This window comes from Edaphobacter sp. HDX4 (assembly GCF_036877565.1).
Lineage (GTDB): Bacteria > Acidobacteriota > Terriglobia > Terriglobales > Acidobacteriaceae > Edaphobacter.
In genome coordinates, this window is sequence record NZ_JAEDXW010000025.1 from 1 (window position 1) to 57671 (window position 57671).

45 protein-coding genes (1 of these 45 running past the window's edge) are annotated in these 57671 nt (G+C 56.5%); 26 read left to right on the top strand and 19 right to left on the bottom strand.

All coding sequences use genetic code 11. From position 1 onward, the window contains the following. Window positions 1-138 precede the first annotated feature (138 nt). From JAO29_RS19365 to JAO29_RS19375, 3 genes are all read right to left on the bottom strand, one after another. A complete protein-coding gene (locus JAO29_RS19365) occupies window positions 139-1149 on the bottom strand; it encodes a zinc-dependent alcohol dehydrogenase family protein (protein ID WP_334269917.1) in 1011 nt (336 codons plus the stop codon). A 210-nt stretch (window positions 1150-1359) separates the two neighbouring features. Further along, complete coding sequence (metG, locus tag JAO29_RS19370; RefSeq protein ID WP_334269918.1) at window positions 1360-3915, bottom strand: methionine--tRNA ligase subunit beta; 2556 nt, start codon at window positions 3913-3915, stop codon at window positions 1360-1362. Window positions 3916-4427: 512 nt separating this feature from the next. Next, the gene (locus JAO29_RS19375; RefSeq protein ID WP_334269919.1) at window positions 4428-5204 is read right to left on the bottom strand and encodes a FadR/GntR family transcriptional regulator; all 777 of its coding nucleotides are present in this window, start codon (window positions 5202-5204) and stop codon (window positions 4428-4430) included. Between the two features lie 206 nt (window positions 5205-5410). On the opposite strand from JAO29_RS19375, the gene JAO29_RS19380 reads away from it, so the two are divergent. From JAO29_RS19380 to JAO29_RS19395, 4 genes are all read left to right on the top strand, one after another. Beyond that, on the top strand, window positions 5411-6454 hold the full coding sequence (locus JAO29_RS19380; protein WP_334269920.1) for a hypothetical protein: 1044 nt from the start codon (window positions 5411-5413) through the stop codon (window positions 6452-6454). Between the two features lie 177 nt (window positions 6455-6631). Further along, window positions 6632-7279 (top strand): nitroreductase family protein, encoded by a 648-nt coding sequence (locus tag JAO29_RS19385; RefSeq protein WP_334269921.1) that lies wholly within the window; start codon window positions 6632-6634, stop codon window positions 7277-7279. Next, window positions 7276-7752 (top strand): NUDIX hydrolase, encoded by a 477-nt coding sequence (locus tag JAO29_RS19390; RefSeq protein ID WP_334269922.1) that lies wholly within the window; start codon window positions 7276-7278, stop codon window positions 7750-7752. Before JAO29_RS19385 ends, JAO29_RS19390 begins: the two co-directional genes overlap by 4 nt. Continuing rightward, a complete protein-coding gene (locus tag JAO29_RS19395; RefSeq protein WP_334269923.1) occupies window positions 7749-8726 on the top strand; it encodes an alpha/beta fold hydrolase in 978 nt (325 codons plus the stop codon). Before JAO29_RS19390 ends, JAO29_RS19395 begins: the two co-directional genes overlap by 4 nt. On the opposite strand, the gene JAO29_RS19400 is transcribed toward JAO29_RS19395, so the two are convergent. Beyond that, window positions 8702-9241: a UbiX family flavin prenyltransferase gene (locus tag JAO29_RS19400; RefSeq protein WP_442886443.1), complete on the bottom strand. Its 540-nt coding sequence runs from the start codon at window positions 9239-9241 to the stop codon at window positions 8702-8704. The two genes, JAO29_RS19395 and JAO29_RS19400, sit on opposite strands and share 25 nt — an antisense overlap. Window positions 9242-9416: 175 nt before the next feature. Between JAO29_RS19400 and JAO29_RS19405 the strand changes: the two genes are divergently transcribed. Next, a complete protein-coding gene (locus JAO29_RS19405; protein ID WP_334269925.1) occupies window positions 9417-10415 on the top strand; it encodes a hypothetical protein in 999 nt (332 codons plus the stop codon). A gap of 19 nt (window positions 10416-10434) precedes the next feature. Here the strand turns inward: JAO29_RS19405 and JAO29_RS19410 are convergent, their stop codons facing one another. Further along, a complete protein-coding gene (locus JAO29_RS19410) occupies window positions 10435-11064 on the bottom strand; it encodes a YkgJ family cysteine cluster protein (RefSeq protein WP_334269926.1) in 630 nt (209 codons plus the stop codon). 152 nt (window positions 11065-11216) lie between these two features. Here JAO29_RS19410 and JAO29_RS19415 point away from each other — a divergent pair, with 152 nt between their 5' ends. Continuing rightward, window positions 11217-13241 carry a glycoside hydrolase family 127 protein gene (locus tag JAO29_RS19415; protein ID WP_334269927.1) on the top strand — a complete coding sequence of 675 codons (2025 nt, stop codon included), beginning with the start codon at window positions 11217-11219 and terminating at the stop codon, window positions 13239-13241. Here the strand turns inward: JAO29_RS19415 and purB are convergent. Continuing rightward, on the bottom strand, window positions 13226-14542 hold the full coding sequence (purB, locus tag JAO29_RS19420) for an adenylosuccinate lyase (RefSeq protein WP_334269928.1): 1317 nt from the start codon (window positions 14540-14542) through the stop codon (window positions 13226-13228). The two genes, JAO29_RS19415 and purB, sit on opposite strands and share 16 nt — an antisense overlap. A gap of 192 nt (window positions 14543-14734) precedes the next feature. On the opposite strand from purB, the gene JAO29_RS19425 reads away from it, so the two are divergent. Then, window positions 14735-15199, top strand: a complete 465-nt coding sequence (locus JAO29_RS19425; RefSeq protein WP_334269929.1) for a MarR family winged helix-turn-helix transcriptional regulator — start codon at window positions 14735-14737, stop codon at window positions 15197-15199. Next, entirely contained in the window at window positions 15196-17121 is a 1926-nt protein-coding gene (locus JAO29_RS19430; RefSeq protein ID WP_334269930.1) for a chloride channel protein, read from the top strand. Before JAO29_RS19425 ends, JAO29_RS19430 begins: the two co-directional genes overlap by 4 nt. Before the next feature lie 2 nt (window positions 17122-17123). On the opposite strand, the gene JAO29_RS19435 is transcribed toward JAO29_RS19430, so the two are convergent. The 6 genes from JAO29_RS19435 to JAO29_RS19460 all read right to left on the bottom strand — a co-directional run bounded on the left by JAO29_RS19435 (window position 17124) and on the right by JAO29_RS19460 (window position 21663). Next, window positions 17124-17381, bottom strand: coding sequence for a glutaredoxin family protein (locus JAO29_RS19435; RefSeq protein WP_334269931.1), 258 nt, complete (start codon window positions 17379-17381; stop codon window positions 17124-17126). Between the two features lie 21 nt (window positions 17382-17402). Beyond that, window positions 17403-18176, bottom strand: coding sequence for a glucose 1-dehydrogenase (locus JAO29_RS19440; protein WP_334269932.1), 774 nt, complete (start codon window positions 18174-18176; stop codon window positions 17403-17405). A gap of 30 nt (window positions 18177-18206) precedes the next feature. After that, complete coding sequence (locus tag JAO29_RS19445) at window positions 18207-18599, bottom strand: DUF3175 domain-containing protein (protein ID WP_334269933.1); 393 nt, start codon at window positions 18597-18599, stop codon at window positions 18207-18209. Continuing rightward, window positions 18565-19149: a tRNA adenosine(34) deaminase TadA gene (gene tadA / locus JAO29_RS19450; RefSeq protein WP_334269934.1), complete on the bottom strand. Its 585-nt coding sequence runs from the start codon at window positions 19147-19149 to the stop codon at window positions 18565-18567. The genes JAO29_RS19445 and tadA overlap by 35 nt, the downstream gene beginning before the upstream one ends. Window positions 19150-19160: 11 nt before the next feature. Continuing rightward, complete coding sequence (locus JAO29_RS19455; protein WP_334269935.1) at window positions 19161-20513, bottom strand: amidohydrolase family protein; 1353 nt, start codon at window positions 20511-20513, stop codon at window positions 19161-19163. A 67-nt stretch (window positions 20514-20580) separates the two neighbouring features. Then, window positions 20581-21663, bottom strand: a complete 1083-nt coding sequence (locus JAO29_RS19460; RefSeq protein WP_334269936.1) for an agmatine deiminase family protein — start codon at window positions 21661-21663, stop codon at window positions 20581-20583. Window positions 21664-22344: 681 nt separating this feature from the next. On the opposite strand from JAO29_RS19460, the gene JAO29_RS19465 reads away from it, so the two are divergent. Continuing rightward, window positions 22345-23661 (top strand): sugar MFS transporter, encoded by a 1317-nt coding sequence (locus JAO29_RS19465; RefSeq protein WP_334269966.1) that lies wholly within the window; start codon window positions 22345-22347, stop codon window positions 23659-23661. 210 nt (window positions 23662-23871) lie between these two features. Here the strand turns inward: JAO29_RS19465 and lhgO are convergent, their stop codons facing one another. The 5 genes from lhgO to nusG form a co-directional block, all read right to left on the bottom strand. Next, window positions 23872-25179: an L-2-hydroxyglutarate oxidase gene (gene lhgO, locus JAO29_RS19470; protein WP_334269937.1), complete on the bottom strand. Its 1308-nt coding sequence runs from the start codon at window positions 25177-25179 to the stop codon at window positions 23872-23874. Window positions 25180-25287: 108 nt separating this feature from the next. Further along, window positions 25288-26247, bottom strand: a complete 960-nt coding sequence (locus tag JAO29_RS19475) for a polysaccharide biosynthesis/export family protein (protein ID WP_334269938.1) — start codon at window positions 26245-26247, stop codon at window positions 25288-25290. 95 nt (window positions 26248-26342) lie between these two features. Continuing rightward, window positions 26343-27332, bottom strand: a complete 990-nt coding sequence (locus JAO29_RS19480) for a glycosyltransferase family 2 protein (RefSeq protein WP_334269939.1) — start codon at window positions 27330-27332, stop codon at window positions 26343-26345. A gap of 74 nt (window positions 27333-27406) precedes the next feature. Continuing rightward, on the bottom strand, window positions 27407-28780 hold the full coding sequence (locus JAO29_RS19485; RefSeq protein WP_334269940.1) for a nucleotide sugar dehydrogenase: 1374 nt from the start codon (window positions 28778-28780) through the stop codon (window positions 27407-27409). A 55-nt stretch (window positions 28781-28835) separates the two neighbouring features. Then, on the bottom strand, window positions 28836-29402 hold the full coding sequence (gene nusG, locus JAO29_RS19490) for a transcription termination/antitermination protein NusG (RefSeq protein WP_334269941.1): 567 nt from the start codon (window positions 29400-29402) through the stop codon (window positions 28836-28838). A 473-nt stretch (window positions 29403-29875) separates the two neighbouring features. Here nusG and JAO29_RS19495 point away from each other — a divergent pair, with 473 nt between their 5' ends. Then, entirely contained in the window at window positions 29876-30187 is a 312-nt protein-coding gene (locus JAO29_RS19495) for a hypothetical protein (protein WP_334269942.1), read from the top strand. 28 nt (window positions 30188-30215) lie between these two features. Here JAO29_RS19495 and JAO29_RS19500 read toward each other — a convergent pair whose 3' ends face one another. Then, window positions 30216-30890, bottom strand: a complete 675-nt coding sequence (locus JAO29_RS19500) for a Crp/Fnr family transcriptional regulator (RefSeq protein ID WP_334269943.1) — start codon at window positions 30888-30890, stop codon at window positions 30216-30218. A gap of 755 nt (window positions 30891-31645) precedes the next feature. Between JAO29_RS19500 and JAO29_RS19505 the strand changes: the two genes are divergently transcribed. The 14 genes from JAO29_RS19505 to JAO29_RS19570 all read left to right on the top strand — a co-directional run bounded on the left by JAO29_RS19505 (window position 31646) and on the right by JAO29_RS19570 (window position 50988). Beyond that, window positions 31646-33628, top strand: a complete 1983-nt coding sequence (locus tag JAO29_RS19505; protein ID WP_334269944.1) for a GumC family protein — start codon at window positions 31646-31648, stop codon at window positions 33626-33628. Window positions 33629-33728: 100 nt separating this feature from the next. Continuing rightward, window positions 33729-34907 carry a DegT/DnrJ/EryC1/StrS family aminotransferase gene (locus JAO29_RS19510; RefSeq protein ID WP_334269945.1) on the top strand — a complete coding sequence of 393 codons (1179 nt, stop codon included), beginning with the start codon at window positions 33729-33731 and terminating at the stop codon, window positions 34905-34907. 37 nt (window positions 34908-34944) lie between these two features. Then, window positions 34945-36522, top strand: a complete 1578-nt coding sequence (locus JAO29_RS19515; RefSeq protein ID WP_334269946.1) for a Gfo/Idh/MocA family oxidoreductase — start codon at window positions 34945-34947, stop codon at window positions 36520-36522. Window positions 36523-36573: 51 nt separating this feature from the next. Next, window positions 36574-37758 carry a DegT/DnrJ/EryC1/StrS family aminotransferase gene (locus JAO29_RS19520; RefSeq protein WP_334269947.1) on the top strand — a complete coding sequence of 395 codons (1185 nt, stop codon included), beginning with the start codon at window positions 36574-36576 and terminating at the stop codon, window positions 37756-37758. Between the two features lie 13 nt (window positions 37759-37771). Next, window positions 37772-38485, top strand: coding sequence for a sugar transferase (locus JAO29_RS19525; protein ID WP_334269948.1), 714 nt, complete (start codon window positions 37772-37774; stop codon window positions 38483-38485). Then, entirely contained in the window at window positions 38466-39410 is a 945-nt protein-coding gene (locus tag JAO29_RS19530) for a hypothetical protein (RefSeq protein WP_334269949.1), read from the top strand. Before JAO29_RS19525 ends, JAO29_RS19530 begins: the two co-directional genes overlap by 20 nt. A 16-nt stretch (window positions 39411-39426) precedes the next feature. Then, the gene (locus JAO29_RS19535; protein WP_334269950.1) at window positions 39427-40602 is read left to right on the top strand and encodes a glycosyltransferase family 4 protein; all 1176 of its coding nucleotides are present in this window, start codon (window positions 39427-39429) and stop codon (window positions 40600-40602) included. Between the two features lie 36 nt (window positions 40603-40638). Further along, window positions 40639-42027, top strand: a complete 1389-nt coding sequence (locus JAO29_RS19540) for an MBL fold metallo-hydrolase (protein WP_334269951.1) — start codon at window positions 40639-40641, stop codon at window positions 42025-42027. A 146-nt stretch (window positions 42028-42173) separates the two neighbouring features. Further along, window positions 42174-43412 carry a lipopolysaccharide biosynthesis protein gene (locus JAO29_RS19545; protein ID WP_334269952.1) on the top strand — a complete coding sequence of 413 codons (1239 nt, stop codon included), beginning with the start codon at window positions 42174-42176 and terminating at the stop codon, window positions 43410-43412. Window positions 43413-43461: 49 nt separating this feature from the next. Continuing rightward, complete coding sequence (locus JAO29_RS19550) at window positions 43462-45111, top strand: Rieske 2Fe-2S domain-containing protein (protein WP_334269953.1); 1650 nt, start codon at window positions 43462-43464, stop codon at window positions 45109-45111. A gap of 65 nt (window positions 45112-45176) precedes the next feature. Beyond that, window positions 45177-47105, top strand: coding sequence for an asparagine synthase (glutamine-hydrolyzing) (gene asnB / locus JAO29_RS19555; protein ID WP_334269954.1), 1929 nt, complete (start codon window positions 45177-45179; stop codon window positions 47103-47105). 60 nt (window positions 47106-47165) lie between these two features. Next, entirely contained in the window at window positions 47166-48446 is a 1281-nt protein-coding gene (locus JAO29_RS19560) for a hypothetical protein (RefSeq protein ID WP_334269955.1), read from the top strand. Between the two features lie 136 nt (window positions 48447-48582). Then, window positions 48583-49650 (top strand): NAD-dependent epimerase/dehydratase family protein, encoded by a 1068-nt coding sequence (locus JAO29_RS19565; protein ID WP_334269956.1) that lies wholly within the window; start codon window positions 48583-48585, stop codon window positions 49648-49650. Window positions 49651-49878: 228 nt separating this feature from the next. Further along, complete coding sequence (locus JAO29_RS19570) at window positions 49879-50988, top strand: hypothetical protein (RefSeq protein WP_334269957.1); 1110 nt, start codon at window positions 49879-49881, stop codon at window positions 50986-50988. A 283-nt stretch (window positions 50989-51271) separates the two neighbouring features. Here JAO29_RS19570 and JAO29_RS19575 read toward each other — a convergent pair whose 3' ends face one another. After that, window positions 51272-53164: a choice-of-anchor Q domain-containing protein gene (locus tag JAO29_RS19575; RefSeq protein ID WP_334269958.1), complete on the bottom strand. Its 1893-nt coding sequence runs from the start codon at window positions 53162-53164 to the stop codon at window positions 51272-51274. A gap of 1009 nt (window positions 53165-54173) precedes the next feature. Between JAO29_RS19575 and JAO29_RS19580 the strand changes: the two genes are divergently transcribed. Both JAO29_RS19580 and JAO29_RS19585 read left to right on the top strand, forming a co-directional pair. Next, entirely contained in the window at window positions 54174-56087 is a 1914-nt protein-coding gene (locus JAO29_RS19580) for an alginate lyase family protein (protein WP_334269959.1), read from the top strand. Between the two features lie 77 nt (window positions 56088-56164). After that, a protein-coding gene (locus JAO29_RS19585) for a galactose oxidase-like domain-containing protein (RefSeq protein ID WP_334269960.1) crosses the window boundary here: on the top strand, window positions 56165-57671 show its 5' portion. Its footprint extends 1820 nt past the window's final position; the window shows 1507 of its 3327 coding nt (coding positions 1-1507); its start codon is at window positions 56165-56167; its stop codon lies off the right edge, out of view.

Consider the following 57671-nt stretch of genomic DNA (forward strand, 5'->3'; position numbering starts at 1 on the left):
CTTCGCTCAGGATGACAGTTGTAGAAGTGAAAAGCTTGGGCGGAGTGAAGAGTCGTCTGGTTCGTGCTCTCGCGTGAATGGCCCACCTTAGCCGCTTCGCGGCGATGATGGGCCATTCGTTCGGTTTCGATGATTGGGTTAGTCGCGGACGCGGATGACAATCTTGCCGAAGGGCCCTTGCTCGAGGCGGTCGTAGGCCTGGAGGGCGTCGGCGAAGGAGTAGACCGAGTCGATGACGGGGCGGAGCTTGAGCTCGTCGAATTTGCGCAGCATGTCTTCAAGCGCGCGACGGGGGCCGACGGTGATGCCGCGCAGGATGCCAAGCTTCTGGATGAGTCCGAAGATGGGGATGGTGGCGTCGAAGCCTTCGATGACGCCGATGATTGAGATCTGTCCTTCGGGGCGGATGGCTTTGATGGAGCGGGCGAGGTTGGGACCGCCGACGACCTCGAGGATCTGATCGACGCCTTCTTTGTTGGTGATGGCGAGGGCCTGTTTCTCCCAATCTGGATTCTTACTGTAGTTGATGGTGTGGGTGGCTCCAAGGGTTTTGGCGCGATCGAGCTTTTCGTCGCTGGAGGAGGTGACGATAGTCGTGGCTCCGAAGGCGGAGGCGATCTGGAGGCCGAAGAGGGAGACTCCGCCGGTGCCTTGCAGGAGGATGGTTTGCTTCGACGTGAGGCCACCTTTTTCGACGAGGGAGTACCAGGCGGTGAGTCCGGCGCAGGGAAGGGCGGCAGCTTCGTCGTTGGTGAGATAGGAGGGTGCGAGGGCGAGGGCCTGCTCGGTGAGCACGAGGTACTCGGCGAGAGCGCCGGGCATGACGTTGCCGAGGGTGTAGAGGGATTCCTTGGAGGTGGGGCGGCCGTCGATCCAGCGGGTGCAGTAGTTGGTGACGACGCGATCGCCTACCTTGAAGCGGGAGGCGTCGGGGCCGAGGGCGACGATCTCGCCGACGGCATCGGCGACCTGGGTCATCGGGAACTCGAGGTGCGGATTGTAGTTGCCGTCATAGAGAAGTTTGTCACGGTAGTTGAGCGAGACGGAGGCGATACGGACGAGGACTTCGCCGGGGCCGGGCGTGGGCTGGGGAATGTCGTTGAGGACTAGGTTTTCGCGCCCGAAGGCCTGGAGCTGCCATGCTTTCATCTGTGGTTCCTCTGATGTTGAGATGGATTTGACGGTCAAGGCGTTGGAACCGCAGATCCTTCGGCTGCGCTCCCTTCGGTCGCTTCGCCCAGGCTGACACCTGCGTTTGCTAGAGTAGGCCAGCTTTTCAGGAATCATAGTTTGTCGTAGCGATGCGTAAAGAGGACGGCGCAACTGTTTGGTACGTCGTCCTCTTTTGTCCATTCGACGTTACTTGAGGCGGGAGCCGAGCTCGATCTCGTCGGAGTCAGCGAAGGTGGCGAGGATGGGCTTGCCGTCTTCGCCGTGCGAGGCTGCGAGGAGCATGCCATGGGATTCGAGGCCGCGCATCTTGCGGGGGGCGAGGTTGGCAACGATGATAATGCGGCGACCGATAAGGTCTTCTGGGGCGTACCACTGCGCGATGCCGGAGAGGATCTGGCGCTTTTCGTAGCCGAGATCGACCTCGAGGCGGAGGAGCTTGTCGGCCTTGGGAATGCGTTCGGCGACGAGAACCCTGGCGACGCGGAGGTCGACTTTGACGAAATCGTCGATGGTGATCGGAGAGTTATCCGGAGCGGGTGAAGCCGCGGCAGGGGCGGTGGCGAAGATTCCAGAGGCGGGTGCCTCGGAGTGAGGTGCGGGTGGGCGGGAGAGCTCAGCCACCGGGGAGCCGGAGCCGCCGACGTGGCTTCCGGCGTTTTGGTTGGGAAGACCGCTGGTGCGGGGCGCGGCTCCGGGATGGCTGGAGCTGTCGGGCGGTGGCGCGGTGTGGGTGGTCTTCTCGTCGACGAGCTTTGACGGTATGGGTGGAGCGCTGTTCTGTTCTGCGTCGGTCATGATCTGGATGAGTCCTTTGTCGGCGCGGGGGAAGATGGGGCCGAGGGGGCCGAGCTTTGTGCCGGGTTGGAGGCCACCCCAGGTGAGGTTGTTCAGCTGGCCGGATTTTGCGGCGGCTTCGATCTCGCCGAGGCCTAGCTGGGCCCATACCTTCGCGGTGGAGTAGGGAAGGATGGGGTAGAGGAGCCCGGTGATGATGCGGATGGATTCGGCGGCGTTATAGAGAACTTCAGATAACCTGCGCCGATCTTCATCAGTGGTTCGTTTCGCCAGTTTCCACGGCTCATTCTTCGAAATATAGCCATCCGTTTGTTGGATCAACAGAGAGATGGAATCCAGAACACTATAGTTATCCAGATAAATTTTCTGTTCATGAGAGAGAGCTTGTCTCACTTCCTCGAAATCGACAGGTTGAGAAAATTTGAGAACGGAAAAGGCGTTTTCGTAGAAAACACAAGCTGCCTTCGCGAACAGAGCTAGCTCTGTATGAGGCACTGAGTATGAATTGGCTGCACTGGGGAGAACATTTTTTTTGTTGTCCACAAGCATAGTGACAATGGGCCATTCTTCGTGGTCAGGAATGGTGTCGTCGAAGTTACTAGAGATGAGCTTCAGCGTCCGGCTGACGAGGTTGCCGTAGCCGTTGGCGAGGTCGGAGTTATAGCGCTGCACGAGCGCGTCGAAGGAGAAGCTGCCGTCCTGGCCGAAGGGTATCTCGCGGAGCAGGAAGTAGCGGAGGACGTCGGAGGCGAAGAGGTCCTGCTCGTGCTTCCAGTACTCGTCGGAGAGTTCAGCGCCGGGCCAGTCGATGGGCTTGGGTTTGAGGCCGCCGAATGCATCCAGAATGGTCTCGGTGCGGACGATGTTTCCGCGCGACTTGGACATCTTGGACTCTTCGAATAGCAGCCAGCCGTGGGCCTGAACCTTCTTTGGAAGAGGGAGACCGGCGGCGAGCAGGAAGGCAGGCCAGTAGACGCAGTGGAAGCGGATGATCTCCTTGCCTACGAGGTGGAGGTCGGCGGGCCAGAACTTTTCAAGCTTCGCGATGTCTTCCGGCTTCTCGGAGCCGTAGCCTACGGCGGTCATGTAGTTGGCCAGGGCGTCGAGCCAGACGTAGATGACGTGCTTCTTCTGCGAGGTGGAGGCGGCCGGTTCGGGGACGGGGATGCCCCAGTCGAAGGAACTGCGGGAGATGGAGAGGTCCTTGAGGGCTCCGGGGACATAAGAGGTGCCTTTGGCGGAGAACCGCAGATCCTTCGACTCGCTGGGCTCGCTCAGGATGACACTTTCTGAGGAGTGGGCAGGCGAAGAGCCAGAGGAGGAACTGGCAGGTGAAGACCCGGAATGGACGTTGCCGCGGAGGAAGCTGAGGACTTCGTTGCGGCGGGCTTCGGGTTCGACGCAGAACTCGCCGGATTCGATGAGGTCGATGAGCTGGCCCTGGAAGGCGGAGAGGCGGAAGTAGAAGTTCTCTTCGGTGACGGTCTCGGTGGGTTTGCCGTCGGGGCCGATGGTGCCCGGGGGACCTTCGACGAACATCTCCTCGCCGACGGAATACTGGCCGGTGTAGGTGTCGAGATAGATGTGTCCGCGCGAATAGAGCTGGGCAAAGAGCTTCTGGACGCCCTGCGTGTGACGAGGCTCGGTGGTGCGAATGTATTCGTTGTAGGTAATGCCCATGCGCTGCCAGAGCGAGCGAAACTGGGCGGAGACCTCGTCGGTGAAGCGCTGCGGGGGAATACCGGCAGCCTCGGCAGAGCGCTGGATCTTCTGGCCGTGCTCGTCGGTTCCGGTGAGAAACCAGACGTTTTCGGCTCCGAGAAGGAGGCGCTGCCGCCGCGCGATGACATCGGCCGCGATGGTGGTGTAGGCGTGGCCGATGTGGGGGCGCGCGTTGACGTAGTAGATCGGCGTAGTGAGGTAGAACTTTTTCTGAGCGTCGGACATGAGTGAAGTAAAGCCCAGTTTATCAGGGCGGCATCTGCTGGGCGCGTGATTGCCGCGGGGGCTGATGTCCATTTTGCGATGTGGGTTCGCGCTGTCGCGCGAATGGCCACCTTAGGCGCGATGAAGCTGGGCCGAAGATGGGGCCCCCAGGTGTTGTGGTCGTGTTGAAGGGATGAGAGAGTTCGGTTGCAACCGCAGATCCTTCGACTGCGTGGTTCGCAAAGAGCGCGAACCACTTCGCTCAGGATGACACTTCTGTTGGGATGAGGATTGTATTCCTGACGAGTTTGTTGGGATGAGCTTCGATTCGGGGAGAGCTTCTCTGCGCATGACGATTGGATTTGGGAAAAGAGGCTTCTACCGAGGCGAGGCTTCTTCGGGTGTCGCTTCTATTTGAGTGAGGCTTTATCGGTGGTTCTATTTGGGAGGATTCTGCCGAGACCGATACCGATAGCGTCGCCTGAGCGGATGAGGGCTGTTCTATGGCGAGGCGTTGAGTGTGCGGGGCGGCGTTAGTCGCTGATGACACCGACGTGGTCTGAGGTGGGAGTGGTTGGTGGAAGCGCCGATGCCTGGGCCTGCTCGGCCTCGGCGGCCTGGGCGGTGCGCGCGAGATTCAGGTGCTTCTCCATCGTCTGGCGAGCCATCAGGGGGTTGCGGGAGCGGATGGCTCGGAAGATTTCGCGGTGCATCTCGGCGGACTCTTTCAGATCCTGGGCATTCTCGACGGTTCTTGACCGATATTCGTAGAGATTGGCCGTGATGGTCTCCATAAGGGCGCCGAGGATGGGATTGCCCGCGGCGCGCGCGATGGTGCGGTGGAAGCGCACGTCGTGGATGAGGTACTCCTGCGGATCGGAGAGGAAGGCGTACATCTCGGCGACCTCTTCGGCGAGTTCGGCGATGTGCTCGTCGGTGGCGCGCTCGGCTGCGAGGGCGGCGATGGAGGATTCGAGGACGAGGCGGGCCTCGAACATCTGCCAGGGAAGAAAGCCGTGCAGAGCTCCGAGGACTGAGAGCGAGCTGGAGTCCAGGGCAGGGGGGCCGCTGGAGACAAAGGTTCCGGCGCCGTGGCGGCTCTTGAGGACGCCCATGGCGGAGAGAAATCCGATTCCTGCCCGCAGGCTGGAGCGGCTGATCTTGAGCTTACGAGCGAGTTCCCGCTCAGGCGGAAGACGATCTCCGGGCTTTACCTCTCCTGAGGCGATAAGAGAGCGAACGTGTTCGACGACCTGCATGGTGAGCTGGCTGTGCGGGGTTACGTCGGTGGTGGCGGCCTCTTTTTTCACTGCCGGACTGGATCCTTCCTCTCGAAGTGGGAGAAGGGTAACACGGAGGGGCGGGGATCGCTAAGATTCCGGGCTCCTGTCCCGCGACAGGGACGAGGGGTGACCGGTGCGGCGTATGACAGCCACAGAGTGGATACGTCGAAAGAGATGAGGGGCAATTCCGGACGGGGATGAACTAGACTTGAGTCGTCGCGAGGAGGATGAAGGTGCACAGGCCTGGCAGGATGCGCGTAAACCGGAGTTGGGCAGCGGTGACGCTGGTGACAGCAGCGCTCAGCTGCGGTGTTGTGGCAAGAGCTGAGAGCTGCACGACGCAGTCGGCGATGACCGATACGGAACGGAAGGCGCTCGTCACGGCGGTTCGAGGGATGGCGGAGAAGGTGCAGGCCAACGATGCCGCTGGGCTGCAGGCGATCACGATTCCGGAGTACGCGAAGAACTTCAGCGCCATTCAAAATGCGGTCGCCAACGCCGCCGACCGGGTCAAGGGAGCGACCCTGGTTGTGGAGCAGATTTATCTGCTGGATGCGAGTGATCTGAAGACAGGTTCGGACGGCAAGCCCGGGAACGCGCAGTTTCTATGCACGCTGAATCATTCGATCGCGGAGGCGGATTTCTCTATCCCCGCGCTTCCTGCGGGAAGATATGGCTTTGGGATCGTCGAGGCGCGAGGCATCGCAGCTCCGTACCGGCTGTCGTTCCTGATTGAGCAGGGTGGTGGCACGTGGCAGATGGCGGGCTTCTATCCGCGGGCGATGACTGCAGCGGGTCACGATGGTTTGTGGTACTGGACCGAGGCCCGGAAGATGGCGAAGACCAACGAGCACTGGAGTTCGTGGCTGTACTATCAGCAGGCCGAGGCGCTGCTGAATCCGACGCCGCTGATTCAGAGCACGCACCTGGAGAAGCTGCACAATGAGCAGAGCGCAGCAGCTCCTCCGGCATTGTCCTCGGGGGTCAGCGCGGAGTCGCCGCTGGTAGTCAAAGGGGCGGACGGGGCGGAGTACCACTTTGTCGGTCTCGGGGTGGACGACTCGCTTGCGAAGGAGAAGATCGATGTGATTGCGCGGCTGAAGGTGGAGCAGCTGGGCGACCCGGCGACGGCAAGAAAGCGCAATACGGATGCGATGAGCGCACTCGTGGCGGCGTATCCCGAGCTGCGCAAAAGTTTTCATGGCGTGTGGATCCTGTCTGAGATTCCGGGACAGAATCCCTATGCGACAGAGCTTGCCATGAACGAGATCCATTAGCCCCGCTTTAGAGAAGCAATCCTAGCGGCCACGCGGATATCTGGGGGCGCGGGATGAGACTTCTGAGATGTTGCTTCCAAGGAGAGATGCTATCTTGAAGACGCCTTTGTCTTTATCGTAGTGGGCGGAAAGCCCCGCGACGAGAGGCAACATCCTAAGTAAAGAGAACAAGAGGACATGGCAGAGATCAAGAAGACACTTTCCCAGGCGATTGCGGAGCGACGGGCTACGCCGAGCTTCGATGGCACTCCGATTCCGCCCGAGGACCTGAAGCAGATTCTGGATGCGGGACTGCATGCTCCGAGCGGCTATAACATGCAGCCGTGGCGCTTTATCGTGGTTCAGTCCGCGGAGCAGAAGAAGAAGCTGCGGGCGGCGAGCTACAACCAGGCGAAGGTGGAAGAAGCCTCCGCCGTGATCGTAGCCTGCGGAGATGCGGATGGCTGGCGCAAGGATATGGACCTGATGATCCAGCTTGGGCGCGAGGGCGGGATGCCGGAGAGCTACGCCGCGCAGGCGAGGACGAGTGTCTCGAACTTCCTTTCTGGCTTTAGCCGCGAACAGATGCATGGCTGGCTGAACAAGCATGTGATGATCGCCCTGACTCACATGATGCTGATGGCCGAGGTGCTGGGATACGACACGGCTCCGATGGAGGGCTTTGAGCAGGACAAGGTGCACGAGGTGCTGCGACTGCCGATGAGCTACTGGGTGGTGGCGCTGCTGGGAATTGGACATCTGAAGGGACCGGACAAGTACGACGGCGGTCGTTTCGACATGGCTCACACCGTCTTTAGCGAAGAGTTCGGCAAGCCACTGAAGTGAGCTCCGGGCAAGCTCCTCGAAGCGGACGGGAATACCCAAAGGCTCCAATCGTCGGGGTTGCCGCCGTAGTGGTGCGTGGGGCGGATGTCCTGTTAGTCCGGCGTGGTAGAGAGCCTCTGCTGGGTGCATGGTCTCTGCCGGGCGGAGCGCTGGAGCTGGGCGAGACGACAGCCGAGGGAGTGGAACGCGAGGTCTTTGAGGAGACCGGGTTGCGTATTCGTCCCGTGGAGATTGTGGCGACTCTCGATCGCATCGTTCGGGATGAGCAACAGAGAGTTCGCTTTCACTATGTACTGGTGGAATGGCTGTGCTTTATCGAAGGCGACTCCATCGAACTTACCTGCGGCGACGATGCGGCGGAGGCGAGGTGGGTGCCGCGCGATGAGATTTTTTCTGCGAGCTATGACCTTGGCGACACTACACTGGGCGTGATTAAACGAGCCCTGAGGCTCGCGGAGACGGTGGCGCTATGAAGGTCTTGTTGCGAGCTTTGCTGGTTCTGCTTCTCCTGGCAGGTGTCGGCGGCCTGATCCTCTATCTCAATCCTTTGTGGGTTGCGGACCAGCAAATTCGGCTTCGACTGTGGCACGAGGGTGTGAAGAGCGAATACGTGGATGCAGGTGGATATCGGCTGCATTACTTCGAAGCTCAGCCGGTGAATGGGGGCGGCGCGCCATTGTTGCTGATCCATGGCCTGGGAGCGCGCGGTGAAGACTGGTCCATGATGATTCCTGCGCTCGCGGCAAGTGGATTCCACGTCTATGCGCCTGACCTTCCCGGCTATGGCAGATCTTCGCGGCCCAGGGATGCGGAGTACTCGATCACGATGGAAGAGGCGGCAGTGGCAGCTTTTGCCAGGGCGTTGCACCTGACGCACACCTCTGTCGGGGGATGGTCGATGGGCGGATGGATTGCGATGAAGCTGACGCTGGATCATCCCCAGATGGTGGACCGGCTTGTTGTCTATGACAGCGCGGGAGTTTACTTCCCGGCGAACTTCGGTGCGGAGTTATTTGTTCCTGGAGATGCGCCGGGGATTACGCGATTGATGAAGATGCTTTCGCCCCATCCGCAGCCGCTGCCGGAGTTTGTCGCGCGGGATATTCTGCGAAAGTTCGCGCGGAATGGATGGGTGATTGAGCGCAGCATGGGAGCCATGACGGGCGGGCGCGATCTTCTGGACTTCCGCCTGCAGGATATTCATCAGCCGACGCTGGTGGTGTGGGGAGCTGAGGATGAGCTGATTCCGCTGGCGGTGGGGCGGAGAATTCATGAACTGATTCCGAACTCCGCGCTGAGAATTGTGGAAGGCTGCGGCCACCTTGCGCCCCTCGAGTGCTGGAAGCCGGTTGCGGCAACCACGGAGGCCTTTCTGCACGCACAGCCTGCGATGGAGGGTGGCGAGCAGGTTCTGGCTTCCGGTTATTCTTCGTCGGCTCCCCACTGATAAGCCCCCGGCTGGGGAAGCCCGATGTGGGCGAGTACTCGATGAACGAACTGCCGGGCCATCTCGGTGGTGCTCTGAGGCTGATTGTAGAGAGTGGGGATAGCGGGGAAGATGGTGGCTCCAGCTTCAGCAGCGAGCTGCATGTTGCGGAGATGGATGCGATTGAACGGTGTCTCGCGCACGCATAGGATGAGGGGGCGGCGCTCTTTAAGGCAGACGTCAGCGGCTCGGTGAATGAGGCTGGATGCGAGCCCGTTCGCGATGGAAGCAAGGGTTCCCATGGAGCAGGGAAGCACGATCATGGCGCTGGAGGGGTAGCTTCCGCTGGCGATGCTGGCGCCGATGTCGGAGTCTGCGTGCTGGCGGAGCTTGCTGCAGGGTCCTGCCAAAAGTTTCTCGGCGAGGCCGTTGCGTCCACTTAGGGCCAGCTCTTCAGCGAAGACGCGCAGCGAGCTTTCGGACGCGACAAAGTGAATCCGGGCAACGCGGTCCTCGGCAGCGAGGGCACGGAGCATCTCGGCGGCGTAGATGCTGCCACTGGCTCCGGTGACGGCGAGGGTGATGTTGCACGAGGCTGTTTCAGCATCAGACACAAGATGATTATCGCTTAGTCGAAACTCTCAGGGTTGAGATGGGTTTCGTACGATAGAGAAGCTGGCATCGTGTAGATGCCCTGGCGAAAGGAGAGGGATGAAGCAGCACCTGCGGTACCTGGTCCGTGCTCTATGTGCGGTGTTGTTGGGGATTGCAGCGAGCCGGAGTGCGGAAGCATCTGTCGCGTTGTTGATGGAAGAACCGTATGGAGCTTTCGGGGCTTTCAACCCCACAGGCCACGCGGCGATATATCTGAGCCAGGTGTGCGCTGACGGTCCGACGCAGCTGCGGATGTGCCGTGACGGAGAGTACGGCGTGGTGATCAGCAGGTACCACAAGGTCGGCGGGTACGACTGGATCGCCGTACCGCTGATTCCTTATCTATATGCGGTGAACTCGGTCGAGCAGATTCCTGCGAGTGTGGATAAGGCGGCGGTGGCGCGGCTGCGAGATAGCTACCGGCGCGAGTATCTCGAACAGCTCGCACCGGACGAAGAGTCCGGCACACCGCCGAAGGGCGAGTGGGTGCAGCTGGTGGGATCGTCCTATGACCGCAAGATCTACGGCTTTCAGATGGAGACGACGCGAGAGCAGGACGAGCGCTTTATTGCTTCTATGAACGACAGAAAGAACGTAGGGCACTTCAACCTGTTCTTTCATAATTGCGCCGATTTCTCACGAATTGCGCTGAATGCTTATTTTCCGCATGCCGTCCACAGAAACTTCGTCGCCGATGCGGGACTCACCACGCCGAAGCAGGTAGCGCGCTCGCTGGTGAAGTATGGACGGAAGCACCCGGAGCTCAGGATGAGGGAATTCGTGATTCCACAGGTGCGGGGAGATATGCCGCGCAGCCACAGCGTGGATGGTGTGGCGGAAGCGCTGGCGAAGAGCAAAAAGTACATCGTTCCGCTGGTGGTGTTGAACCCCGAGGTCTCGGGAGCGATCGTGGTGGCGTACCTCATGGATGGCAGGCTGAAGATGCCGAAGAACCCGAACGTCTTCCAGGTCAGCGAGGCAGATGTCACGGATGCGCCGAGGTCAGGGTCGGGGGACGCAAGGAGGACGCTTCTGATGGAAGATACCGGGCAATGACGCTGATCGCTGGTTGCGTTCAGTCACGTAAGGCGAGGACGACGATGGTTTCGCCGTGAACGTTGTGTGCCAGCTTAAAGGCCCGGTTGCTGATCTCTTCCTGTGCAGGAACTGATGGGTCCAACTCGCAGGCGGCGATCTCTTCGGTGGTCGCGGTGATGTAGCAGAGCTCGCAGGTGGCGAGGTCGCCTTCGGAAGTGCGCATGGGTGGACCGAAGGTTCGGCAGACAATAGGCCGGTGTTGATACAGGTCGCAGGTCCCGGTTGTTGGATCGAGGACCGGGCAGGGCTCGTTCTCTCCAAGCGCGTCTTCGGCTTCGTCGGCAAAGAGGGTTGAGTCTTCGTAATCCTCGGCGAGGATGCCGGTGGCTAAGTCGCCAGGGAAGAGCGGAGCGATGCGCGAGAGGGACTGCGCGACACGGCTGCGGACGCGGCCGGCACGTTGGGGGTCTTGTTGCTGTAGAAGGCGGAGACCGTCTCGCAGCCTCGCGGCATCCTGCTGCGAGATGGGAAAGACGCCATGACAGCACTGGGTGCAGCCGGAGTGACAGACGAGGTGATCTCCGCTGCGCTGAACGGCAGAAGCCAAGGCGGCGTCGACGATCTGGATGAGGTCGGTGTCGCCGCGGGCCTGGCCGGTATGCTGCATTGGAATGAGACTCCTCAAGCACAACTCTACTGGAAATGACGGTACGGCTCGACGGCGGCACTTTGCAGCGATAAGATGCGTGATCGAGAGATGATTGCAGTTGTGATCGGTTCCGGCTGAAGCAGATGCCGGAGGGAAAGAGGAGAGTCTAGATGTCTGGATCGATTTCGCGACGTGAGTTTCTTGCTTCAACCACGCTGGCCGCAGCGGCGGTGCTTGTGGATCCGCGGCAGGCAAGGGCGCAGTCGAAGACGCAGCCCTACGCCGACTGGAAGATGAAGCCAGTGATGGACTTCTCGAAGTCTCCCCATGCGAAGCTGCGGCAGGTTCCTGTAGGCGCCGTAACGGTGACCGGCTACTGGGCGGCGAGACGGAAGACAAACGTCTGGAGCAGCATTCCCAGTATGCGCGAGGAGCTGGTGCAGCATGGGAGGATGACAAACTTCGAGCGGCTCGAGGGCAAGTCGAAGGAGCCGCAGAAGGGACCGGTGTATTCGGACTCCGACATCTACAAATGGACCGAGGCGGTGGCTTATGTCTTGCAGTCGGAGAACCAGCCGGAGCTGCGGAAGACAACGGACGCGCAGATTCGAGAGATTGTCGCCGTGCAGGAGCCGAGCGGGTATCTGAACACCTACTACGTGGACGATCACAAGCCACTGAGGATGCAGCAGCACACCCAGGAGGTCGGTCACGAACTCTACTGCATGGGCCACTACCTGCAGGGCGCGATCGCGTACTACCGCGCCACCGGCGACGCCACCATGCTGAACGCGGGGATCCGGTTCGTGGACGAGTTTCTGCTGCCGAACTACGGCCCGGGTGCGAATCAGAAGCCCATTGTCTCAGGGCATCCCGAGATTGAGATGTCGCTGATTGAGCTGTACCGCACCACCGGCAATAAGAAGTACGTGGACTTGGCGGGGTACATTCTGCACGGCGACAAGCGATGGACGATCAAGCCGAGCGCGATTGTCTACATGTACTGCGGGATTCCGTTTCCCGAGCGCACGAAGCTGGAAGGGCACGCGGTGCGTTGTATGTATGCCTGCTGCGGCGCCACAGACTACTACTTGGAGACTGGCGATCCTGCGTACTGGAAGACCCTGGAGACACTCTGGACGGATCTGGTGTCGCATCAACTTTATGTAACCGGAGGCGTTGGTGCACGCGCCGAAGGTGAGGCCTTCGGGGATGCTTATGAGCTTCCCAATGCACGTGCCTATGGCGAGAGCTGTGCGGCCATCGGAAACATGATGTGGAATGCACGCATGCTCGCCGCAACGGGAGAGGCTCGGTTTACCGATGTAATGGAGCGGGCGCTTTACAACGGCATCAACTCCGGCATGTCGCTGGATGGCAAGCTGTACTGCTACCGCAATCCGCTGGCGTTCGAGCCGGCGACGGGAGATGTGATTCGCAATCCCTGGTACGACACGACCTGCTGCCCGCCGAATATCGAGCGCACTTTTTCGTCGCTGCCGGGGTACTTCTACAGCACGAGCAAGGACGGCATCTATGTTCACCTCTACGACACGTCGGAGATGGACTGGCACCTGGAAGATGGCACTGGCTTGAAGATGAGCCAGAAGACGGAGTATCCGTGGAAGGGCGATGTGGCGATGACCGTCTCACCGGCAAAGCCGCATGAGTTTACGGTGTATCTGCGGATTCCCGGCTGGTCAACGAAGAACACGGTTCGTGTGAACGGAAGTGCTGTAGAAGCTGCGAAGCCCGGAGAATATCTGGCGATTCGGCGGACATGGAGTGCGGGAGACAGAATCGAGCTGGCGATGGATATGACTCCGCAGCTGCTGCGGGCAAATCCTGCGGTGATGGAGGACGTAGGGAAGGCGGCGCTGCAGCGCGGTCCCGTTGTCTTCTGCATGGAGGGTCTGGATCAGAGCGCACCTGACCATGGCTTGAATCTCTCGAATCTGCGAGCGAATCTCGAGGGCGAGACGAAGGTTCGCTACGAGCCGGAGATGCTGGGAGGGGTGGCTGTGCTGGAGCATCCGGGCAGCGTCGTCGCCGGGCAGAATCCGGATCTCTATCGTGCGGCGAACGCAGGGGCGACGGAGAAGAAGGGCACAAACCTTACTCTGATTCCGTACTATGCATGGGCGAACCGTAAGCCGTCGCCCATGCAGGTGTGGATTCCTTACACCGAAGTCTGACGCCGTTTGAGAACTCGTTCGAAGATCGCGTCGACATTGGCAAGCTGGCGGTTGTAGTCGAAGGCATGAGCGAGCTTCTCGGGAGAGAGGCGCGCCGTAATCTCCGGAACTTTAGCGATCTCGTCGCGGAAGACCAGCTCATTCTTCCAGGAGTTCATCGCATGGCCCTGCACCAGGCGGTACGCATCTTCGCGACTCATGCCGGATTCCGCCAGATCGAGCAGAAGCTGGCCGGAGAAGACGAGTCCGCCGGTGGACTCGAGGTTCTTCAGCATGCGCGCCGGATAGACCAGCAGCTTGTCGATCAGATTGGTCGTCTTCGCGAGCAGGTAGTCGGCAAGGATGGTGGAGTCCGGGATGATGACGCGCTCGGCAGAGGAGTGCGAGATGTCCCGCTCGTGCCATAGGGCGACGTTCTCAAGAGCCGTCTGGGCGTTTGACCGCATTACGCGTGCGAGCCCGGAGATCTGCTCACTGGTGATGGGATTGCGCTTGTGCGGCATGGCGCTGGAGCCCTTCTGCTTCTCGGAGAAGAACTCTTCTGCTTCGCGAACCTCGGTGCGCTGCAGGTGACGGATCTCGGTCGCGATCTTGTCGAGCGTGCTGGCGAGTACGGCAAGCGTGGAGATGTAGGCTGCGTGCCTATCTCGCTGAAGCACCTGCGTGGCGATGTCGGCAGGCTTGAGGCCGAGCTCGGCGCAGATGGCCTCTTCGTGCTCCGGCTTGAGGTGGCCGAAGGTTCCGACTGCCCCTGAGAGCTTGCCTACGCGCAGGTCTTCAGCAGCCGCATCGAAGCGGGTGAGATTGCGCCGCATCTCGGAGTACCAGAGCAGCAGCTTGAGCCCGAAGGTGGAGGGCTCTGCGTGGATGCCGTGGGTGCGGCCGATGATGGGGGTGTTCTTGAACTCGATGGCGCGGCGCTTGAGCACCTCCGACAGAGAGACGATCCCGTCGCGGATGATGGCGGACGCTTCGCGGATCTGCAGGGCCTGTGCGGTGTCGACCACGTCGGTGGATGTGAGTCCGTAGTGCAGCCAGCGGGAGTGTTCAGGGTTGCCGATGTGCTCTGCGACGGTGGTGGTAAAGGCGATGACGTCATGCTTGACCTCGGCTTCGATGGCGTTGATGCGATCCACGGTAAAGTCGCCCTTGTCGCGAATAGCGTCGGCGGCCTCCTGAGGTACCAGACCGAAGCGCGCCAGAGCCTGGGATGCAGCCGCCTCGACCGTAAGCCAGCAGCGATATTTGTTGTCGTCAGACCAGATGCGGCCCATGGCAGGCCGTGTATAGCGGGGGATCATAGATAGCTTCCTGAACGCGATTTGGGGGAGATCCCGGGGTCGATGGCGATAGGGGTGCCATCAACATGAGGACTCTCCAGAGGTAAGTCTTTCATTTCTTTTCATTCTACTTCGGGGCGGGAGCCGCAAGGAGAGACGGCATACAGGGGTATTTTGTGTCGACATGCGATATAATCGTAGTACGACGCAATTATGGTTGTCACGAAAAGACAAAAAACGACAGTAGCCCGGCCGGAGCGTCTGGCTGAACTTGCGGAGTTTCGATTCCGTCTGCGCCGCTTCCTTGGCTTCAGTGAGAGGGTGGCAGAGACAGCGGGAATCTCGGCGCAGCAGTACCAGTTGCTCCAGGTTGTGGCGGCGGTGCCTGAGGATCAGGAGTGTTCTATCTCCTACGTGGCAGGCCGGATGATGTTGCGTCATAACAGCGCAGTCGAGCTTGTGGATCGTGCGGAACGCTCAGGCCTCGTGCGCCGCGTCGCCGATGAGACGGACCACAGGCGATCCCTGGTCGAGCCCACGGAAAAGGGAAGCCGTGTATTGGGCATCGTACTGGAAGATCACCTTGCTGAGATCGAGCGAGAGGGACCGGAGATGTTGCGGTCCTTGCAACAATTGCTCAACAGTCGTCAAACGGGAAAGAGGAATGGAGCGCGATGAGTGCTGCGATGGACAGGCTTCGCGATTATTCGGTTGATGCACGGGTTCTGTATGTAAGTGTTCTGGCAGCAGTGCTCGGTGCGGTAAGCAGCGTATTGGCATGGGCTCTGCTGGAGTTGATCTCCCTGGCAACCAATCTCTTTTATTACCACCGGTTTTCGTTTGCGGATGTCGAGCCTTCCGGGCATCACCTGGGATGGTGGGCTGTCTTTATGCCGGTGATCGGCGGCCTGATTGTCGGCTTGATTGCGCGTTATGGTTCCTCCAGAGTGCGTGGACATGGTATGCCCGAGGCGGTGGAGGTCATCGTCTTCCAGCGAGGGCGGGTGCAGCCGCGCGTAGCGATTCTGAAGCCGCTGGCCACGGCGATCTCCATCGGTTCGGGTGGGCCGTTCGGCGCAGAAGGTCCAGTCATCATTACGGGTGGTGCGGTGGGTTCGGTGCTGGGTCAACTGCTGCCCGTGACCGACTCTGAACGTACGGTGCTCATGGTCGCTGGAGCTTCCGCAGGAATGGCGGCCGCCTTCAGCTGCCCAATGGCGGCGACACTGCTGGCGGTTGAGCTGCTGCTCTTTGAGTGGAGACCGCGAAGCCTGGTGCCGGTGGCTATTGCCTGCATCACTGCAGGCACCGTTCGTCGCCTTCTTCTTGGGCCCGGGCCCATCTTCCTGATGCAGCCCACGGTCGTTGCCATGCACCATGCTGCGATGGCAGGTGCGCTGGTGATGGGCGTTCTTGCAGCGCTGATGGCGACCGGACTTAGCCGCGCGATTCACTTCTTCGAGACGAAGTTCGAAAGCCTTCCAATTCACTGGATGTGGTGGCCGGCGATCGGAGGCATCGTGGTTGGGCTTGGCGGTCTCATCTTCCCGCAGGCGCTCGGCGTGGGATACGACGTCATCCGCATGCTGCTGAACGATCAGGTGACGTGGAAGCTTTTGACCGGGATCCTGGTTATCAAGTCACTGATCTGGGTCATCTCCCTTGGCTCGGAGACCGCGGGTGGAATTCTGGCGCCATTGCTAATGATTGGCGGTGCGATGGGCGTGGCGGCAGGGCACGTGCTTACTCCCATCTCGCCGGGCGCGTGGGCGGTGGTCGGGATGACGTCGATCATCTCGGCATCTCTGGGAGCTCCGCTGACGGCCGCGATGCTCGCGGTCGAGTTGACCCATAACGGCGGTCTAATGCTGCCGGTGTTGCTGGCATGCGTCACCGCATATGCAATTGGCGTGCTGCTGCAGCCGCGTTCGATGCTGACTGAAAGCCTAAGTCGTAAGGGTCTGCATCTCTCCCGCGAGTATGGTGTCGATCCTCTTGAAACGGTCATGGTGCGCGAGGTTATGCACACCAGTGTATTCGCTCTTCCGGCGGATGCATCTCGCAAGGATGCGATGGACTGGCTCATCAAGATGAACAAGCGCGGAGGAGAGGCCTGGGCCCATTGGCAGCGAATCTTTCCGCTGGTCGGCAGGGACGGCAAGATGAAAGCTATCCTGACACGTGGCCAGATGATTACGGCGGCTGAGTCTGGAGATCCTGCGGATCCCCTCATCGACAGTGGCGTGAAGAAGCCCGCAGTGGTCGATCCGTGGGAGACGCTACGATCGGCGGCGGAGAAGATGGCGCAGCTCAAGCTTCGCTCGTTCCCGGTGACGAACGATGAAGGCGAGCTTGTAGGAATTCTGAATATCGAAGATCTTCTTGAGGCACGCGGAAAGGCCAGCCTGCGAGAGCGGGAACGCGAACGGATTCTGCGGTTGCGGTGGCCCTTCGGACAGAAGGACCACGCGGATTCCGGCATCGATGACCTGGTCGATCGCGCGTTCGATAGTGCCAACCGAAAGATACCGGCAGGCGATCGCGCGCAGGCGGACGAGCAGGTGGAGGAGCCGACGACCTCCGCGCAATCGGAGCGGTAGACTTACTTCGCTTCGACCCCGAAGAGTTCAGCCATCTCCGCGTGGAGAAAACCGCGACCGGGGCGATAGGGCTGCACCCATTTGCCGTCGATGACGAACTGCGGGATGGCGCGCTTGCCTACATTCTCAAGAACCAGGTCTGCGGCGCCGGGAGTTACTTCGATGTCGACTTCTTTGTAGGCGATGTTGTGGGTATCAAGAAAACGCTTCGCTTCTCGGCAATCGCGGCACCAGGCCGCGGTATAAACAGTCAAATCCATAGCCATATTTTACCGAATCCTTTACTGCTCGTGATAGTTGATGGTAAGACCGCCGTCGATGAAATAGGTGCTTCCGGTGACATAAGCTGCCTCGTCACAGGCGAGAAAGGCGGCAAGTCCAGCGACGTCTTCCGGCTTACCCATTCGGCCCAGCGGAATATTTTTAAGCAGGGCGTCGAGCTTGGGTTTGTCCTCGAGCAGAGACTTGTTGATCGGCGTCATGATGGCGCCGGGTGCGATGTTGTTAATGGTGATCCCGAGGGGACCGAGTTCAACGGCAAGATCGCGCGTGAACATGCGCATGCCCCCTTTCGAGATGCAGTAGGTTGAGAAGTGGGGAAACGCCATATCTTCGTGGACGGAGCTTATATTGATGATTCGTCCGGAGCGCTTTGCATCTCTAAGCCTGCGCACAAAAGCCTGAGTCAGAAAGAAGGCACCCTTGAGGTTGACGTTGAGGATGGCGTCATAGTCCTCCTCGGTGACGTCCCAGAAGTCGGCGCCCTTCTCGATGCCGGCGTTGTTGACCAGGATGTCGCAGGACCCAAGCTGTTCCCACGCCTGGTCGACCAGCATCTTTGTGTCGGAGACGTTTGAGACGTCCGCCTTCACCGTTATGGCCTTGGCGCCCTTCGCCTCGACAAGCTTCTTGGTGTCTTCTGCGCCCTCAGGGTGATTGCGATAGTCGACGACGAGATTGGCGCCTTCTTCAGCGAAACGAACGGCGATGGACTGACCGATTCCGGAGGAAGAGCCACTGACGATAGCGACCTTGCCGGAGAGACGACCTGACATGAGTACCTCTTTCAGATGAACGGGTTGAGTTCAGGCAGCCTTCTTCGCTGTTCTCTTTCGTGCGTGTGCCGATTTTGCGGCACTTGAGCTGGTCTTGGAGGACGTCTTCTTCGCGGATTTCTTTGAGGCGGTTTTGCGGGCACGCGGCTTCTCTTTCCCGTCCTTCTCCTTCTGGTCCGCAATGATTCGGGAGAGAATGCTCTTCGTCTTATCGAGAGCATCTCTGCGTTCCTGAGAGAGATTCTTCCCGGCGCGGTTGATATAGAAGGTCAGCATTCGCATGCCTGAGCCCGGGCCCTTCGGCGAGACCTTCTTCGAGGCCAGAGACTTTGCGATCGTCGCCGGGCTCTTGTTGAACAGACCCTCGTCAGGGTGCGTGGAGTCAGTGTCAACCTTCGCCGACCACTTCTTCTTTGTCGCCATCGCTTCCTCCGAGGAGAGTCTCCTCTGCATCCATAGGATGCGGGTCGAGGCGCTTCTTCCCGCGTCGCTTGAGGAAAAAGTTGCTGAGCATGCGGCTGCACTCGTCCGCGAGGACGCCTGCCCGGACCTCGGCGCGATGGTTGAGCTGCGGGTGGTTCAGCACGGTGAGGACGCTGCCGCAGGCTCCGGCCTTGGGATCGTCAGCGGCGTAGACGAGCCGTGCGATGCGCGCGTGCAGGATGGCGCTGGCGCACATGGCGCAGGGTTCGAGCGTGACGTAAAGGGTGCAGCTGCCGCCATCGGGCGTCAGCAGGCGGTAGTTCGAGAGCGCGCGGCCCGCCTCGCGCATGGCGACGATCTCGGCGTGCGCAGTCGGGTCGCAGTCGCGAAGTACACGATTCTGGCCGCGACTCAGGATGGTCTCGCCGTCCGGGCCCACGACGATCGCGCCGACCGGAACTTCGCCTTCGGTCTCGGCGGCATGCGCTTCCTCCATGGCGAGGCGCATCATGTGTTCATCAAAATCGGTGGATTGCTGCAACGTCTCCATCGCGTCGAGGACTAGTTCTGTGGTGCAGGATTCGGAACAAGGACGCCGTGATGATAGACGGCGTCGATCTTGTGGGTGTTGTGGACGTCCATCAGCGGGTCAGCGGAGAGGATGATGATGTCGGCGGAGTAGCCGTCCTTGATGAGGCCTACGTTGAGTTTGGAGTTGATCTCGTGGAGCAGGCGTCCGTTCTCTCCGGTTGCGAGAGTGATCGCCTGGAGCGGGGTAAGACCGGCGGAGACGAGATCTGCGAGCTCGCGATGTTCTGTGAATCCGGGGATGCGGCCAGGAACCGCGCCCGAGTCGGTGCCGAAGCCGATGCTGACGCCGGCATCGTAGAGCGTCTTGAGATTCTTCATGGCGATCTCGTGATCCTTCTTAGCCTGCTCGGTCTGTGCGGCGGCCATGGTCTTTTCGGCGTAGTCAGGCGCCTGCAGCTTTGCGAGCAGCTCGGGTCCCGCGGCCTGCTGGAAGAACTCGGACTTCATGATCGCGGGATCTTCCGCGTAGAGGTAGAAGGCCTCGTCGAGGGCCAGAGTCGGGATGTACCAGATCTTGTGATCGATGAGGGTCTGGGCGAAGCCGGGGTCGACGACATGATCGCGGACCGAGTGCGCAAAGATGTCGACGTTGGCGTTGATCAGGCTTTTGGCATCGGCGAGGGTGTAGACGTGAGCGGCGACCTTGAGATGGTGCTTGTGCGCCTCTTCGATGAGGGCGGTGTAGACCGCGGGATCCATTGCAGGAATCTTGCCGTGGCCGCTGTCGAGCCACATCTTGATGAGGTCGACGTGATGCGATGCCATCTCGTCGACGTCCTTGCGAGCTTCTTCGGCGTTTGCAGGACGGTAGATCTGATCGGGAGCGACATCAAGCCCGGGCGCTCCCTTGGGGACGCCGATGCCACGGCCCGCGGTGAGGATGGTTGCGCCGCCGAGATTTCCTTCACGCTGCTGATCGCGGAGCTGGTAGACGAGATCGCGATTGAGCCCGAGAGAGACGATGGTGGTGACGCCGTACCGCTCGAACTGGTTGAGAGCCTTAGTGACGTTCTCGGTTGTGTAGGCGTTTGGCGAGGGCGTGGCGTTGTCGAGGAGAATGCCGAGGTGCGAGTGCGCGCTGATGAGACCGGGAATGACGGTCTTGCCGGTGCAGTTGACGATTTCGACGTTCTTCGGAGCGTCCTTGGTGAAGGCTGGACGGACGCTGTCGATGTAGCCCTTGCGAAAGGTGATGTCGACGTGAGGGCGGACCTGCGCTCCTGTTCCGTCGACGAGCGCGGCATCGTGCAGGAGGATGGCTTTTTGCTGGGCCAAGGCGGCAAGAGAGGCTGAGAACATAAGGGCGCAGGCAAGGGTACGCATCAGGTCTCCAAAAGTTTTATTTACAGCACGAAACAGTAATTTCTTGGATGCCTCACGTAAAGGTGAATTACGCGGGCTCCTGTTGCGTCATGCAGTGTAGCGCGCCGAGACCCCAGATGAAGTCGGTGCAGTGAATTCCGGTGACGCAGCGGCCGGGAAAGCAGTCCGCGATGATGTTGAGAGCGTGACGATCGTTGGGGTCGTTGAAGGTGGGGACGAGGACGAGGTCGTTGGCGATGTAGAAGTTGGCGTAGCTGGCGGGAAGTCGCTGGTTGTCGAAGATGACGGGAGCGGGCATGGGCAGCTCGACGATGCGGAAGGGGTTGCCGGCGAGATTGCGGGCGGAGCGCAGGCGGTCGAGGTTTTCGGCGAGGGGAAGGTGGTTCTCGTCGTGGGTGCTGGGCTCGACGCAGGTGAGGATGGTGTCTTCGGCGACGAAACGAGTGATGTCGTCGACGTGGCCGTGGGTGTCGTCACCAGCGGTTCCTCGGTTGAGCCAGATGACCTGGTCGATGCCAAGGTAGTCGTGGAAGGCCTGCTCAAGCTGCTGGCGCGAGAAGCCGGGGTTGCGCTGCTGCACCTCGGAGAGGAGGCACTCCTCTGTAGTGATTAGGACGCCGGCACCGTTAGTGTCGATGGAGCCGCCCTCGAGGACGAGGCGATGCTCTTTGCCGTCCGCGCCAGTGAGCTTCGGCTGGAACTCTTCCAGGGCGTAGAGCCCAGCGACGTGGTGCGGAATCTGGTCGTCGCGGCGCCAGTTGTCGTACTTGGCCCAGGCGTTGAAGCGCCAGTTGGTGACGGCGAGTTCGCCCTGAGGGTTCTTGGGGGAGCCTTCAGCCTTGATAAAGATGGGGCCGGAGTCGCGCAGCCAGACCCGGTCGGTGGGCCAGGGGTGGAAGTGGAGGCGGGCCATGTTGGCCCCGGCGCGGAGGAGGATGCGTCGGGCGCGTTTCTCGGCGGCCTCGTCGTTGACGAGGATGTGGACGTCTTCGACGCCGGAGAGGTGACGGACGATCTCGGCGTAGACCCAGGGGATGGGTTGGAACTTTCCGGGCCAGTCTTCGGAGTTATGGGGCCACGCGATCCAGGTAGCGGTATGGAGCGCCCATTCGGCCGGCATGCGGAAGTTTCGTTCGCGGGGTGTGGTCATCTGGCTCTCTTGTCCTGAATGAGGAGGGTACCCTACCCCCGTCTATTTTGTTCAAACTCTTCTAAACATTGACTTAGGTCCGGACCTCGCGTTGGTGTCGAGTACATGACCTCGGTTTGGTTGTGCTGGTTTAAGTATAGCGAGCCTGAGGGAACTGGTCGGCAGAGGTGATGTCGTTGACGAAGTAGGGGTTATGGCGGTTCGGGAGTTGACAGGTTCTGCAACTGCGGCTGCGTCTTGCTCAGGGGTATTGTGGCGGGGGAGAGGTATGCTGTCCGGGCTAGAACCCGTTGGCATCAAACGCGGCGGTTCGAGCTTCGCTCGAATGAGCCCATATCTCAGGATCGAGATATGGGGCACCCTTCGCGGTGGGTGCGGGATTTGCGTGCGCGAGGTGGAGGGACCGCAGATCCTTCGACTTCGCTGCGCTTCGCTCAGGATGACACGGTTTTGAGGGAGACAGAGAGCGTAGCAGTATGACCTCACATCTGGTTGATTGTGGGTGGAGGGCCTCACCGTTATCATCAGCCGGGCTTCGCGCAGGGTCTCGTGGACGGTGAGGGATGGGCATTGAAGGCCTCCTTTGGTGGTCGCGGAGCAGTCGCCCGTTTCGGCGTATTAGGATGGGAGGGCGTAAGAGAGTTTAAGCGTTTTATCCACGCCGCAGAGGTTACCCAGAATATGGCCATTGGAGTTGGAGCGACAGGCACGACAACGCAGAATACCGGAGCGACGAAGACCGACGTCCGGGCCATGAGCATCGCGACGATGCTTTTTTTCATGTGGGGATTTCTTACCTGTCTGAACGACATTCTGATTCCTCACCTGAAGGGCATCTTCGATCTGAACTACGCGCAGGCGATGCTGGTTCAGTTCTGCTTCTTCTCGTCGTACTTCATCTTTGCGCTTCCCGCAGGCAAGCTGGTGGAGTGGCGCGGGTATAAGGGCACGATGGTGATCGGACTGCTGGTGATGGCGGTGGGAGCGTTCCTGTTTCTGCCAGCATCGACTGCGGCCTCCTTCGGTCTGTTTCTATCGGCGCTGGTGATCCTGGCAGCTGGTATTACGACGCTGCAGGTGGCGGCGAATCCTTACGTGGCGAACCTGGGACCGCCGGAGACGGCGTCGTCGCGGCTGAACCTGGCACAGGCGTTCAACTCGTTTGGAACGTTCGTGGCTCCGTTCTTCGGTGGCATCCTGATCTTGAGCTCGACCCAAGTGGCGCAGGAGAAGCTGCAGACGCTTTCGGCTGCAGCGCTGCAGCAGTACCGCATGGAGCAGGCTTCGTCGGTACGGCTGCCGTATATGGGGATTGGGCTTGCCTTGGTGCTGCTGGCGATCTCCTTCGCCGTGCTGAAGATGCCGACGATGGATTTCACGCGCGACATCCGTCCGGGTGAACTGGATGCTACGGAGAACGACAGCATCTGGCGGCATCCGATTCTGCTGGCGGGAGCGCTGGGAATCTTCGTGTATGTGGGGGCGGAGGTTTCGATCGGGAGCTTCCTGGTGAACTACTTCGCGCTGCCGGATATCGCGGCGTTCTCAGAGAGGACGGCGGCGAAGTATGTTTCGCTGTACTGGGGCGGAGCGATGGTCGGGCGCTTTATCGGTTCGTGGCTGCTGACGAAGGTACGGACAAGCCTGGTTCTGGGAACGGCGGCGGTGGTGGCGTTTGCGCTGGTGGTGATGTCGATCCTGACGCACGGTCACACGGCGATGTGGGCTATGCTTGCGGTTGGGCTGTTTAATTCAGTGATGTTCCCGAGTATCTTTACGGTGGGCCTGACCGGGCTGGGGCCGCTGACGAGTAAGGGATCGAGCCTGATGGTGGCAGCGATTGTGGGCGGAGCGCTGATTCCGCTGGCAGAAGGGCATCTGGCCGATGCAATCGGGGTACAGCATGCGTTTGTGATTCCGGCGGTTTGCTACATCTACATCGCGCTATTTGGATATCTGGGCGGAAGGCGGGCTGAGCGCGAGGTCGGGGTGGCTTGATGTAGTGGGATTCGTGGGCTCCGCGGTCGTGTGATGGTTCGAGCTTTGCTCGAAGGCTCCACATCTCAGAGCCGAGATGTGGGGCACCCGCTCACGTGGACGGATTGGAAACCGCAGATCCTTCGACTTCGCTGCGCTTCGCTCAGGATGACACTTTCAAAAGGACTGAGGGAGAACTTCGCTCAGGATGGCGTTCTTGTATCGTTCCAACTACCATCTCGGAGGACGTATGGAAGTTGTTGGATATGCGATTGCCATCTTTGGCATTGCCGGCAATCCGACGGTGTCTGTTTCCCGGAACTTGCTTCGATCCAAGTCGAAATCGTTTACGACCATATCAACGATATGCCGTGCGATCGCCAAAGATGCCGTGGCCGCAGGTGAAGGTACGTTAGAGACGTGCAAAATGCCCTGGCTGTACGCGAAGTGGAAGTCGTCGATCAAGTTGCCGTTGAGATGAAGGGCCTGCGCTCGTACTCCCGAGCCACCTGGTTCAAGGTCGTCTTCCGTGAGAGCTGGGATGAGCCGCTGGAGCGCCCGAACAAAAGCCGCTTTATTGACGGAACGATAATATTCGCCGAGCGATAGCCTCCAATGCGTCGCCGCCATTCTCCAAAACCCTGGGAAAGTAGCGAATTCGAAGACATCTGTTGCACGAAACGAGTTCTTTGAGTACCCCTCGCGCCTGAAGGCGAGCACAGCGTTAGGACCTGCTTCGACCTCTCCTCCGATCCGCTTAGTGAAGTGCACGCCGAGGAAAGGAAAGCGCGGGTCGGGTACGGGGTAGATGAGGGAGTTAACGTAATGCCGTTTTGGCGCTACGAGATCATAGTATTCGCCGCGGAAGGGCAGGATCATCAGATCGAGTTTCGCAGTGCTCATGCGGCTGATTCTGTCACTGTGCAAGCCGGCGCAGTTGATGACCAGGTTCGCCGAAACAGCCCCACCGGTTGTCTCTATGAAGGTGTGGCTGTCGGAATGTCGCAATCCGATCACCTCATGAGAGAGCAGAATGGTGCCACCATTGCGCACGATCAGTTCCGCGTACTTGTTAGCTACCCTTTCGTAATCCACGATGCCTGTGGCTGGGACGTGAAGCCCGCGAATGCCGGCGGCTTGCGGCTCGAGCTCGCGAATCTGCTCAGCGCTGAGTATCCGAAGTCCAGTCAACCCGTTTCCAGTGCCTTTCCGTAAGAGTTCTTCGAGTTGTGGAAGTTCGGCCTCTCGAGTGGCGACGATGATTTTTCCGCATACCTCAAAAGGTACTTCATGCTCCTGACAGAAGCGCATGAGCAGAGCAGCGCCTTCGGTACAGAGCTTTGCTTTGAGGCTGCCAGGTTTGTAGTAGATTCCGGAGTGAATGACGCCGCTATTGTGGCTCGTCTGGTGGGCCGCGATCCGGGACTCTTTTTCGATGATCACCAGGCGAAGCCGCGGAAAGCGGTTGGTGAGTTCAAGGCCGGTCGCTAGTCCTACGATTCCTCCGCCTATAACCGCGATATTTGCTTCGAAGGCCATGGGGATGCGTTAGTAGATGTGCCAGTCGGAATTAGGACGATTACCTGAACATAAAAGGAACGCAACAATGAGATGTCAGCGTAGACGTGGCCGGTCGCAATGCCGAGGTTAATACCTACCCCAGATCGCGAGCCCAGTCGCTGTTTGCACGAGTGCTTCGAAAGTACGAATTTTTATAGTCTTAGCGCGGCTGTTAGGAATAAAGACGATGTCATCTGCATGCAACTCAAGGTCGGGCGATTGCGCTGTCAAAATAGTATTGAGTGGAATTGGAGTTTGTTGTGGCGTGTCCCCGGTGGTTTTGTGGATGAGCATGGCATCTTTAAGCGAAGCTGTAGGATTCGTTCCGTGTGCCACGGCAACGGCCTGAAGAACGGTTAGGTGCGGATTATCAAGGACTATTCCGGTTGGTTCCTTCACGTCGCCAACGACATACACCATCCCGGCTTTCGAGACCACAACCGTATCCCCCGGCTGCACCGCGACGTTTGTCATTTCACCATCAGCCTGTGAGAGAGGGAGGGTTTCAGGTCTATCCTTCGCGCCGCGATGAGTGATGGTCACGATCTTTCCGGCTCGTGGAGTCAGCCCGCCACCCGCTGAGATGGCATCGAGAAGGGTTCTATTGCCAGGTAAAGGATAGATGCCAGGCTTTTGCACTTCGCCCAGGACGGAGATACCCGCAGCAGCATAGTCCTTTACGAAGACCGAAACCTGAGGATCATTGAAGAATCCGTTCTCCTGCAGCCGCTGCGCGATCGCAGCTTCTGCCTGAGGCGTAGAGAGGCCTGCAATCTTCAGATTGCCCAACATCGGCAGAGAAGCGTAACCGGTGGAGGTTATCCGAACTTCGTAACGGTATTCGGGAGCTCCGGCGACGGCCACGTCCAGCAGATCTCCACTTTCGAGGATGATGTCCGCTGACGTGAGATGGGATGATGTCTCAGAAGCGGGAGGGGGTGGCACTATGGGGGGCGCAGCAGCAGGCGTCTGGCCAAAACCTGGAGTCAGGGTAAGGGCCACGAGCAAGACAAGAGCCAAGGCTGAGTTCAAACAAGTCTTATACATATGTGCTCCTCGGCGCAGATGTCGTGTCTATTGGGTTGTCTTCGAGGTAATCGCGATGATCTTCGGTGGAACATAAGTGATCTGCAAAAAGAAGGTTAGTGGCTGGAAGGAGATCGAGCATTGCCCAAAATAGCCGACAAAGTACCTGCACCATAGACCGCATGAAGGAGAAAGAGAGAAAGGGGCATGAGGAGAGGCTCCAGCGATCGCTCTCTCCAGGCGGTATGCCACGAAGCTGTGACGCACACGAGGCTATACAGTGCGACGAGCAGGATCAGGGGTAGGCTCATCCAGGACTGGGCGTGCGTCATAATTGAGTACCCCGCCACCAACATACTTAGGCTGAGTGCCAGAACGAATGCGCCGGGAACGAAATGGCGCATGGACATGGACGCAGGATTCATTTTGACGCTGATAATGTTCCAGTAGCCGGTTTTGTAAGCGTACCGAGCGAGCGATAGAAGATCCTTGCTAACGAAGTATTCGCAGCACGTCTTGTCTGTGATATACAGTTTGTGGCCTTGTGCACGGAGTCTCTGGTTCAGATCGTTATCCTGGTTGCGATGGAGTGCGGTGTCGTAGCCACCCACACTTACAACGGTGCTCTTTAGGAAGAGTGGATAAGGAATGGAGTCTGCGAATCCTGAGGCTCTGGTTCGCATAGATCCGGAAGATGTTCCGAATGGATGAGACAGGGTCCACGCTATAAGACGAGCCTGGAGACTATCTCCCCCGGGGCGCACGATTACCCTTCCACTACAACCTGCAACCCCGTGAAGCTTGAGTTCGTCAAGGCAGGTGGCGATATAGTTATTCGCATAGCGGGTATGAGCTCCTAAGATGCAGATGTACTCTCCTCGAGCCTTCTCGATACCCAGATTAAATGCGTATGGGGTCTTCCGGTGCTTGTTTGTGATGAGCTTGACGCGAGAGTCGTAACTCGCGACCCGCTTGACGATATCGCCGGTCGCGTCTGTGGAATCGCCGTCCACAACGATGATCTCGATGTCCCACCCCGTGGTTTTCTGCTGCAGAAGTGAGCTGAGGACCAGCTCGATATGCCTCTCTTCGTTGCGGACGGCCATAATTGCAGATACAAGAGGGCTTCTGCTCTCGTCGACAATCGAATTTGAATGATCTATAACCATGATTCGAATAACTAGCAACGAACAATCTTTGTCGAACTTAGCCCGCGAGTAGCATTGCGGGTATCCACAATGAGCTGAGCGTCTTGAACTATTTGTGCATAGTCGTAGCTAGAATGGTCCGTTAGGATTACCACACAATCGTATTGGCCGATGTCCTGGAGCGGAACGCACTCTAACTGGAGATCGTATTTTCGTCCCTTACCAATCCTAGGGAAATACGGATCGTTATATCCGACGACGGCTCCGCTCTTCTGTAACGTCTCGATGATAGTTATAGCCGGGGATTCACGAAGATCGTCGATATCCTTCTTGTAGGAGACTCCAAGAACCATAACTCTGGCGCCCTTGAGAGCCTTACTCCTTGCATTGAGTGCTTCCGCAATAAATTCGACCATATGGTATGGCATCGCCATATTGATCTCGCCCGCGAGTTCAATAAAGCGCGTTGCAAAGTCGAACTCTTTAGCCTTCCATGAGAGATAGAACGGATCGATGGGAATGCAGTGCCCCCCCAAGCCCGGACCAGGATAAAAGGGCTGGAAGCCGAAGGGCTTTGTGCTGGCCGCCGCGATAACCTCCCAGATATCAATTCCCATTCGAAGGCATAGAAGCTTCAATTCATTGACGAGCGCAATATTCACGCAACGATAGATATTCTCGAGTAGTTTCGTCATTTCCGCGACGCCTGTGCTCGAGACAGGTATAGTTCGTCGAAAGATGGAGCCGTAGAGTTCGGCGGCGATTTCGCTGGCATAGCGGTCCATGCCCCCGACGATCTTCGGAATATCGCTTCGCGCGACAGTGTTATTCCCCGGGTCCTCTCGTTCCGGTGAGAATGCCACGAAGACCACATTGCCCCCCTGCTCCTCATTCCGGGAGACACGCAGTTCTGAACCATTACCTTCTTCCACCAGAGGAACCACGATTTCTGCTGTCGTTCCCGGATAGGTTGTGCTCTCAAGGACGATTAGCTGGCCAGGCTTCAGGTAAGGTACAACCGAACGGACCGTTTGAGTAATGAAGCTCAGATCCGGCTCCCGGTATTCCGTAAGAGGTGTGGGGACGCAGATGATGACCGCATCCATACTCGAGATGCGTTCGAAATCCGCAGTAGCCTGGAAGCCATGGCTGGTAGCGAGCGCGATATCGGCCTCCGGAATACGGCAGATATAGGATCGCGAGGATGTGAGCATGTCGATCTTGCTTCGATCGACATCGAAGCCCGTCACCGGAAATCCCTGTTCCGTGAACAACAAGGCCAGAGGAAGCCCGACATATCCAAGTCCTATAACCCCGATATGTGCGGTCCTCGAATTAACCTTGTCGACAAATTCTTCCTTTAGCGCGATTGCGGAGGGCGATTGAGTCGTCGTAAGTGTCGGCATCACGATTCCTGCTGAGTAGGATTATTTAAGGCCCCAAGTACGAAGATGGTATTCGTCATAAAGCGGCCGATCTCCCCGGGTTATCGACCAGTGTCAGCGGCCTGGCGAGTTGTGCTTCCGCTGCATCCATCTCCAGCACAATTGCTTGCTGGATAAGCTGGAGAGACACAACCAAGCGCATCTTCCCTTTACGCCGAATGATTCGGCCCTCAAAGTTTGCAAATGGTCCGGACGTAACCCTTATCTGCTTTCCAGCGGCAAAGAATGAATAAGGCTCGGCCTTCCAGACGGAGAGCACGGATCTCAGTCGTTCAACTTCCCCGTCGGGAAGAGCGGTCGCTATCCCGTTGAAGCCCACGAGGCGAATTACTCCAGGGTGAGACAAAACTCGTGCTCTTTCCGTTATGACGATCTTGACAAGCACATATCCAGGAAACAGCGGTAGATCAAGTTGTACGATACGGTGATTCCATTTACGCGTGGATGCGTAGAGTGGCAGATATGTCTCCAGACCTTGGCGGACGAGATGGTCTGCGATCGACTTCTCGTGACGGGGCAGCGTGTATACGGCGTACCAGTGTGGCTCCAGATCCGTGGTGGCCGTTGAATCTTTCTGTGACACGACCCTACCTTCCTAACTGCCCGATGAGCGGGCCGAAGTTGGTTGTAGTGAGCCGGCGGCTGGCAGCCTTATGGTAACTGGAGGTAATGGAAGTGGCCGCCGCAGCCTGCATAACTAGCTCAAGTGCCTGGCCCGTTTTCAAGATCGGACCCTAAACTTAGATATCCCGGGAACCTGCGTCTGTGCGGCAACGCACATTATTGTTTCAAAACTGCGAAAGCCGTGATTTTATTGATTGATGGCGCTCGACGGTGCATCCATGGCTGCATCGTAAGTTACTGAGTTAGCCAAGTAGAAAAAATATGGTCATCACTATGTAATTTATTGCACAGACGCGAGGGCCTAGATGTCTTGCAATTTAGTAGCAATTGCTGCATGCGGTCATATCCACCTTGGACAATCTAATGCATAAAGAGAGCGAACGCCGTCAGGTCCTTCTATTACTCCACGACGTCGACGAGACGCGCTACCTAATGGAGAAGATGCTCAGTAACAATAGTCATTGTGTGGTGGCGTCGAGGAATGAAGAAGATGCGATCTCACGGGCTCGGACAGATCCACCGGACGTGGTTTTGATGGACCTGGGCCGTGGGCTCAAGGAACATCTTGTAATTGCGCAACGAATCCGCCACAACGCTGGGCTTGGCGCAAATGTGGCGATCGTTCTATTTGGTGAGCAGACGATCCCGGAAGGTGCCGAGGTGGAAGTTGATAGAAATATCTATGCAACGCGACCAGATAACTTCTCTCAACTGAGAGACTTCCTTCAGCGCCTTCTTCATTAGCATCACGCCCCTACTTGCTGACTCTGGTCTACCGCTTCTCAGCGAGGAGGCGGTCAAATTCTTCTACCGTTTGATAACATTCGCAGACCATAAGTTCGAGGCCTTTTCGGTCTACGATCGTGATATGCCCGCGGGAATACTGGATCAGGCCCAAGTCCTGCAGATGTCCAGCCGCAATAGTTACGCTTTCGCGTCGACCGCCGAGCATATTTGCGATGTATTCCTGTGTCATGCGGATTTCAGCGCCCTTGACGCGGTCGTGACACAAAAGGAGCCATCGGCACAGACGCTGCTCTACCGAGTGAAGTCGATTGCAGACAGCCGTTTGGGAGATCTGGACGATCAGCGCTTGCGTATAACGCAGCAGGACGCGTTGGAGAGATCCATTACGTGCAAACTCCGCCCTTATGAACCTAGCCGGCACTTTAAGAGCGTCGCCCGCGATCTGCGCAACGGCACGATGCGGAGGGGCGCTTCCCCCCAGAAATGAAGCGATGCCTATAACACCGTCGTTTCCTATAAGAGCCATCTCGGCAGTCGCTCCGTCGTGCGTGGTGTAGAGGCACGACACAACACAACTGCATGGGAAATAGACGCTATCAAGCGGGCCGCCCGCATCATAAAGCACATGTCCAAGCGGAAGGGATACATATTGCACAACTGGAGAGAGGCGCGCGCGTGCTTCCGCCGAAAGTGAGCGCAACAAACTATTCTCCAGAAGTTCCTGCGGTTTTGAAGCTCTGAGCATCCATGACCTCCAGCCCTAGGGGAATGTAACCGTGGTCTTCGCTCATTAGTGGAAAGTAACTATCGCTTTCTTTAGACCATTTGATAGTCCCGGGGAGTTGGTTGGGGGAAAGCACTCTTATATGCCTGGGCCCGTGAATGCCACCTGCAAGACTGCTTATGCCCTAAGTGGATCCCTCACCCCGCGATACTCTATTACAAAAGTGGAAGCTATGCCTAGAGCGAGATAAGTGTCGTTCTGGTTATGACGCGGGTTATGCATTATCTAACGCCTAAGTACGCGAGTTTTTTTGAGGCTATGTGATCTAACACACCGACGCAAAAGAACGCAGGGCGCTAGGGTTGGATGCGGTCCGAGGGGAGCTCTGGGTTATAAGCGCTCTTCTCAGGTGTGTGTCGTTCGACCCCGGGAATATGCCGCGATGTCCGACACGGGCCTATTTTGTAAGGGACCATTGGTCGGGCCAGAAACTAGAAAACGACGTAAGTCATATAAAAATCATGAACTTACCCCAGTATTCCACTGCGGTTGAGCTTGGCGAAGCCCCGCCTGCGGGGATACAGAGAGCGCGACCTAGAAGACCTCATCCACCCTGCAGACGTCGCGCGAGTGAGTGGTTACGTGCGTTCGATGTTGTGTTGCAGCAGTGGCGCTGGTCGGCCCTATTCGCTCTTGTTGTAGCTGGGACTGTCGTGGTGGCGACTCTGGCAATGAAACCTGTTTATGAGTCGGAGGGACGCCTGCAGATTGATCCGCCCGGAGCCGAGGTCTTTTCTCTTGATGCCAGTGGCGTGGGACTGATTGATTCGGAATATATCGCGACCGAGGCACAAAAGCTCCAAACCGATGACATGGCACTGCAGACAATCCAAAAGCTTCATCTGGAGTCCAACCCCGAGATCCTGTCAAATGCGACGAAGAATGGTGAGGGGAACGCATCCGACGGATCGCCGGAGAGAGAGACTGCGGCTATTCGGAACTTCAAATCAAAGATATCCATTCGACGGGATCCTTCTAGTCGCCTGGTAGGAGTAACATTCGCTGCGCATGATCCACGCCTTTCCGCCGATGTCGTCAATACGCTGATGGGCCTCTTGGTGGAGCAGAATCTGCAGGCACGCCGCCAGGCGATCGAAGAGTCTTCGGCATCGCTGTCGGGGCATCTCGATGACATCAGAGCCAAAATGCAGGCGTCTGCCCGCGCCCTCTCTGAGTACGGCACGAAGACGCGGATAGCGGACGTCGATCCGAACTCAAATACCTATGCAGAGAAGATGGGCGACCTGAACAAGCAGCTGGCCCAAGCTTCGTCTGACAGGATCCAATTTGAATCGTTTCTAGCTAGAACTAACGCTCCTGACGCGTTACCTCAAGTCCGCAGTAACCTCGTTATCCAGGCCCTTACGCAGAAGCTTGCTGAAAGTGAGGCCCAGCTCGCCCAGTCTCGTGTGATTTACGGCCCGAATCATGCGGAGGTGCGGAAGCTGGAGAACCAAGTAGCGGAGCTGCAAAATCAGATCAAGTCGCAGACCGCGGTGATCGTATCTGAACTCCGGACGAACTATCGTGCAGCCAGGACTCGCGAATTTCTATTGAGTGGAGCAGTCGATAGCGCGACCCAAGATCTTGCGGTGCTATCGCAGTACAACGTCCTCAAGCGCCAGGCGCAAGCCGATCGAGATTTGTATGACAATCTCTACGCGAAGGTCAAAGAGGCGGGGATTGCCGCGGCATCGAAGTCGAGCAACATTCATATTGTGAGCCGGGCGCGAATACTTGACCGTCCGACCCGCCCGCGGCGGACACTCAATATACTGGGGGGCATCTTTTTAGGGCTGATTGGCGGCGTGGCATTGGCGTTCATAAAAGATCGCCTCCAAGATCGCATTCACACGGCCGAAGAGGTGCGCGACTGGACCGGCCTGCCGGCCGTGACGGTAGTTCCAATCATCCAGCGGAAGCAGAACGAAACAAGCGGAGGCTCGACAAATAGAAGCCAATTGAAACTAGAGTGCGAACGCGACAGCGGTCACATTGGACCAGATTGCTTCTTCCTGAAGCGCCCGGACTCGCCTGAGTCGGAAGCAGTAAATACCCTGAGAACGATGTTGTTTGTATCCCGTCCGGAGCGCGCACCAAAGGTCACCCTCGTCACTTCGCCTCTTCCCGGCGAAGGCAAAACTACTCTCTGCAATAACCTGGCAGTGGCGCTCGCAAAACACGGCAGGACATGCCTGGTTGACGCGGATCTCAAGATGCCCATGGTGGGCAGGAGCTTCAACCTCACACGGGAGACCGGACTGGAGCATTACCTCCAGGGGACTGCAACGCTCGAACAGGTGATGTCTCCTATGGACGAGATAGCTAATCTCACAATCATTCCTGCGACTTTGCCCACCGAGCATAGTAATTATCTGCTGACAGGAGATCCGATCAAAGCGCTGATGAATCGTCTGCGAGAGAGCTTTGATTTCGTCCTCATTGACACCCCCCCAATACTGCTCTATGCGGACGGCCTGGCCGTTTCCACCCTTGTTGATGGTGTGATTTTAGTAGGCCGTGCAGGTCAAACCCCTCGAGGTGCAATAACGCGGAGCATGGACCTACTTGGGATGGTGAAGTCGGCCCCGATCCTATCGATTGTCCTCAACGGAGTGGATGAACACCATAGATACGGCGCTTATAGCTACTAGTCCTTGCAAGTTCTGCATGCGGAGCCGCCCGGGGATAGTCGATCCAGCTTGGACTATCCATGTGGATTGAAGTACATGACCGGTTTTCAGGAGGAGTCGCTTGATCACAGATATGTCCACTCAGCGCGATTTGTCGGCCTCCACAGGAGCCGCGGGCACCGGAATCGTTTTCCTGGATCTAAAAGCTCAATTCGCGACAATCCGTGAGGAGCTTATAGCGGCAGCCACAAGAGTTCTGGAGTCGCAACACTTCATTCTGGGGCCCGAGGTTGAGGCATTGGAGCGTGAAGCAGCACAGTATGTTGGGGCGAAGTTTTCCATCGGATGCGGCTCCGGTTCTGACGCTCTCCTGCTGGCCCAGATGGCTCTTGGAATCGAGCCAAACGATGAAATCATCACGACGCCATTTACCTTCGGCGCAACGGCAGGTTCCATCGCCCGTATAGGTGCCAGGCCAGTCTTCGTTGATATTCGGTCGGACACATTCAACATCGACGAGAGGCAGATCGAGGGAGCGATCACATCAAGAACCCGCGCCATTATGCCTGTTCACCTGTTCGGGCTGCCGGCGAACATGGACGCAATTCTGAAACTGGCAGAAAAGCACCATCTGGCAGTAATAGAGGATGCGGCGCAGGCGATAGGCGCACGATGGGAGCAAAGGGGAGTTGGCAGTCTCGGAACCCTTGGGTGCTTTAGCTTCTTCCCCTCCAAAAACCTGGGTGGAGCGGGAGACGGGGGGATGGTCACAACGAACGATGGGCAATTAGCTGAACGGCTCCGCATTCTGCGGGTGCATGGTTGTCGAGAGAAGTACCACTATGAGCTTCTTGGGATCAACAGCAGGCTCGATGCGTTGCAGGCCGCACTGCTTCGAGTGAAGCTTCGTCATCTGGACGAGTGGGCAGATCAACGGCGCAGAAATGCTCTTCGATACCGTGAGTTGTTCGCGAAGCACGAACTGGCCCAAAGACTAGCGTTGCCTTATTGCAGCCATCCGAAGGGCCACGTCTATAACCAATATTCCATTCGAGCGTTGCGACGTAACGAGCTGCGAGCGCACTTACAAGCTCAAGGAATTCCGTCAGAGGTCTACTATCCGAGCTCGCTCCATCTGGAGCCAGCGTTCGCATATCTGGGTTACGGGGCCGGAGACTTTCCCAATGCAGAGGCCGCCTCGCAGGAGGCACTATCGTTACCGATCTACCCGGAGCTGCCGCTGAAGGACCAGTGCGCGGTCGTCGCGAGCATAGCGCAGTTTTATCGAGGTAATCACTAGTTATCAAACCCTTAGCCAACCCCGAAGGAGAAAATGGATGCTACCGAAGATTGCGGTTATTGGAAATGGATATTGGGGAAAAAATCTCGTACGGAGTTTTCATGCGCTTGGAGTGCTGGCTTGCGTGTGCGATTCGAACACCTCAGCTCTCGATGATGCACGCGCCAAATTTGGAGTCGGAACCTGCTCATCCTTTGAAGATGTTCTGAGTGATTCCGGGATCGATGCAGTCGCTATCGCTGCGCCCGCCGCACAGCACTACCAACTGGCAAAAGAATCCATATTGGCTGGCAAGGATGTATATGTCGAGAAGCCCCTGTCGCTGCTTGCGAGCCAAGGGGAAGAACTTGCGAGGATTGCGGAAGAGCGGAACAGGATCCTCATGGTCGGCCATATTCTCCAATATCATCCGGCGATTCTGAAGCTCAAAGAGCTACTCGGAGCCGGAGAGTTGGGGAGAATTCAGTACATTTATTCTTCGCGCCTAAATTGGGGCAAGCTTCGCACAGAAGAAAACATACTGTGGAGCTTCGCGCCACACGATATTTCCGCGATCCTTTATCTCCTTAACGAGATGCCGGTTAGCGTGACAGCCACAGGCGGGTCGTACATAAACCCAAAGATCTATGACACGACAACCGCTGCCTGTGAATTCGAAAGCGGTGTGAAAGCTCACATCTTTGTAAGTTGGCTGCATCCCTTCAAAGAGCAGCGCATGGTGATAGTTGGAGAGCAGAAGACAGCGGTGTTTGACGACGTAGAGAAAGACCGGAAGCTAATTCTCTACCCGCACCGAATCGATTGGGTGAACCGGCTACCAACGGCGTGCAGGGATGAAGGACAGGTGATCTCTCTTCCGGACGTTGAGCCCTTACGAAGAGAGTGTGAGCAATTTATTGAGAGTATCGTTACACGCGTACCGCCGCGAACTGATGCACGGGAAGGTCTCAGGGTGCTACGCGTGCTCGATGCGTGTGAGAGATCGTTGCGTGGTCATGGCCGAGCCGTCGCGCTGGGAGAAAGAGCGCCTGAGTATTTCGCAGACCCGACTGCCATTATTGATCCGGGGTGTGAGATCGGCGAAGGAACGAAGATATGGCACTTCTGCCATATCATGACCGGCTCTCATATCGGTCGGAACTGCAACCTTGGACAAAATGTCGTAATCAGCCCTTCAGTAAAGATAGGCAATCGCGTGAAGATTCAGAATAACGTCTCGGTCTATACAGGGGTGGAGCTGGAGGACGACGTCTTTTGTGGTCCATCGATGGTGTTCACCAATGTAATGAACCCGCGCAGCCACATCGAACGAAAACACGAGTATAGGCGAACACTTGTTAAGCAAGGAGCTTCGATCGGGGCCAACGCAACTATCGTGTGCGGGGCTACGCTAGGGCGATATAGCTTCGTGGCAGCCGGCGCCGTGGTCACCCACGACGTTCCGGATTACGGCCTGGTCATGGGTGTTCCTGCGACGTTGTCTGGATGGGTCTGTGCTTGCGGGGTCCGGCTGTGTGGCGCCGATGAAATAACATGCGCTGCATGCGGCCGTGACTATCAAGTAAGTGATAACACGTGCCGAGAGTTGGTTTCCACGTCTGTTGTAGCGGCCTGAACGGGTCTTTTGTCCTGCTGACGAATTGACGTCTTCAACTGGAGTGTTGCCATGCAAGATAATTTCATTCCTTTTCATCGCCCTTCGATTGGGCAAGAAGAAATCTCCGCCGTCCAACAAGTCCTTGAGTCTCACTGGCTGACGACCGGCCCGGTCACCCAACAATTTGAACGTGAGTTCGCGGACTTCGTCGGGTGCAAATATGCGGTCGCCGTAAACTCGTGCACGGCGGCACTCCATCTAGCACTTGAGGCCATAGGTATCAGAGCTGGGGACGAAGTCCTGGTACCAACGTACACTTTCGCCGCAACCGCTGAGGTCGTAGTGTATCTGGGAGCGACTCCCGTACTGTGCGACAGTGTAGCGGGAGGTTTTAATATTGATCCCGTTGACGCCGCAAGAAAAGTCACTCCCAGGACGCGAGCGATCATAGGTGTTCACATGGCAGGCGAGCCGTGCAACCTGCAGGCACTCCGCGATCTTGCAGACCGCAATTCCATTCACCTGATTGAAGACGCGGCCCACGCCATTCCAGCAAGTTATTGCGGTCGGCGCATTGGCTCCATATCCGAGGTTACAGCCTTCAGTTTCTACGCTACTAAGACAATTACCACCGGCGAGGGAGGGATGCTAACCACAAATGACGAGGTATATGCCAAGCGAGCCTCTGTGATGCGATTGCACGGCATAAGTGGCGATGCGTGGAAGCGGTACACCAACCAGGGTTCGTGGTACTACGAGATTGTCGATGCGGGATTTAAGGCCAACATGCCTGATCTGCTCGCCGCCCTGGGACGGGCACAGCTGAAAAAGGCGGAGACGTTCTGCAAGCGTCGTCGCGAAATCGCGGACCTATATTTTCGCCGACTCGCTGGTGTTGACGAATTAGAGATGCCTCCTGTTGGAGATGCGAACGTCGAGCATTCCTGGCACCTGTTTATTTTGAGGCTCAGATCAGAGATGCTCACAGTAGGACGAAATCAACTGATACAGGAACTGAAGGAGGGTGGGATCGGTACGAGTGTCCATTTTATTCCGCTGCACCTGCACCCCTATTATCGTGATCGGTATGGTTACCGCCCGGGAGATTTGCCCAACGCTGAGGATGCGTTCGCACGGTGTATCTCCCTACCGATCTATCCGGATATGACAGACGCCGAGGTTGACCGCGTCGCGGGCGCGGTCGAACACTTCGTACAGAAGAATTGTCGTCGGGTCCCGGCGTGTGCTTCTTAGGAGTAGAAGTCTCATGTGCGATAGCGCTATATCCTTATCCAAGGCGGACACTGCTTCGAGCTGGTGTGCATCGCAGAGGCGGCGGTGCATAGATGTGGCCGCGGCCACCTTCGGGCTAGTCGTGCTTTCACCGTTGATTGTTGTGATTTGCGCGGCGATTCTTGTGAGCTCAGGAAGTCCGATCTTCTTTGTGCAGAGACGAGCAGGTCGCGATGGAGTCGAGTTTCCGCTCCTCAAATTTCGTACCATGAAGGTTTCGGTGCGAAGGGGATCCGGGTTGACCCGCGAAGGCGATTCCAGGGTGACGGCCATAGGGAGACTGCTTCGCAAGAGCAAGTTGGACGAGCTACCCCAGCTGGTCAACGTACTGAAGGGCGAGATGAGCCTGGTGGGTCCGAGACCTGATTTGAGGGAGTTCTGGAACCAGGCAGCCCCGGAACATCGGAGAGTTCTCAACCTGACTCCAGGAATTACCGGGGCTGCAAGCCTCGCATTTAGTCGGGAAGAGAAACTGTTGGCGCAAGTGCCGGCCGAAGACCTTACAACCTTCTACCTTGAGGAACTTCTTCCGGCGAAGGCCAGGCTCGATATTGAGTATGCTGCACAGGCTACCTTTCTTAGCGATTGTCGTATTTTGCTGCGTACCGTGAGTCTGCCACTCATACGATGGTGGCAGACAGCGGAGAACGCGAACGAGATGGAAACGGATGAACAGATTTCCAGGTAACAAACAATTCGCCTTTACGATCCTTGACGACACTGATCTGAGTACCGTTGAGAACATTCAACCCATCTATAGCCTTCTTGCAGAACTCGGTATGAAGACGACAAAGTCTGTATGGCCGCTTGCCAGCGTCGATTGTGGAAGACTGGGGGGAGCGAGTCTACAGGAAGGGAAGTATCAGAGATATGTTCTGAATCTGAAGGAACAGGGATTCGAAATCTCACTGCACAACGTCCGCAACCATCATTCAACCCGCGAGGTGGTGAAGGAAGGACTGGAAGAATATCGCAGAGTAGTTGGGATGTATCCCCGAGTCCATGCCAATCACTCGACGAATCGAGACAACATCTACTGGGGCGCCGCACGTTTCACTCGCCTGCGAAGGCTATATAACGCCGGTATGGTTCTTCATCCAAAGTATGCCTTCGAAGGGCATAATCCGGCCACCCCATATTTTTGGGGTGACCTATGTCGCGGAACGATAGAGTACGTACGCAATTTCGTCTTCCGAGAGATCAATCTGGACCGAGTTAATCCCACAATGCCATATCATGATTCGTCGCGGCCATATGTGAACTACTGGTTCAGTAGCTGCACGGGCGCAAATGCATCCATCTTTTGTGAAACTCTGTCCGAGGCAAATCAGGATCGTCTTGTGGAGGAGAGAGGCGTATGCATTATGTATGCGCACCTTGCTTGTGGCTTTGCGAAGGACGGCAGGGTTCACGCGAGGACTGAGGAATTGTTGCGCCTGCTGGCAGGGCGAAACGGCTGGTTTGTGCCAGTGTCTACTCTTCTGGACTTCCTCAAAGCCGAGAGAGCCTCCAGCAGCATTTCCCCTGGCGAGTTGACGTCCATGGAACACCGATGGGCTGTTGACAAAGCGATGCTTTTAGCTGCTCGGGTGCTTCGACCTCAAAAGGCGTAGGAGATAGCAAGTCTCGATGGCAATCAACATAAATTCCAAGCGTTATCGCATTGCGCACCTGACCTCGGCTCATCCTCCACTCGATGGCCGGATCTATAACAAGGAATGCCGATCGCTCGCACGTGCCGGATATGACGTGCTTCTAATTGGGAACTTCGATCTTACTGCCGTCGTGGACGGGGTTAAGGTGCATGGATTGGGAGCCAACAAGGGGAGAGTGCAGAGATTCACGACCAAGCTAGTGCGGATAATCCGAGAGGCATTTCGGGCAGAGGCGAATCTGTATCATGTCCACGACCCCGATCTTCTAATTGTTGGGCTTATACTTCGCGCAGCCGGCCGGCGAGTTGTCTACGATGTTCACGAGGATCTTCCCACAAAGATACTCATAAAGCTGTACCTGCCGAAATATATTCGGAAGCCTTTGCAGTGGATTGTGGAGCGCGTGGAAGGTTTGCTTGCCGGCTGCATGAGTGGGCTGGTTACAGCTACACCTTATCTGAAGAACCGATTTCTTAGAGTGCACAAAAGGGTTGTAGTGGTCAATAACTTCCCGATACTTGAGGAGTTCGTGCGTCCCCAGAGTGTTGATTGGGTATCCCGTGGCGGGTCAGTCACCTATTACGGCGGTATGTCTGAGGCCCGGGGGATAGGCGAGATGCTGGCGGCAATGGACCTTCTACCGGAAAAGCTCAACATCAAACTGGAGTTGGCGGGATGGTTTTATGTGAAGGAGCTCTTGGATGACCTCTCCGCTAAGTCACAGTGGCGACATGTTCAGTGGCATGGCGAGCTGAAGCGTGAAGATCTCACTCCATTGCTCGGCAGATCATTTGCTGGGCTGGTGATCCTCCATCCTGAAAAGACTTTCATTGCCTCACAGCCAACGAAGCTCTTCGAGTACATGGCGGCCGGTATCCCGGTCATTGCGTCAGATTTTCCACTCTGGCGAAGCTTCGTCCAGGAGACGGACTGCGGGATACTCGTTGACCCACTAAATCCTAAAGCGATTGCAGAAGCTGTTGAATACCTGGCGTTGAATCCGCGTGAGGCAGAAGCGATGGGCCAACGAGGCAGAAAGGCTGTAGAGAGATTGTTCAACTGGGTCAATGAAGAGCAGACGCTGATTGCTTTTTATTCATCCCTGCTCGTCACACAGGCTGTGCCCGATGCGGAAGCCGTCGCGACATGATCGGACTGGCTACTGACCATGCTTTAGGAAAAGGCGATGAAGATCAGATTTGTGAGCCACGCGAGCTTCAGTATTGAGAGTAATGGCACTACGCTTCTATGCGATCCATGGTTGTTTGGGAAGGCCTTTAACCAAGGATGGGCTTTGTTGAGTCCTGCGGCGCCTGTTCCGTGGGAGGACATCGACTATGTATGGATCTCACACCAGCATCCAGATCATCTCCACTTCCCAACGCTCAAGAGCCTCACCGCAGAACAGCGGTCGCATCTGACTATGCTGTATCAGAAGCACGCGTCGGAGCGTATTCCGAAGGTCCTTAGGGGACTGGGTTATGCCACTGTCAACGAACTCACGTTGCACAAGTGGCAGCGGTTGCGCGGTGGGATAGAGGTAATGTGTGGTTCTGCGGGATCGATGGATTCCTGGATTGCCGTTCGGGCGGAGGGAATGACCGTTCTCAACCTGAATGACTGCGTGATAAGCCCAGGTCATCTGGCGTGGATTGCCAAGCATGTCGGCGACGTAACGATTTTGCTTACTCAGTTCTCGTTTGCGAACTGGATCGGAAATCACGCCGACGAGCTCGGGGAAGCCGAGCGCAAGGTAAGCGACCTGCAGTTTCGAGTAAAGTTTCTTCACCCGGAAATAACGATCCCTTTCGCGAGTTTCATCTACTTCTGCAATCAGGAAAACAGTTGGATGAACACGTTTTCGATATCGCCTCAGCGGATAGCTGAGCTAAACCTGCCCGGTGTGAACTTCATGTATCCAGGGGATGAGTGGGATTCACATGAGAGGCGATTCAATTCTGAAGACGCAGTTCTCAGATACATGACTGATCTGGCTATGCCGAAGGTAATTGACCCGACACCGGCGTCAGTCCCAGTAGCTACTATCGAGCAATCAGTAAATCGAACCTTGAGAGCAGTGCGGGGGCGATTTGGCCGCTTCCTTATCGGCAAGATTCAGCCCTTTTCGATCTATCTTCACGATTGCAACCAAGTGCTGGTGGTCGATCCTGCAGGCGTGTGCCAGATACTGGCCGGTACTGAAGATACGGTCGCTGCAGCTAGATACATCATGTGCAGTCAAGTTGCATGGTATGCCTTTGCCTATAGCTGGGGGTGGGGAGCATTGGAGGTGTCCGGTATGTATTTGGACCGTGACTACAGAGCGACGAATCGTTTGGCCTTTTATCTCAACCTTCTGTCCACAGAATGTGTTCGTTTCGACAATGCGCACCAGACGCTACGAACGATGGAGTTTCTCTGGGCGAAGAGGCACGAGGTGTGGGATCGCGTATTGCAAAAGTGGTTCCCTGGGCCAGGGGAGAGTAGGGCCGCCGAAGGTCGGCAGATGGCGCCGGCCACGCTGACAGGAGCAGAGGGCCGACCTAAAGGATCGGATTGCCGCGCCAGGACTTAGTGGATCCAAACATGCCACCTCTATCTTCCATCTCGAGGCCTGGACCGAGTGCAGAAGCTTCCCCTAAGGAGGCAGAGGGCCGTGTTCGCAAGCTTCTCCTGCGAACAGGATCAGGCGGATTCGCAAGAAGTGCGGCATTGCTCACTATGGGAACAGCGGCTGCTCAAGCCTTCAGCATGCTGGCTGCGCCGCTACTCACGCGCATCTATCAGGCACCAGCCTTTGGTCAGTTGGCACTATTTACAAGTTTTATTGGTGTCGCATCTGTTGGTATCTCGCTGAAATACGAGCTTGGAATTGTATCTGCCACGAGCGAAGCCGAAGCAGCGCAGTTGACTTATGCATCCGTGTTGCTGACAGTACCGATGAGTCTCTTGAGTGGCGGGATTTTGTATCTAGCAGTTCGATCCTCACTGCTCGGTTACGGTACCCTGCCTCTGTTCTCGGTCCTCCTCGCGGTCGGGGCGCTGACGCTGATCGGTGTGTTCACGGCCTTGCGCTATTGGGTGATCCGTCAGGGGAGATTCGCAGTTATCGCGAAGACCACCGTCTGGCAACACACTTCCCGCGCAATAGCCCAGGTTGTGTTTGGGACAATTTCAGCAGGCCCAGCTGCACTGATGTTCGGTGAACTGATAGGGCGAGCGGCCGGGCTGGTGCATCTGTTTAGAGAATCGTGGAAGCAGATTTCCGAACTGCTCGTTGGCCTCAGAATGCACGATTTATTGCACACGCTGAATGCTAATCGGAAGCTGATTGTGTACTCCTTGCCATCCACGTTTATAGATACGCTGGTGGCCAACCTTCCTGTTCCGCTCCTTGTGAAGCTGTACGGCATTGAGGCGGGCGGCTATTTTGCGCTGGTACAAAGGGTGCTCGCGGTGCCGCTGGGTCTGATCGCAACAAGCGTGGCGGATACATTTCACAGCAGCCTTGCTATCTGTGCCAGGGATAATCCAAGCGAGATGCGGCGACTCTTCAAGCGCACCAGTCTCTGGCTGTTCTTGATCGGCATAGTGCCCACGGTGCTTCTTGCAGGCTTCGGCGATTCGTTGTTTCGGATGATCTTTGGAGTCCAGTGGGCGAGGGCGGGCACATTAGCGGCGCTTTCCACACCCTGGTTCTTGACGCAGTTCGTAGTGAGTCCTCTTAGTAGACTCGTCTTCGTGCTGAGTGGACAGGAGATGAAACTGGTCTACGACATTGTGATTCTCCTGGGCATGTTGTCGGTCGTAATGGTCTCATTTCGTGCCGGCTGGAGCCTCGGTAGAACCGTGTGGGCATTCTCCCTGATCAATGCGGTAGCTTACGTTATCTACTACCTCATCCTGGTCGGGATCATAAACAGGGCGACACCCGGACGTGAGTGCGAGGCGCATGGATAGCGGGCGATCTCCGGGGATGGCCTCATAGACAACAAGGAGATGTGGGATCATGCAGATTACCTACCTGGGACATGCAGGTTTCATTGTAGAAACAGCCGATGCAGCCGTCATCATGGATCCCTGGCTGTCAGAAACCGGCGCGTTCGATTCATCTTGGTTTCAGCTGCCACGCAATCATCATCTTGGACCGCTCGTATATGAGAAGCTGCGCGATCAACGGCGTGCGCTCTATGTCTATGTCAGCCACGAGCATCAAGATCACTTCGACATCACATTTCTGAAGAGCCTGCCGGTCAGGAGGTTCACACTGCTGGTTCCGGAGTTCGGCCGCTCGGCACTTATGGAGCATTTTGAGGGATATGAGTGCAAAGAAATCGTCTTCTTCAAACACAGGCAGGAAGTTAGTATCCCAGGCGGTTCGCTCAAATTCTATGTCGATGATTCGCGGGCGAACAGGGATTCGGCAGTTCTTGTGAAGGCCGACAATACGACCTTTCTGAATATGAACGATTGCAAGTTGTTCGATATGCTACATCAGGTGGTTCGTGAGGAGGGGAGCATAAAAGTATTTGCGTGTCAGTTCTCCGGAGCGACCTGGCACCCGACGTGTTACGAGTATCCGATCGCCAGCTACGAAGCGATGTCTTCTAAGAAGTCCCTGGCTAAGTTTGAATCCGTAGCCAAAGCCATCGAGCTCCTTAGTCCTGACGTCTATATTCCTTCGGCTGGCCCGGTGTGCTTCCTGGATCCGCTGATATTTCACCTAAATACCGAACCCATTAACATCTTCCCCAGAGCTCCGAAGTTCATCAACTACCTGAAGGTTCGCCTGCGGCACCCACCGATGCTCATGCCGGAGATGATGCCTGGAGACGTTCTAGATGCATCCTCGTGCGAGATCACCGCGCAGGGCTCGGAGCGGATCACTGAAGAGACGGCGCTGAAGTACATTTCGGAATACGCGGCTTCCTACGCCGAGTATTTCAGGGAGCGGGGCGCCCAGCAGGAAAAAGTTAACGAAGAACAGACCATGGCGGCTCTACATCGCGAGCTTGAACGGAAGCTTTCAGCGTTGACGCTGGCCGAGCGGGTAAAGGTGCCGCTCTATTTCCAGGTGGGCAGCTCCGGCCGATGGTTGTTGAGGGTCGACTTTGCGCGTCGAACGGTAGAACCGGCGGTGCTCAACAACGAGATAAATTATTACGAGATCAGCGCGCCTGCGTGGCAGATAGCGAAGGTTCTTGCAGGTGAACTCACGTGGGAGGAGTTCTCGTTGACATTTCGCACTCGCCTGAAACGAAACCCGGACGTATACGATCCAGTGCTGCATGCATTCCTGATCATGGAGGCGCATGATCTCGGCCGGTATTGTGACCTGTTGCTCCAGATTGAATCTCAGGAGGAACGGATCCTTGTCGAAGCGCAGGGGCAAACTTTCTCAGTTCGACGTTATTGCCCCCATCAAGGCGGCGATCTAGCCTGCGGTTGGGTTGATCAAGGCCGCTTTCTGACCTGCCCTCGGCACCGCTGGCAGTTCGATCTATTTCGTGGTGGCTTATGTACAACGAATGCCAGCGACGTCGGTGCTGTATGCCTCTCATCCGATGAGAGAGCAGAACGTGCAGACGTGGTCGACTCGTCCATATTGCAGACCATAGTCGATACGCAGCGACCAGTCACTGGGAAGAGCGTTTCGTAATTACAACGCGTGTATCTATAGCTTACCGGCCATCATTATCAGGAACTCTTGGAGAGCGTCAGGATATGTGCGGCATCGCTGGGTGTATTACCCGATCATCGAGCAGGGCAAGCGGTCGGATTGCGGCGGTATTAGACTCGCTCCAACATCGTGGCCCCGATGATCAGGGGTGGCTCGTCTATTCGCGAGGCCAAGTGCGCCTCGGTCGTGATCGAAATGAGGCCAATCAATCCGGCGAAGTCATGCTTCTGCACCGGCGTTTGTCCATCCTCGATCTGAGCAGGGCTGGATGGCAACCGATGGGGAGAGATGGGCGCTATTACATTGTTTACAACGGCGAAATTTATAACTACGTTGAGCTCCGGAAAGAGCTGGAAGAGCTCGGCCAGCGGTTTGAATCGCAGTCCGACACCGAGGTGTTACTTGCAGCCTACGAGGAGTGGGGCACGCAAGCTCTTCCACGGTTTACGGGGATGTTTGCATTTGCATTGTTGGACGTGCGCCAACGGCGTGTTTTATTAGCAAGAGACTTTTTCGGGATCAAACCCTTGTACTACTGCGAGTCACCTGATGGGGTTGCGTTTGCATCAGAACTGAACACGCTATTCCAGTTGGCGGATGTGAAGCGGAGCATTGACCCACACAACCTTCTTTTGTATCTACGACACGGCCTCTCCGACCATGGATCGGCCACATTGCTAAAGGGCTTCCAACAACTTCCGGCTGCCCATTATCTTGAGTTTTCGATTGATGAGCCGAGTGTCGAGCATCCCATTTGTTACTGGCGCCCAAAATTGCAACCAGCCATCAAAATATCCTTCGAAGACGCTGCCGAAGAATTACGCCATCTCTTTCTCGAGAGTATTCGGCTGCATTTGAGGAGCGATGTTCCCATCGGTACAGCGCTATCAGGAGGAATCGATTCGTCTTCGATTGTTGCTTGCATGCGGAAAGTGGAGCCCGACCTTGACATTCACGCCATCAGTTATATCGCAGAGAACTCCCGCCTCAGCGAGGAGAAGTGGATAGACATCGTCGGAAAGGCAACGCGAGCGCAGGTGCATAAAGTACGGGTGCGTCCTGCTGATCTCGCTCGGGATCTTGATGCGCTCCTCAAGGCTCAACAGGAACCCTTTGGCAGCACCAGTGTGTATGCACAGTTCCGTGTCTTTCAGCTGGCACGGGAACGTGGAATCAAAGTGATGCTCGATGGTCAAGGGGCTGACGAGCTGTTGGGGGGGTACAGATATTGCGTGAGCGCACGATTGGCATCATTGATACGACAACGCAAGTTCACGGATCTTGTCCGATTGCTGCGGGGAGCATCCCGCGGACCTAACTCAGATGCGCTCTGGCTGATATTGTGCAGTGCCGACTACCTCGTTCCAAAGTCGCTTCAGGCGCCCTTGCGTGCCCTGATCGCCAAGGAGCTGACACCGAAATGGGTTAAGGCATCCTGGTTCAACAGGCATGGGGTGGATCCCAGCAACGTCAACTATTGCCCGGATCCGGAAGTGTTAAGGCATACATTGATTCGCACTCTGTTTGTAACGAGCCTGCCTCACCTGCTTCGCTATGAGGATCGAAACTCGATGGCATTCTCTATCGAGAGTCGGGTGCCTTTCCTCACTCCGCAGCTTGCGGAGTTCATGCTCTCGATTCCTGAAGAGTACATAATCAGCCGCGATGGAACTACTAAGGCGATCTTCCGTCGCGCCATGAGAGGAATTGTTCCTGACAGCATTCTGGATCGGCGGGACAAGATAGGGTTCGCTACTCCGGAGAAGGAATGGCTGAATGCTGTCGACGGTTGGGTGCAGACCACATTGGCAAGCGACGTTGCATCGTCTCTCCCATTTCTGGATCTGGCCAGCATAAGAGATCAATGGGGCGAGATAGCTAGCGGCCAGAGGCCGTTCGATAGTCGCGTATGGCGGTGGTTGAATGTCATCCGGTGGTCTGGAGAATCACAGATTGAGTATGTGGGGACGTGAGCTATGCATGACCTAGCTGACACCATGCCGATGACAATGAGGAGGAGCCATACAGAGCCGATGGCTCTGGCTCAATCCCGAATAGGGGTGGTGCTTGGGTGTGCGCTCTACGTTGTGGTGTTCAGAGTTGTGTATCAACTGGTCATCGTCCCAGTGTGGGGGTATGAGGGATTTCGTTCGCGAGCAACCTTGATTCGAGCGGTTAGTGCCGGAGTGCTGGCCGTGTTACCAGCGCTGTGGCTGCCTGTGAGGCTGACGCGCCCGTCACAGGTTCTATATTGGGTTCTGTACCTACTAGTCGTGGTCCCCACGTGTTTAGTGGCGATCTGGGGACTTGAGGACCAGTCCAGTGGGCCTGTTCTGCTATCGATGTTCGTTGTGGCGATGTTCGGCCTTGCGGGGATAGGCTATCGCGTCCCACTCCTGCCACTGCCCAGAGCACGCCTGCGAAACTATGAATTCGGGGTTATTCTGATTCTCTTGAGCGCAACGTTTTATGCGCTCCTGGTGGCAAGCTTTGGATTCAATTTTCATTTCGTCTCTCTTGAAGATATCTATTCTGTGCGTGCCCAGTATCAAAGCACGTTGGATCGAGCGCCCGGCGTAGTGGCATATGCAATCAGCTGGCAAGCCTGGGTGATCAATCCGCTTGTCATGGCGGTGGGCCTAAGATGGCATCGGTTGTCGTGGGTTGCCTTGGGAGTTGTAGCGCAATTCGCGATCTACTCCATCACCGGCTTCCGGTCCATGTTCTTCTCTGTGTATCTCCTGGTATACCTTCTTTGGGCGATGCGATCAGAGAGTTCATTTGGAACTAAGTTGATTTCGACCTGGACGGCCATCTTTGCGGGTGCTGGCGCTCTGCAGTATCTGGGTTACGCGTTGACTCCTGCTGCTCTAGTAAACGTACGAATGACTGCGCTGCCGGGATTGCTCACAGGGTATTACTACGAGTTCTTTTCCATACATCCTCACGCGCAATTAGGCCATAGCATCTTCAAGTCGTTCGTTAATTATCCCTATGCTGTAGAGCCTCCGTATCTCATTGCATCGACCTATTTTCACAGCGCGTCGATGGAATCGAACGCGAATCTATGGGCCGATGCATACGCAAACTTTGGCTACGTGGGTATCTTTCTGTTCTCTGTACTCCTGGCAATTGTTCTTTGGCTGTACGACTCTCTGGCATCCCGCTGTGATAGACGTCTCGCTGCCTTGGCGATTGGACTACCCGCGTTCGCTCTCGCGAATACCGGGCTGCTGACTGCGCTGCTGACAAATGGCATTGGGTTGGCGATGTTGCTCATTTACCTTATGCCTCCGACCATGCATGAAGGGTAGGAAGCTACTCCAAAGCGATGATCCCCATCTCATCGCAATTGCGAAAGTTATCCAAAGAAGTTCGAATCGAGAGGCGCAGATATTCGGCCGGCCAGGTCGAGTGTGCAGCCTCCCCGAGTTCTGGAGGAGAACGATCATGACACAAGCAATCACGCGCGTTGCTGTTATAGGCGGCGCAGGTTACCTAGGGAGCACATTGTGTGCTCACTTACTAAAGCTAGGGTACGAGGTGAGTTCCATCGACACGCACTGGTTCGGTGATGACGCCCTCAAAAATCTGCGCGCACATCCCGGCTTCAGCAGCGAGCAGGTAGATGCGCTTCATCCTGACGAGGTATTACCCCTATTGAAGGGATGCCAGGCGGTGATCTGGGTTGCCGGCCTGGTAGGCGACCCGGCTTGTAGTCTCGACGCCGGTCTGACCTACGGCTGCAACTACCGCAGTACCGTGACGATAGCTGGCATCTGCAAATGGCTGGGAATTAGAAGATTCGTCTTTGCTTCCAGCTGCAGTGTCTATGGGCGTTCTGACGATCTCACGCACCTTACGGAAGAATCTGCTACCAACCCGTTGTCGTTTTACGCGCAGGACAAGCTCGTCTGCGAAAAAGCGCTGCGTTCGATGGCGGACGATTCCTTCAATCCGACCATTCTCCGGCTTGCAACCTTGTTCGGCTGGTCTAATCGCATGCGGTTCGATTTGGTCGTGAATGTCCTGACGGCAAGAGCCTGTAAAGGTGAAACCCTGGAGATCTGTGGTGGAGGTCAACGTCGACCCTTCTTGCACGTGAAGGACGCTGCGCGTGCATTCGCGAGCGTCTTGTCGACGGACCTACCGCTCGTGGCGAACAACATTTTTAATGTTGGCGCAGATATGAACAATCACCGGATTCTGGACATTGCAGAGTTCGTCTGTTCAGAGATCCCATCTGCTCGAGTCAACGTCGTACCAAATATGACTGATATGCGAGATTACGATGTCGATTTCTCGAAGATCGCGCAGGCTCTCGACTACAAGACGGAGTTCTCTGTTCCGCAGGGCATAGCGGAGATCCGCGAGAGGATGTCGGAAGCGAACGGCATCAATATAGCGGACTCGCTGTACATCAACGAAAAGATGACGCGTCAGTTGATCAGTAAGATGGGTACGAATGGATACAGAGCGCCGTCGCCAGTATCTGGGCTTGTGGGGAGTGCGGCGTAAACAGTCCCCTATATAAGGAGTGACCGAGTGGACTCCAGTCTTGTCAAGAAGAATTCTCGGACAGCAACGTTGGTGGTTGCTTTATCGTTTCTTTGGATGATGATGGGGCAAAGCCGGTCGGATGTGCATGCGGAGGTGCGCGTGACATCTCAGGAGGACTCTCATCGTCAGTTACCGAGTGCAGTGCATTATGTGGGACCCAGAGGCAACGATAGCTACGAAGGCACCGTGAGCAGAGCGTGGGCAACTCTTCAGCACGCCGATGCGGTTGCAAAGCCCGGTGATCTGGTGATCATTCTCGATGGGATCTATCGCGGGGACATCATCTTGAAATCCAGCGGAACTCCCGGCCATCCTATCACCTACCGAGCTGAGAATAAGCGGAGGGCGAAGATAGTTGGCATTGGTTCTGGAGCTGGATCCGCGGTGATTGGTCTGAGCGGCGGTTATACCGTCATCCAAGACCTGGACGTTACAGGGACTGATGCAAATGGGATTATCCTCGCTTACTCCGGTTCTATTGCAAATCACAATCAGGCGATAGGTAACTATGTCCACGGTTTTGTGGTTCCTTGTAACTCCGATAGCGGTACCGCGATCGAATCTGGTGCAGGAGACAACTACATCGGCATCTCTCACAATGACATGATTGGGAATCTGGTCGTCAATATCACGCCCTACGGCGGCTGTCCTGGGGGGCATCAAGCGAGTGGGTTGTTCGCGCAAACTCCATATTCAGTGATCGCCGATAATATCGTGATCAACGCGGGATATGGGATCCAATGTTGGCATGCCGCCAGAAACGTCGCGATCGTCGGGAATACGCTTATAGATAATCTTCGCTCCATAACCGTTGGGGCCGGGGATGCGCCTCATGGAGTGATCAATGACTACACTCTTGTACAGCACAACATAATCGTCCATAGCAAGAGTCTTGCGATAGCTGAGACGGGGAAGACCGGCAAGCACAATCGATACATTGATAACCTCATCTATGGAGGCAATACAACCATTGATCTCAACAATGAGTTGATCGCACGGGGTACGGTAAACGCGGACCCGCAATTCATCAACAATACTGGGACTGCCACTGGAAACTACAGCCTGCAAGCAAATTCACCAGCAAGATGGGACCACGTGCCAGTCGACGCCCTGAGAGCGGTAATAGGCGCAGATAATGTTGGTCATACGACTGCGGTTGCGATCCGTCCTGCCGCCGGTATCCGCGCAGACACAGCTTCAGTGCGACGCGGGCAATCCGTCATCTTAAGCTGGACTACGAAGAATGCTGTAAGCGCATACCTGAATGGAGAACCAGTACCACTCGCCGCTCCTTAAAAGTGGAGCCAAAAGTGAGCACTACTTATAGAGTGGTCGCGAACAGTCCTACAGGTGTCACAGATTGGGGAGCGGTTACTGTGTCAGTGGGACCCTGACGCTGGGAGGCGGCGCAGGTGCTCTAGCAATGTGCGGGTAGTTGCGAAGTGAAGCAGAGGTGGGTATGGAGCTGAACAGAAAGAGCTACGTCACCGGCGATGCAACTCAGCCTGGTGCCTCGGCTGGATCTTTCATAAGGTGCATCTGAGAAAAGGGGGTGGCGGAATCCCACCCCCTCTCTCATCTACTTAACAGTGACGGTTGTAGAGCCCCAATCCGTCGTTCCGTTCGCTCCAGTGGCGGTGAGTCGGTAGGTTGTCGTCGAAGTTGGCTTGACCGTGAGCGAGCCGTTGAGCGGAACTGCGGAGCCGTTCAGTGACGCACTCGTTGCGTTGCGTGTTGTCCAGGTGATGACAGAGGACTGTCCCTGGCTGATAGATGATGGGTTTGCAATGGCACCAGCTGCTACGGGACCGCTGGAGGCTGCAGTGACGTTCACAGTCACCTGGCCCCAATCGGCCTTACCCGATGAATCAGTGGCAGTGAAGCGATAGGTTGTAGTGGTCGTTGGTCGAACGACCTGCGAACCATTCACGGGCACCGCAGATCCATTCAAAGAGCCAGTCGCAGCATTTTGGGAGGACCACGTAAGGGTCGTTGGATTGCCGGAGACGACGCTTGTCGGACTTGCCGTGATTCCAGCTGAGACAGGACCAGAGGCTGAGACTGTCACGGTAGTAGCCTTAGTCGTTGTCTCGCCTGAGGCAGAAGTTGCTTCCAACGTGTAGGTGGTAGTGGCCATCGGAGTAACCGACATCGAGGAATTAGGGCCGACAGCTGAGCCGTTTAGCTTGGCACTTGTCGCGTTTGTCGTGTTCCACGAAATAGTAGAGCTGCCGCCGCCATAAGACAGGGACGACGGACTTGCGGTGATGGTAGCTGTCGGTGTGGTGTTGCTCGTGCTCGATACATATGCACCAATATCTGTTGTTCCAGATTGCGGGCGTGCGTTCCCATCGAAATCGGTGGCTACGCCAGCCCACGCAAGCCCTGCGCCACGAGCGGGAGAGTTCGATTGAAGGTGATAGTCACCAGATGCGGTGCCCGTATTGTTGGCAAACATCGGATTCGCAACGATCGTGCCCGTCGCTTTGAGACCGTTGCTCAGCTGAATCGACGTGTTGCCACCATAGACCAAGTTGTTTTTGTAGACATTATTGGTCCCGGTGCCGCCGGTTTCAATGATCGCTGGAGCACTGCCGTTGACGATGATGTTGTTCTCTACAAGGCTGTTGTTATTGGTGATGTTTCCTGGCGCATCACCCGCGCCCATGCTGAGGCCACGACCGGAGTTCAGCACCACGTTTCCGTAAAATACGGTGTTGGTCGCCGCATGCCAGGCTTCGATGGCGTCGCCGCAATTGATGACAATGTTATTCGCCACCACACCATTGGGAAGCATCATGGCAATTCCGGATGCTTGATGCCCTCCTGGACAACCACCCGCCGCAACAAGATTTACGATGAGGTTTCCAATCGCCGACTCATGCCCCACACCGGCGTAGTTGTTGCCACCGCTTCCGGTCGTAATACCGGCCCCGGAATTGGCATCGCACGGTGTCACCATGTCGTGAATATAGTTGCCTACCGCCTGGTTATAGGAAGCGGCCGTTCCGTTCGTTGAGAGGTTGAATCCGTTGGCATTCGGACCGGTGATATCGAAGTCTTTAACGATTGTGTAGCCTCCAGCCATGCCGATGACGGTCGTCCCGTCGCCGCTGCCGTGGCCAACCAGCTTTGCCCCCCACTTATGCTGAGCAACGTAAGTCACGTTATGATCCGCTGTTCCTCCTGTGCGAATGAACCAATCGCCGGTTCCACCGCCCGCGCTCAAGTTATAGGTTCCATCCATGAAGACAACGGTATCGCCTGGCTGGGCAACCGAGCTCGAATGTTGAGGAGTCTGCCAAGGGGAGTTTGCAGATCCATTGTTATAGTCGCTGCCATTCGGAGAGACATAGTAAGTAGTCTGAGCCTGTGCTTTAGCCACCCCAATGGGGGAATACACACAAGCAAACGTAAGAACGGCTGTAAAAATGGCCCGGAAATGAAAAAGTGGACGAATATTAAAGCGCATGAATCTCCTGAAGCCTGCATGAAGCAGGTTTGGTCGGCATGTGTGCCGAGTGGGAACGAAACGGCGCTTGACTCTCGAATGGCAAGGGCCATTTTCAGAGGAGCGTCGCGAGTTAGTCAGTGGGACGTGCGGTTGTGAACATGGTCGGCATTATGCGATCCGAGGCCGCCAAGTTGTGTTAAGGCTGAATCATGAGTGGCTAATAGCAGATGCGTAGCTATCCTGAAACATGTGCGCAGCCAACATGGTCGGCATTGCGCCGATCTGCTCAGATAAGCTCAACAAGCCGTAGATATCCTACTGTGACCAGAACTGGTACAGGGCTTTGCTGACCTGCGAATGAACAGAAACGTATTATTGCGTCGTCAGGTGACTAGCTTGGAAATCGCACGGGCGTGCGACTACTTCGACATCCGAGTAGATATCCCGGAGCGCATACAGCTGATGTCTCCATGTGGGGAGATGAAGGGGAGGTTGAGGCTGCGGAAAAAGAAACCGCGAATGAGTGCATGGCTATCTCCTTGCGTGCGGGGAGTGCCTGCTTCGAATACGCTTGGTAGAAGTCCTAGGGAAAGGAAAGCTACCATATTCGAACAGGAGCTTGGGGAGGTTTAAAACCTTTCGTGAAGCTGAAAGATTTGTTTGTATCTAACCTGAGTTGACCAAGCCCGGGACCCAACAGCACTACACCCCACGAAAAGTGTGGGAATAAAGGAATCATTAAATTCAAGGAAACTTAATTCCTCATCGACCAAGTTCGGATGTCGTTATTTCTCAGGATAGAAACATTATTTATCCAAGGGAATAACGGCGAAGAACTAACCGGTAGTTCGCAGCGGTGTCCGGTTGTCCCTAATACAATATGCAACATTTTTCACCCGTTCTGCAACATTTTTCACCCGTTCATTTTTCTTCTCGGAATAGGCGTGAATGTAATCAATAAGTTAGTCGAAACGCGCACGCCTGGGTCCAGCCAAACCCTTCTAAGTACGCTCTGCAACGAGGCGAGATGAAGACTGTTCTCAACGAATCAATCGACACGAGCAATGACTACTTGTTTGCTCCTGTTGATAATGGAGCGGATTCAACACGCCTTCCGCTGTTTGCTCCTTCGATAACGAAAGCTTCGATAGCTTGCTACTGGCGAACACTTAAACACCTGCGAGCTTCGCAGCTTTACTATCTCCTGAAGCACCGGGTATTGAGTAGCAAGGAGTTACGACATTGGCCAAACGCAAGCATCAACCTGCACGCACATCCCATCCCCCCAACGATTAGAGAGTGGTGCCCTGCTGTAGCGCGGCGAATCATCGATCTGGGCGGTGTTGAGTTCGATCCGGAAACCGTAAATGAAAAGGGAACATCGTGGCGGGCTAAAGAAATCAGGAGACGACAATTCTTTCATGCAAACTATTGTGACTTTTTGAATGTTGAACTTACAGCACCCTGCGACTCTGATCTGCTGCACAAAGCAGTGGACATAGCTTTGAGTTGGCGGGATCAGAACCGCCTTGGTTCAGAGCTCGGGTGGGGCCGCTTCTTTTTATCGTTACGCATTGTCAATTGGTTGAAGTTCCTAGCTCGTAATGCAATCCGTGCAGACGAGATAGGTTACGGTGCACAGGTTGATCAGATGATGGGGAGCCTGCGCATCCAGATACTTTTGCTTGAGAGCCGGCTGGAAAGAGAACTCCTGGCCAATCATCTGTTCAAGAATGCAAAAGCACTGATCTTCGCCGGAGCGCTACTGGAGGCACCGGAGAGCAGAAGGTGGCAGATCTTAGGCGAGCGACTGCTTATGGAGCAGATGGCTGAGCAGATTCTTCCGGATGGAGGTCACGTTGAAAGATCGCCTATGTATCATGCATGGCTTCTTGATGATTTGGTGGATGTCAGAAATCTGCTTGAACATCGCCCCTCGATGGTTTCCGGCTGTAGAGAAGAAGTGCTTCGTAACATCAGCCGGATGGCGTACTACCTCAACGAGGTTGTACATCCCGACGGAGAGATTCCACTCTTCAACGATTCTCAGTTTGGTGTCACACGACCGACTTCAGAGATCCTTCTAGATGCAGGAGAAACTGAAGTAAACATATCGAGTGACGTCACAGTGAATGGGATGTGCGACTCGGGGTACGCTGCTATTCGGGATCGGACCTCGAATAGTTGTTTGATCTTCGACTGCGGAGATCTTGGGCCAGACTATCAGCCTGGGCACGGTCATGCTGATGTCCTCAGCTACGAGCTATCGCTTCACGGGCAACGGGTCATCGTCGATACAGGTGTCAGCTCTTACGAGATCAGCCCCGAGCGTCACTACGAACGTTCAACGGCTGCGCATAACACGGTACGGGTGGACGCAATGGAGCAGGCTGAAATCTGGGCGGGTTTTCGAGTTGGACGTCGACCCGTGGTGGGCCCTATGCACTGCGGCGAAGTAGAGGGTTGCCAGTTTGTACGAGGTACTCACAAGGGCTATGAACGGTTAGGCGTTATGCACTCGCGTACGATCATTCGGCGAGCGGATAACTCATGGTTCTTTGTGGATACCCTGCGGGGGAAGGGAGGTCACACGATAGAATCGTTCATTCATTTTCATCCTATGGTCAGGTTGATTCCATATTCCGCGGGCCAATCATCTCCCCTTCAGACGATGGTGCCGCTATGGGCTCTTGAAGTTAACGGCGCCCGCTATCTTCTTCTGGTGTCGGGCAACGGCACAATTACTTGCGGCGAGGCCTGGTATTCTCCCGGATTCGCCGTTCGACTGACTCAACCGGTACTTCATTGGACGTGGGAAGGTATGTTACCTAAGACGCTGGTTTATGCTCTCGTGCCGGAAGGCTCAAAGCCAATCAGTATCAACTGTCCCGCAGATCGTCCCATTATAGAAATCGATCACATCTCAATACCTCTGCAATGACGCCAGCTTCGCGTCGATGTGAGGACCGGTGAACTGCGGACTCCTGCGCGCCAGCCTGTCCGCCATAGAGAGACAATATGAAAACTGATGGGTTGAACTCAACAGATTCGGAGCGCAACCTGCGCCCGCGGCTGAACGAGCGTGTTCGGATTCTGCTTTTGGCGTGCTGGTTCATGTGTACGGGCATCGCAGCGATCTGCGTCCCGGCCAACGCACAGGCTCCGTCGGCTGGGATTATTGCAAGCCCGGCCTCCATCTCAGCTGGTGGCACTTCGACCCTGACCTGGTCGACACAAAACGCAGCGAGTGCAGATCTCAATGGCACGACCGTGGCATTGAGTGGATCTCAAACTGTATCGCCCACTTCGACAACCACCTATCGCATCACGGCTCACAGCGCATCAGGCGCCACTGACTGGGGCCAGGCCACCGTCACGGTTGCTGCCAGCAGTGGGCCTCCGGCAGCCTCCATCGCTGCAAGTCCCACCGTCATCTCCTCCGGTGGTAGTTCAACATTGACGTGGTCGACCCAGAACGCTACGACGGCGGATCTGAATGGCACAACCGTTCCCTTGAATGGTTCGCAATCGGTATCACCTACTGCTACCACGACCTATCGCATTACCGCGCATAGTTCTACGGGAGCTACTGACTGGGGCCAGACGACAGTCACGGTGGCTGCAGGAGCACCGACAGCTGGGATCACCGCCAGTCCTACGTCTATCACGACGGGGGGGAGTTCCACACTTACCTGGACTTCGACGAACTCCGTTAGTGCGACTCTGAACGGTTCGCCCGTTGCAGTCACTGGGTCTCAGACCGTCTCTCCCACGGCAACTACGACGTACACTTTCATTGCAACCAGTTCTACGGGTGCGACTGCTTCGTCTCAGGCCACCGTCACGGTCGGTTCGTCTGCCCCGACGGCTAGCATCGCAGCAAGTCCCGCTTCTATAACTACAGGTGGTAGCTCCACGCTCACCTGGAGCTCGACGAATGCGACGAGCGCGACCTTAAATGGAGCTTCAGTTGCGGTTAACGGAACTAAGACTGTCTCCCCGACCTCAACGACCAGCTATACATTCATCGCGACCAGCTCCTCGGGCACATCGGCGACCTCTCAGGCCACCGTTACAGTAGCTGCGGCCAGTGGGCCTCCAGGGGCAGGTATTACTGCGAGTCCAACCCTGATCGCCGCAGGTGGTAGTTCCACTCTGAACTGGACAACCCAGAACGCAACCACTGCCGACCTGAATGGCACAACAGTGCCGCTGAGCGGATCGCAGTCGGTGTCACCCACTACGACGACTACCTACCGCATCACAGCACACAACGCGGCTGGTAATACGGATTGGGGGCAGGCCACGGTAAAGGTGACGACCGCAACCATAAGTGCGAGTCCCACTTCCATTTCCTCAGGCGGCAGCTCTACTCTTACCTGGGCAACGACCAATGCGGCGAGCGCGACTCTCAACGGAGCACCAGTAGCTGTCAATGGGTCGCAAACTGTTTCACCCACGTCGACGACTACTTACACGTTAGTAGCCACCAACTCTGCGGGAACATCCACCTCCGCCCAGACTT

What these genes read in the sequence shown, in the direction of transcription:
- JAO29_RS19365 (WP_334269917.1), bottom strand. Translation starts at nt 1,149, where the DNA reads ATGAAAGCATGGCAGCTCCAGGCCTTCGGGCGCGAAAACCTAGTCCTC.
- metG (WP_334269918.1), bottom strand. Translation starts at nt 3,915, where the DNA reads ATGTCCGACGCTCAGAAAAAGTTCTACCTCACTACGCCGATCTACTAC.
- JAO29_RS19385 (WP_334269921.1), top strand. Translation starts at nt 6,632, where the DNA reads ATGGCAGAGATCAAGAAGACACTTTCCCAGGCGATTGCGGAGCGACGG.
- JAO29_RS19395 (WP_334269923.1), top strand. Translation starts at nt 7,749, where the DNA reads ATGAAGGTCTTGTTGCGAGCTTTGCTGGTTCTGCTTCTCCTGGCAGGT.
- JAO29_RS19400 (WP_442886443.1), bottom strand. Translation starts at nt 9,241, where the DNA reads ATGCTCCGTGCCCTCGCTGCCGAGGACCGCGTTGCCCGGATTCACTTT.
- JAO29_RS19405 (WP_334269925.1), top strand. Translation starts at nt 9,417, where the DNA reads ATGAAGCAGCACCTGCGGTACCTGGTCCGTGCTCTATGTGCGGTGTTG.
- JAO29_RS19410 (WP_334269926.1), bottom strand. Translation starts at nt 11,064, where the DNA reads ATGCAGCATACCGGCCAGGCCCGCGGCGACACCGACCTCATCCAGATC.
- JAO29_RS19415 (WP_334269927.1), top strand. Translation starts at nt 11,217, where the DNA reads ATGTCTGGATCGATTTCGCGACGTGAGTTTCTTGCTTCAACCACGCTG.
- purB (WP_334269928.1), bottom strand. Translation starts at nt 14,542, where the DNA reads ATGATCCCCCGCTATACACGGCCTGCCATGGGCCGCATCTGGTCTGAC.
- JAO29_RS19425 (WP_334269929.1), top strand. Translation starts at nt 14,735, where the DNA reads ATGGTTGTCACGAAAAGACAAAAAACGACAGTAGCCCGGCCGGAGCGT.
- JAO29_RS19430 (WP_334269930.1), top strand. Translation starts at nt 15,196, where the DNA reads ATGAGTGCTGCGATGGACAGGCTTCGCGATTATTCGGTTGATGCACGG.
- JAO29_RS19435 (WP_334269931.1), bottom strand. Translation starts at nt 17,381, where the DNA reads ATGGATTTGACTGTTTATACCGCGGCCTGGTGCCGCGATTGCCGAGAA.
- JAO29_RS19440 (WP_334269932.1), bottom strand. Translation starts at nt 18,176, where the DNA reads ATGTCAGGTCGTCTCTCCGGCAAGGTCGCTATCGTCAGTGGCTCTTCC.
- JAO29_RS19445 (WP_334269933.1), bottom strand. Translation starts at nt 18,599, where the DNA reads ATGGCGACAAAGAAGAAGTGGTCGGCGAAGGTTGACACTGACTCCACG.
- tadA (WP_334269934.1), bottom strand. Translation starts at nt 19,149, where the DNA reads ATGGAGACGTTGCAGCAATCCACCGATTTTGATGAACACATGATGCGC.
- JAO29_RS19455 (WP_334269935.1), bottom strand. Translation starts at nt 20,513, where the DNA reads ATGCGTACCCTTGCCTGCGCCCTTATGTTCTCAGCCTCTCTTGCCGCC.
- JAO29_RS19460 (WP_334269936.1), bottom strand. Translation starts at nt 21,663, where the DNA reads ATGACCACACCCCGCGAACGAAACTTCCGCATGCCGGCCGAATGGGCG.
- JAO29_RS19465 (WP_334269966.1), top strand. Translation starts at nt 22,345, where the DNA reads ATGGCCATTGGAGTTGGAGCGACAGGCACGACAACGCAGAATACCGGA.
- lhgO (WP_334269937.1), bottom strand. Translation starts at nt 25,179, where the DNA reads ATGGCCTTCGAAGCAAATATCGCGGTTATAGGCGGAGGAATCGTAGGA.
- JAO29_RS19475 (WP_334269938.1), bottom strand. Translation starts at nt 26,247, where the DNA reads ATGTATAAGACTTGTTTGAACTCAGCCTTGGCTCTTGTCTTGCTCGTG.
- JAO29_RS19480 (WP_334269939.1), bottom strand. Translation starts at nt 27,332, where the DNA reads ATGGCCGTCCGCAACGAAGAGAGGCATATCGAGCTGGTCCTCAGCTCA.
- JAO29_RS19485 (WP_334269940.1), bottom strand. Translation starts at nt 28,780, where the DNA reads ATGCCGACACTTACGACGACTCAATCGCCCTCCGCAATCGCGCTAAAG.
- JAO29_RS19495 (WP_334269942.1), top strand. Translation starts at nt 29,876, where the DNA reads ATGGAGAAGATGCTCAGTAACAATAGTCATTGTGTGGTGGCGTCGAGG.
- JAO29_RS19505 (WP_334269944.1), top strand. Translation starts at nt 31,646, where the DNA reads ATGAAACCTGTTTATGAGTCGGAGGGACGCCTGCAGATTGATCCGCCC.
- JAO29_RS19515 (WP_334269946.1), top strand. Translation starts at nt 34,945, where the DNA reads ATGCTACCGAAGATTGCGGTTATTGGAAATGGATATTGGGGAAAAAAT.
- JAO29_RS19520 (WP_334269947.1), top strand. Translation starts at nt 36,574, where the DNA reads ATGCAAGATAATTTCATTCCTTTTCATCGCCCTTCGATTGGGCAAGAA.
- JAO29_RS19525 (WP_334269948.1), top strand. Translation starts at nt 37,772, where the DNA reads ATGTGCGATAGCGCTATATCCTTATCCAAGGCGGACACTGCTTCGAGC.
- JAO29_RS19530 (WP_334269949.1), top strand. Translation starts at nt 38,466, where the DNA reads ATGAACAGATTTCCAGGTAACAAACAATTCGCCTTTACGATCCTTGAC.
- JAO29_RS19535 (WP_334269950.1), top strand. Translation starts at nt 39,427, where the DNA reads ATGGCAATCAACATAAATTCCAAGCGTTATCGCATTGCGCACCTGACC.
- JAO29_RS19540 (WP_334269951.1), top strand. Translation starts at nt 40,639, where the DNA reads ATGAAGATCAGATTTGTGAGCCACGCGAGCTTCAGTATTGAGAGTAAT.
- JAO29_RS19545 (WP_334269952.1), top strand. Translation starts at nt 42,174, where the DNA reads ATGGGAACAGCGGCTGCTCAAGCCTTCAGCATGCTGGCTGCGCCGCTA.
- JAO29_RS19550 (WP_334269953.1), top strand. Translation starts at nt 43,462, where the DNA reads ATGCAGATTACCTACCTGGGACATGCAGGTTTCATTGTAGAAACAGCC.
- asnB (WP_334269954.1), top strand. Translation starts at nt 45,177, where the DNA reads ATGTGCGGCATCGCTGGGTGTATTACCCGATCATCGAGCAGGGCAAGC.
- JAO29_RS19560 (WP_334269955.1), top strand. Translation starts at nt 47,166, where the DNA reads ATGGCTCTGGCTCAATCCCGAATAGGGGTGGTGCTTGGGTGTGCGCTC.
- JAO29_RS19565 (WP_334269956.1), top strand. Translation starts at nt 48,583, where the DNA reads ATGACACAAGCAATCACGCGCGTTGCTGTTATAGGCGGCGCAGGTTAC.
- JAO29_RS19575 (WP_334269958.1), bottom strand. Translation starts at nt 53,164, where the DNA reads ATGCGCTTTAATATTCGTCCACTTTTTCATTTCCGGGCCATTTTTACA.
- JAO29_RS19580 (WP_334269959.1), top strand. Translation starts at nt 54,174, where the DNA reads ATGAAGACTGTTCTCAACGAATCAATCGACACGAGCAATGACTACTTG.